Origin of the sequence: Fibrobacter sp. UWH9 (assembly GCF_900129715.1) — a bacterium.
In the GTDB taxonomy this organism is placed as follows: domain Bacteria; phylum Fibrobacterota; class Fibrobacteria; order Fibrobacterales; family Fibrobacteraceae; genus Fibrobacter.
On sequence record NZ_FQWP01000005.1, the window covers coordinates 115,344 to 173,014 of the forward strand.

The 57,671-nt window shown below is 49.3% G+C and carries 48 protein-coding genes and 1 pseudogene (1 of these 49 only partly in view); 26 read left to right on the forward strand and 23 right to left on the reverse strand.

Annotated elements, in window-relative coordinates:
- Positions 1-77 precede the first annotated feature (77 nt).
- The 7 genes from BUB94_RS06315 (at position 78) to BUB94_RS06345 (ending at position 7,193) form a co-directional block, all read left to right on the forward strand.
- Positions 78-1,814 (forward strand): DNA/RNA helicase domain-containing protein, encoded by a 1,737-nt coding sequence (locus tag BUB94_RS06315; protein WP_073235198.1) that lies wholly within the window; start codon positions 78-80, stop codon positions 1,812-1,814.
- 50 nt (positions 1,815-1,864) lie between these two features.
- A complete protein-coding gene (dapB, locus tag BUB94_RS06320) occupies positions 1,865-2,695 on the forward strand; it encodes a dihydrodipicolinate reductase (RefSeq protein WP_073235201.1) in 831 nt (276 codons plus the stop codon).
- 124 nt (positions 2,696-2,819) lie between these two features.
- Entirely contained in the window at positions 2,820-3,836 is a 1,017-nt protein-coding gene (locus tag BUB94_RS06325; protein WP_073160606.1) for an ABC transporter permease subunit, read from the forward strand.
- Between the two features lie 47 nt (positions 3,837-3,883).
- Positions 3,884-4,897 (forward strand): aminoglycoside phosphotransferase family protein, encoded by a 1,014-nt coding sequence (locus BUB94_RS06330; RefSeq protein WP_073160608.1) that lies wholly within the window; start codon positions 3,884-3,886, stop codon positions 4,895-4,897.
- Between the two features lie 3 nt (positions 4,898-4,900).
- On the forward strand, positions 4,901-5,326 hold the full coding sequence (locus BUB94_RS06335; RefSeq protein WP_073160610.1) for a PTS sugar transporter subunit IIA: 426 nt from the start codon (positions 4,901-4,903) through the stop codon (positions 5,324-5,326).
- A gap of 161 nt (positions 5,327-5,487) precedes the next feature.
- Entirely contained in the window at positions 5,488-5,919 is a 432-nt protein-coding gene (locus BUB94_RS06340) for an ArsR/SmtB family transcription factor (protein WP_073235204.1), read from the forward strand.
- 77 nt (positions 5,920-5,996) lie between these two features.
- Positions 5,997-7,193, forward strand: coding sequence for an SO_0444 family Cu/Zn efflux transporter (locus tag BUB94_RS06345; protein ID WP_073235207.1), 1,197 nt, complete (start codon positions 5,997-5,999; stop codon positions 7,191-7,193).
- Here BUB94_RS06345 and BUB94_RS06350 read toward each other — a convergent pair.
- Genes BUB94_RS06350 through BUB94_RS06365 form a run of 4 tightly spaced genes read right to left on the reverse strand, consistent with a single transcriptional unit; the run spans position 7,184 to position 11,665 of the window.
- Complete coding sequence (locus tag BUB94_RS06350; protein ID WP_083538141.1) at positions 7,184-8,617, reverse strand: hypothetical protein; 1,434 nt, start codon at positions 8,615-8,617, stop codon at positions 7,184-7,186. The two genes, BUB94_RS06345 and BUB94_RS06350, sit on opposite strands and share 10 nt — an antisense overlap.
- Positions 8,614-9,585, reverse strand: coding sequence for a glycosyltransferase family 2 protein (locus tag BUB94_RS06355; RefSeq protein WP_073235214.1), 972 nt, complete (start codon positions 9,583-9,585; stop codon positions 8,614-8,616). The genes BUB94_RS06350 and BUB94_RS06355 overlap by 4 nt, the downstream gene beginning before the upstream one ends.
- On the reverse strand, positions 9,585-10,526 hold the full coding sequence (locus BUB94_RS06360) for a glycosyltransferase (protein WP_073235217.1): 942 nt from the start codon (positions 10,524-10,526) through the stop codon (positions 9,585-9,587). The genes BUB94_RS06355 and BUB94_RS06360 overlap by 1 nt, the downstream gene beginning before the upstream one ends.
- 29 nt (positions 10,527-10,555) lie before the next feature.
- Positions 10,556-11,665 carry a glycosyltransferase gene (locus BUB94_RS06365; protein ID WP_073235221.1) on the reverse strand — a complete coding sequence of 370 codons (1,110 nt, stop codon included), beginning with the start codon at positions 11,663-11,665 and terminating at the stop codon, positions 10,556-10,558.
- 41 nt (positions 11,666-11,706) lie between these two features.
- Here BUB94_RS06365 and BUB94_RS17035 point away from each other — a divergent pair, with 41 nt between their 5' ends.
- A complete protein-coding gene (locus BUB94_RS17035; RefSeq protein ID WP_073235224.1) occupies positions 11,707-12,879 on the forward strand; it encodes a glycosyltransferase in 1,173 nt (390 codons plus the stop codon).
- Here the strand turns inward: BUB94_RS17035 and BUB94_RS06375 are convergent.
- The 3 genes from BUB94_RS06375 to thiC all read right to left on the reverse strand — a co-directional run bounded on the left by BUB94_RS06375 (position 12,854) and on the right by thiC (position 15,669).
- Entirely contained in the window at positions 12,854-13,555 is a 702-nt protein-coding gene (locus BUB94_RS06375; protein WP_073160626.1) for a MauE/DoxX family redox-associated membrane protein, read from the reverse strand. The genes BUB94_RS17035 and BUB94_RS06375 overlap by 26 nt on opposite strands.
- 9 nt (positions 13,556-13,564) lie before the next feature.
- Positions 13,565-13,846, reverse strand: a complete 282-nt coding sequence (locus BUB94_RS06380) for a hypothetical protein (RefSeq protein ID WP_073160628.1) — start codon at positions 13,844-13,846, stop codon at positions 13,565-13,567.
- A 98-nt stretch (positions 13,847-13,944) separates the two neighbouring features.
- Positions 13,945-15,669, reverse strand: a complete 1,725-nt coding sequence (gene thiC / locus BUB94_RS06385; protein WP_073235227.1) for a phosphomethylpyrimidine synthase ThiC — start codon at positions 15,667-15,669, stop codon at positions 13,945-13,947.
- A 175-nt stretch (positions 15,670-15,844) separates the two neighbouring features.
- Between thiC and BUB94_RS06390 the strand changes: the two genes are divergently transcribed.
- Positions 15,845-18,226 carry an HD domain-containing phosphohydrolase gene (locus tag BUB94_RS06390; protein WP_073235230.1) on the forward strand — a complete coding sequence of 794 codons (2,382 nt, stop codon included), beginning with the start codon at positions 15,845-15,847 and terminating at the stop codon, positions 18,224-18,226.
- Positions 18,227-18,393: 167 nt separating this feature from the next.
- Here the strand turns inward: BUB94_RS06390 and ilvD are convergent, their stop codons facing one another.
- The 8 genes from ilvD to BUB94_RS06430 all read right to left on the reverse strand — a co-directional run bounded on the left by ilvD (position 18,394) and on the right by BUB94_RS06430 (position 34,859).
- On the reverse strand, positions 18,394-20,253 hold the full coding sequence (gene ilvD / locus BUB94_RS06395; protein ID WP_073235233.1) for a dihydroxy-acid dehydratase: 1,860 nt from the start codon (positions 20,251-20,253) through the stop codon (positions 18,394-18,396).
- A gap of 611 nt (positions 20,254-20,864) precedes the next feature.
- On the reverse strand, positions 20,865-22,253 hold the full coding sequence (locus tag BUB94_RS06400; protein ID WP_073235236.1) for a THUMP domain-containing class I SAM-dependent RNA methyltransferase: 1,389 nt from the start codon (positions 22,251-22,253) through the stop codon (positions 20,865-20,867).
- A gap of 28 nt (positions 22,254-22,281) precedes the next feature.
- Complete coding sequence (locus tag BUB94_RS06405) at positions 22,282-24,186, reverse strand: EAL domain-containing protein (RefSeq protein ID WP_083538142.1); 1,905 nt, start codon at positions 24,184-24,186, stop codon at positions 22,282-22,284.
- A gap of 118 nt (positions 24,187-24,304) precedes the next feature.
- Positions 24,305-26,155, reverse strand: coding sequence for an MBOAT family O-acyltransferase (locus BUB94_RS06410; RefSeq protein WP_073235242.1), 1,851 nt, complete (start codon positions 26,153-26,155; stop codon positions 24,305-24,307).
- A 14-nt stretch (positions 26,156-26,169) separates the two neighbouring features.
- Positions 26,170-27,816 carry a GDSL-type esterase/lipase family protein gene (locus tag BUB94_RS06415; protein ID WP_073235245.1) on the reverse strand — a complete coding sequence of 549 codons (1,647 nt, stop codon included), beginning with the start codon at positions 27,814-27,816 and terminating at the stop codon, positions 26,170-26,172.
- A gap of 26 nt (positions 27,817-27,842) precedes the next feature.
- The gene (locus BUB94_RS06420) at positions 27,843-29,504 is read right to left on the reverse strand and encodes an SGNH/GDSL hydrolase family protein (RefSeq protein ID WP_139258425.1); all 1,662 of its coding nucleotides are present in this window, start codon (positions 29,502-29,504) and stop codon (positions 27,843-27,845) included.
- Positions 29,505-29,637: 133 nt separating this feature from the next.
- Positions 29,638-30,915 carry a histidine--tRNA ligase gene (gene hisS, locus BUB94_RS06425; RefSeq protein ID WP_073235248.1) on the reverse strand — a complete coding sequence of 426 codons (1,278 nt, stop codon included), beginning with the start codon at positions 30,913-30,915 and terminating at the stop codon, positions 29,638-29,640.
- An 83-nt stretch (positions 30,916-30,998) separates the two neighbouring features.
- Positions 30,999-34,859, reverse strand: a complete 3,861-nt coding sequence (locus BUB94_RS06430) for a DUF3857 domain-containing protein (protein ID WP_254793687.1) — start codon at positions 34,857-34,859, stop codon at positions 30,999-31,001.
- 151 nt (positions 34,860-35,010) lie between these two features.
- Here BUB94_RS06430 and gap point away from each other — a divergent pair, with 151 nt between their 5' ends.
- Positions 35,011-36,036, forward strand: coding sequence for a type I glyceraldehyde-3-phosphate dehydrogenase (gene gap / locus BUB94_RS06435; protein ID WP_073160653.1), 1,026 nt, complete (start codon positions 35,011-35,013; stop codon positions 36,034-36,036).
- 209 nt (positions 36,037-36,245) lie between these two features.
- Here the strand turns inward: gap and BUB94_RS06440 are convergent, their stop codons facing one another.
- The 4 genes from BUB94_RS06440 to BUB94_RS06455 form a co-directional block, all read right to left on the reverse strand.
- Positions 36,246-36,452, reverse strand: a complete 207-nt coding sequence (locus tag BUB94_RS06440; RefSeq protein WP_073160655.1) for a hypothetical protein — start codon at positions 36,450-36,452, stop codon at positions 36,246-36,248.
- Positions 36,453-36,557: 105 nt separating this feature from the next.
- Positions 36,558-36,740, reverse strand: coding sequence for a hypothetical protein (locus BUB94_RS06445; RefSeq protein ID WP_073160657.1), 183 nt, complete (start codon positions 36,738-36,740; stop codon positions 36,558-36,560).
- A gap of 17 nt (positions 36,741-36,757) precedes the next feature.
- A complete protein-coding gene (locus BUB94_RS06450; RefSeq protein ID WP_254793688.1) occupies positions 36,758-38,035 on the reverse strand; it encodes a CE1 family esterase in 1,278 nt (425 codons plus the stop codon).
- A 265-nt stretch (positions 38,036-38,300) separates the two neighbouring features.
- Positions 38,301-39,071, reverse strand: a complete 771-nt coding sequence (locus BUB94_RS06455; protein WP_073235254.1) for a DUF6261 family protein — start codon at positions 39,069-39,071, stop codon at positions 38,301-38,303.
- A 651-nt stretch (positions 39,072-39,722) separates the two neighbouring features.
- Here BUB94_RS06455 and BUB94_RS06460 point away from each other — a divergent pair.
- From BUB94_RS06460 to BUB94_RS17475, 10 genes and pseudogenes are all read left to right on the forward strand, one after another.
- Positions 39,723-39,971, forward strand: coding sequence for a hypothetical protein (locus tag BUB94_RS06460; protein WP_073235257.1), 249 nt, complete (start codon positions 39,723-39,725; stop codon positions 39,969-39,971).
- 103 nt (positions 39,972-40,074) lie between these two features.
- A complete protein-coding gene (locus BUB94_RS06465; protein ID WP_083538143.1) occupies positions 40,075-40,779 on the forward strand; it encodes a restriction endonuclease subunit S in 705 nt (234 codons plus the stop codon).
- An 11-nt stretch (positions 40,780-40,790) separates the two neighbouring features.
- Positions 40,791-42,341 carry a type I restriction-modification system subunit M gene (locus tag BUB94_RS06470; protein ID WP_073235263.1) on the forward strand — a complete coding sequence of 517 codons (1,551 nt, stop codon included), beginning with the start codon at positions 40,791-40,793 and terminating at the stop codon, positions 42,339-42,341.
- Positions 42,342-42,380: 39 nt separating this feature from the next.
- Positions 42,381-43,238 (forward strand): DNA damage-inducible protein D, encoded by an 858-nt coding sequence (gene dinD / locus BUB94_RS06475; protein ID WP_073235266.1) that lies wholly within the window; start codon positions 42,381-42,383, stop codon positions 43,236-43,238.
- A 44-nt stretch (positions 43,239-43,282) separates the two neighbouring features.
- Positions 43,283-44,068 carry a PD-(D/E)XK nuclease domain-containing protein gene (locus BUB94_RS16700; protein ID WP_175549685.1) on the forward strand — a complete coding sequence of 262 codons (786 nt, stop codon included), beginning with the start codon at positions 43,283-43,285 and terminating at the stop codon, positions 44,066-44,068.
- 13 nt (positions 44,069-44,081) lie between these two features.
- The gene (locus BUB94_RS06485; RefSeq protein WP_139260153.1) at positions 44,082-44,618 is read left to right on the forward strand and encodes a DUF6680 family protein; all 537 of its coding nucleotides are present in this window, start codon (positions 44,082-44,084) and stop codon (positions 44,616-44,618) included.
- The gene (locus tag BUB94_RS06490; protein WP_073235272.1) at positions 44,615-45,871 is read left to right on the forward strand and encodes a restriction endonuclease subunit S; all 1,257 of its coding nucleotides are present in this window, start codon (positions 44,615-44,617) and stop codon (positions 45,869-45,871) included. The genes BUB94_RS06485 and BUB94_RS06490 overlap by 4 nt, the downstream gene beginning before the upstream one ends.
- Before the next feature lie 29 nt (positions 45,872-45,900).
- Positions 45,901-49,002 (forward strand): type I restriction endonuclease subunit R, encoded by a 3,102-nt coding sequence (locus tag BUB94_RS06495; protein ID WP_073235275.1) that lies wholly within the window; start codon positions 45,901-45,903, stop codon positions 49,000-49,002.
- The gene (locus BUB94_RS06500) at positions 48,999-49,706 is read left to right on the forward strand and encodes a M48 family metallopeptidase (RefSeq protein WP_073235278.1); all 708 of its coding nucleotides are present in this window, start codon (positions 48,999-49,001) and stop codon (positions 49,704-49,706) included. The genes BUB94_RS06495 and BUB94_RS06500 overlap by 4 nt, the downstream gene beginning before the upstream one ends.
- Positions 49,707-50,115: 409 nt before the next feature.
- Positions 50,116-50,253 (forward strand): annotated as a pseudogene (locus BUB94_RS17475) (excalibur calcium-binding domain-containing protein); the annotation flags it as partial.
- An 84-nt stretch (positions 50,254-50,337) separates the two neighbouring features.
- Here the strand turns inward: BUB94_RS17475 and BUB94_RS16705 are convergent.
- Positions 50,338-50,505, reverse strand: coding sequence for a hypothetical protein (locus BUB94_RS16705; protein WP_175549686.1), 168 nt, complete (start codon positions 50,503-50,505; stop codon positions 50,338-50,340).
- Between the two features lie 374 nt (positions 50,506-50,879).
- On the opposite strand from BUB94_RS16705, the gene BUB94_RS06510 reads away from it, so the two are divergent.
- From BUB94_RS06510 to BUB94_RS06520, 3 genes are read left to right on the forward strand one after another with little or no spacing between them, the layout of a single operon-like run.
- On the forward strand, positions 50,880-51,434 hold the full coding sequence (locus tag BUB94_RS06510; protein ID WP_073235432.1) for a hypothetical protein: 555 nt from the start codon (positions 50,880-50,882) through the stop codon (positions 51,432-51,434).
- On the forward strand, positions 51,421-51,609 hold the full coding sequence (locus BUB94_RS06515; RefSeq protein ID WP_073235281.1) for a hypothetical protein: 189 nt from the start codon (positions 51,421-51,423) through the stop codon (positions 51,607-51,609). Before BUB94_RS06510 ends, BUB94_RS06515 begins: the two co-directional genes overlap by 14 nt.
- Before the next feature lie 43 nt (positions 51,610-51,652).
- Positions 51,653-51,850 carry a hypothetical protein gene (locus BUB94_RS06520; protein WP_073235284.1) on the forward strand — a complete coding sequence of 66 codons (198 nt, stop codon included), beginning with the start codon at positions 51,653-51,655 and terminating at the stop codon, positions 51,848-51,850.
- Between the two features lie 3 nt (positions 51,851-51,853).
- Here the strand turns inward: BUB94_RS06520 and BUB94_RS06525 are convergent, their stop codons facing one another.
- Complete coding sequence (locus BUB94_RS06525; protein ID WP_073235287.1) at positions 51,854-52,420, reverse strand: OB-fold protein; 567 nt, start codon at positions 52,418-52,420, stop codon at positions 51,854-51,856.
- Between the two features lie 93 nt (positions 52,421-52,513).
- On the opposite strand from BUB94_RS06525, the gene BUB94_RS06530 reads away from it, so the two are divergent.
- A complete protein-coding gene (locus BUB94_RS06530) occupies positions 52,514-53,800 on the forward strand; it encodes an RluA family pseudouridine synthase (protein ID WP_073161619.1) in 1,287 nt (428 codons plus the stop codon).
- 23 nt (positions 53,801-53,823) lie between these two features.
- Positions 53,824-55,257, forward strand: coding sequence for a UDP-N-acetylmuramate--L-alanine ligase (murC, locus tag BUB94_RS06535; RefSeq protein WP_073235290.1), 1,434 nt, complete (start codon positions 53,824-53,826; stop codon positions 55,255-55,257).
- Positions 55,258-55,451: 194 nt separating this feature from the next.
- On the opposite strand, the gene BUB94_RS06540 is transcribed toward murC, so the two are convergent.
- Together BUB94_RS06540 and BUB94_RS06545 are read right to left on the reverse strand one after the other, a co-directional pair.
- Entirely contained in the window at positions 55,452-56,471 is a 1,020-nt protein-coding gene (locus tag BUB94_RS06540) for an agmatine deiminase family protein (protein WP_073235294.1), read from the reverse strand.
- 142 nt (positions 56,472-56,613) lie between these two features.
- Positions 56,614-57,480, reverse strand: coding sequence for a carbon-nitrogen hydrolase (locus BUB94_RS06545; protein ID WP_073235297.1), 867 nt, complete (start codon positions 57,478-57,480; stop codon positions 56,614-56,616).
- Between the two features lie 62 nt (positions 57,481-57,542).
- On the opposite strand from BUB94_RS06545, the gene BUB94_RS06550 reads away from it, so the two are divergent.
- On the forward strand, positions 57,543-57,671 hold the beginning of the coding sequence (locus tag BUB94_RS06550) for a carboxylesterase family protein (RefSeq protein ID WP_112131790.1). 1,272 nt of this gene lie beyond the right edge of the window; the window shows 129 of its 1,401 coding nt (coding positions 1-129); it begins with the start codon at positions 57,543-57,545; its stop codon lies beyond the right edge, outside the window.

Genomic DNA, 57,671 nt, shown 5'->3' on the forward strand with positions numbered 1-57,671 from the left:
TGATTCCTTTTCTATTTATTTAAAAGTATGCGTTTTTTATTTATGATATTATATTCCTTGTAAAGAAGGATTTTTTTATGTCTACTATTCGTAAGCGCTTGTCTACTGAATCTACCTCACGTTCCGAAATGGCCATTTTCGATATGGCCTCCTGCTTGGATGAAAAATGGAATGTGTGGATGAATGTTCACCTGAATTTTGCCGTGAGAGGCCGGGGTAATGATGTGGACCGCGAAGTGGACTGCATCCTTTACCACAAGAAGTATGGGATGCTCCTGATTGAATGCAAGGACGGCCAGATTTCTACGGAAGAGTCGCAGGGTTCCGAAAACGGTTTTGTGTGGAAGCAGGGAAACCGCGTGATGGAACGTTCTCCCGTTCAACAAGTGCAGTCCTTGATTTATCCACTTCATGATCATTTTAGCGGTATGTTCCCCAAGGATGAAGGGGCTGGCTATCACCGGGTTCGTGTGCAGTGGGCCGTTTGTTTTGCGGATATGGATAGCGTTGGGAAAATTGGCAGCAATGCCATGCAACCTAAACGCGCGATTTTAAAGTCGGACCTGAAAAGCTACAATACTTTGGAACGTAAGGTCAAGAAAATCCTGGAAATGAAGGAAGAATCTCGGGGAGGAAATCCCTTCCCCAATGATGAACTTTCGGATGAAAATTTTGACAGGCTGGTTTCGTTCCTGGGTTGCTTTGATGAACCTTCCTGGCCGGAACTTTGGGATATGCAGGCAGAAGCCCGTGTGCGCCCGACGGAAATTCAGGAAATGCTGATGGAGTCCATTGTTCGTAACCCGCGCATGCGTATCGAGGGTGTGGCTGGTTCTGGAAAGTCGTTGTTGGTGCAGTGGGAGGCGACCCGCCTGGCTCGCGAAGGGAAGCGGGTTGTGGTTCTTTGCTACAATGATTTGCTGGCGGAACACATGCAGCAAAATTTTGTGGAGGCTGGCCTAGATGAATCGCAGGTGGTGATGTCTGGATTCCATAAGTTGGCGGCTAAATATGTGCGCCTGGCCAAGGTCAAGGGTGTTGCCCGCAAGGAACCGGATGATGCTAAGGAGAAGGCTGAATATTTTGAATCCATGTCGGTCTTCTTTAAGGAGGCTCTGGAAAAATTACGTTGCAAGAAGAATCGCTTTTTTGATGCCCTGATTATTGATGAAGGACAGGACTTCGCCAACGATTGGCTTGATACGGCTTTGCTTCTGTTGAAGGATCCAGAAAAGGGGATTGTGCGATTCTTCTATGATTCCAAACAGACTTTGTACAAAGGCCGCGAGGTTCTGGGGAATGCTGCCATTAATGCCATGCCTGTAATGGTTCTTAAGCGAGGCTTCCGCAGCACCAAGAAAATTTTGAACTGGGTTCATGACGTAACGGATATCCGTATCCCTTGTTACGAAGATACGGTGCCTGGCCGTGAGGTAGATGTTCGCCTATATGACAAGCCCGAAGACCAGATTGAAATGTTGCGGAAGGTGGTTGTGGATCTGAAAAAGAAGGGTGTCGAACCTAAGGACATTCTGGTTGTTTCATTGAGAAGCAAAAATCATTCCGGCCTGGCGTCGTTGAACGATGATGTATTCCAGTGGAGCGATGTGAGCGATTCTTTGAACAGTCTTGCCATAAACATGGTGTCGGCCTACCGCTATAAGGGCTTGGATAAGCGGGTGGTTGTTTTGACGGATCTAGAACCGTCCAAGAATGACCCTGGCGCGCCTCATAGCAATGCCAATCTGATTTTGGTGGGGGCTACCCGAGCCAAGGAACATCTGGTCGTTTTCAAACAGCGAAAGAATTTCTAAAAAAATATTTTTTCTATCTTGTCTCCTGTAAATAATTACAGGAGTTTTTTATGTCCGTTCAAGTAATGGTAAATGGTATTCCGGGTAACATGGGCAAGATCGTGGCCGAAACCTGCGTCAAGCGCGGCCTGGAACTGGTTCCCTATTCCCTCACTGGTGAAATCATCGTTGAAAATGAATCGGTCGTGGCTGGCAAGACCGTTCAGCTCTTGAAACCCAGCAACCGCGAAGAACGCATCGGTGAAGTTCTTGCCAAGTACCCCAACCTGATTTGCGTGGACTACACTCATCCCACCGCAGTGAACGACAACGCTGCTTTCTACGTAAAGCACAAGATTCCGTTTGTCATGGGCACCACCGGTGGTGACCGCGAAGCTTTGACCAAGCTTGTTGCCGAAGCTAATCACCCCAGCGTGATTGCTCCCAACATGAGCAAGCAGATTGTGGCCTTCCAGACCATGATCGAATGGCTGGCCAATGAATTCCCCACCGCATTCAGCGGCTACAAGCTTTCTGTGGTTGAAAGCCACCAGAAGACTAAGGCTGACACCAGCGGTACTGCACGCGCCGTGGTTGGCTCCTTCCAGAAGATGGGCTTTGAATACACTCCGGACGATATCGAAAAGGTTCGTGACGAAAAGAGCCAGATGGAACGTATGGGCGTGCCTGAAGAATATCTGGGCGGCCACGCATTCCACACCTACAACCTGGATAGCGAAGACGGTACCGTCCACTTCGAATTCCAGCACAATGTGTGCGGTCGTAAGATTTACGCCGAAGGTACTGTGGACGCCGTGAACTTCCTGGCCGAACAGATTGCCGCCGGCACTGCAAAACCCTTCAACATGATGGACGTCCTCCGCTCCGGCAAGATGCGTTAATCAGCTTAAAGGTTAAAGGATAAAGTTTATAGAAGAATAATGCGAGGCTAAGCCTCGTTGATGAAGAGCGGCGTAGCCGCCTAGCTAAGTTCTTTAACCTTTCCGCTATCACCTCGTCGCTAATATGCGTTCTTATATCCTTAGACGTTTGCTGCTGATGATCCCGACTCTTATCGGGATTTCATTGGTGTGCTTTATCCTGATTCAGCTGTTGCCTGGTGGCCCGGTAGAAGAAATGATTTCCCGTGCCCAGCAGGCTGCTGCCATGAAGGGTGGGGTAGATGCGTCGAAGGCTCTTTCTCCAGATCAGATTGCCCAGATTCAGGCTTATTTCGGTTTCGACAAGCCGGCCTGGCAGCGGTACCTGACCTGGCTCTGGAACGTACTTCATTTGGATCTAGGGAACAGTTATACTTACGGTCTTCCTGTGTGGGACGTAATCACTAGCCGTTTCCCCATTTCTCTTTTCTTTGGTTTTACGTCATTCTTCTTAAGCTACTTGATTTGTATTCCGTTGGGACTGTGGAAAGCGGTTCATCATGGAAGCAAGCTGGATACCTTTAGCAGCGGCGTGATTTTTTCGGGCTATGTGATGCCCGGTTATGCCCTTGGTATTTTGCTGATTATCTTTTTGGCCGGCGGTTCTTACCTGGATATTTTCCCCCTGGGCGGTTTGACATCAGACGAATTTGAAGATTTCACGTTCTTCGAAAAGTTAGCAGATCTGGCTCACCATCTGGTGCTGCCTATCTTCTGTTATATGATCAGTGAATTCGCCTTCTTGACCTTTCTCATGAAAAACTCCGCCTTGGAGGAGCTGGGCCGTGACTACATGCGAACTGCCCTGGCCAAGGGCATGAGTTTCAACCAGGCTCTGGTACGCCACGCTCTGCGCAACGCCTTGATTCCCATTGCCACCCGCCTGAGCGAAATCTGCACCCTTATGTTTGCCGGAGCGCTCTTGATCGAAAAGGTTTTTGATATCGATGGCATGGGATTGCTCTATTACAATTCCATGGTAAACCGTGACTACAATGTGGTTATGGGGATTATTTTCCTGAGCAGTCTAATGGCCATGGTGGGCCGCCTGTTCAGCGATATCCTTTATACTTTGGTAGACCCGAGAATTAAGTTCTCGTAATAAAGATTGCGGTACCTTGACCGCTAATTTTATATATATTCCGTACTATGAATAACGAAATTGTCTCTTCTGCAGTTAAAGATTTTCTTTTGGCTCACGGCTATGCCGCGGATTTTGAAATTACAACCATTGCCGGTGCCGGTTCGGGCCGCAAGTACTACCGCATTGCCAGTGGCGATAAGTCCTGTGTACTTCAGGTTTCCGCATCTGTAGATGACGACTTTAAGCGCTTTGTAGATTATTCCGCCGCCTTCCGTGAATTCGGTCTGCCGGTGCCTCGCGTGTATTTTGTGGACGAAGCAAGTTGCTCTGTGTTGCAGGAAGATCTGGGCGCACACAACCTGCTGGATGAAATTCTTCCGTCTGGTCAGAACAAATCCGGCAACGTCCGCATCCTGTATCCGGTGGTGATTGACGCTCTCGTCAAGTGGCAGGAAGTTTCTCGCTCCCTGTTCAGTTCCCGCTCCGACCTTTGGCTCCGTCGTTTTGACTTTGCCGCCCTCAAGTGGGAAACCGACTACTTTACCGAAAACTTCCTGAAGGCTCATAAGGGAATTCAGGAAATTCCTCAGTCGGTGTTGAACTTCTACTCTGTGCTGGCCATTTCTGTGGATGCTCAGCCCAAGGTACTTTTGCATCGCGACTTCCAGAGCCAGAACATTATGGTGAAACCCGATTCTGAAGTTGCCTTCGTAGATTATCAGGGCGCCCGTCGCGGTTCCATGTTCTATGATCTGGCTAGCCTCCTGTGGGATCCTTACGTGAGCCTGTCTCTGAACGAAATCAAGGACTTCTTTGAATACTGGCGCACCATGTTCCGCGAAACCAAGACATATACACAGGAAGATGCCTGGGAAGCCTTTATCCATGCAAGCCTCCAGCGCGTGATGCAGGCCATGGGTGCTTATTGCTTCCTCTCTAAGGTTAAGGGAATCCAGAAGTTTGAACAGTACATCGAACCGGGTAAGGCTCAGCTCCGCGTGCTGTTCGGTGAATTCAAGAAGATCGCCAAGGTCACCGAACCGGAAGTCTTCGAATTTATGGATAAGGCACTGGCATAGCCCATGGCTCTTGTTTATACAAAATTTTATGCAGCAGAAGAAACCTTTGGCCGAGCCTTGGGTTTCGCTTATGATGCTCTTGTACATGGTCCCTGCTCCTTTGATGCTAATGCGACATGGAAGGGGCTTGTGGATCGTGTGAAGCAGGGCGTGTATATGGGGGAGGGCTTGCTCTTGCCTCATACTCGTGTGCCGGGACTAGCTGAACCGTTGATGGCTTTCGTAGTTTGCCCCGAGGGTCTGACGGATGTTGAAATCCGCGGTGGTGAAAAGGCGAAGTTCATGTGCGTGCTGTTGTCTCCGGCGGAGTCTGCAATGGCCCATACCACTGTCATTGCCGACATGGCTCGTAAGATGCTGGACTCTGAATGGAAGACTAAGGCTTTGGCGGTTAAGACCGACGAAGAAATAAGGGCCTTGTTTGGATAGCTGGATTGTACAGCAAATTTTTAAAGGGACCGCGCCAAGGCGTGGTCTTTTTTATGAAAAATAATGTGGACCACTTGCAGGGAAACGTTTAACTTTTTATATTGGTAGTTGAAAGATTGTTCAACTGTTTGTTCGGCTGAACTGAGATCCTTGAGGTAACAATGGCTGAAATCGAATTAGAAGGAACCGACTGTAGCTGCATTCACGAAGAAGTGGTGAATGCTATTCGTCCTATGATGCCTGAGGATGAAAACCTTATGGATCTGGCGGATATCTTCAAGATTTTCAGTGATTTTACCCGCGTCAAGATTCTTTGCGCCTTGATGCGTGCCGAAGTCCATATGGCTTCCCACAAGAAAGGAATTAGCAAATGCCATGGGAATGACTGTCGCCCGGAAATGTGCGTCAGCGATATTTCGGTCTTGCTGAATATGACCAAGTCTTCCATTTCCCATCAGCTTCGAATTTTAAAACAGTCTAATCTGGTGAAGTGCCGTAAGGAAGGGAGCGTTGTCTATTACTCCCTGGCCGATGAACACGTTAAGATGATTTTCAATCAGGGCATGGCCCATGTCATGGAGGATGAAGATTAACGGCGAAGGCTGTTTTTCTTTCTCTTAAAGATTGAAAGGTTGTTCAACTATTGAATCTTGAAAAGAGGAATAATATCATGGAATACGTAACAATATTTCTTTCTGCATTAATAGAACTCTTTGCCGAAATGGCGCCCTTCCTGCTTTTAGGGTTCCTATTGGCGGGAATTTTGCACGTGTGGGTTCCCAAATCCTTATATGTGCCTAAGATAAGTAAGCCTAACTTCAAGTCGGTTCTGCTTTCGGCGCTATTTGGAATTCCGCTTCCTATTTGTAGTTGTGGCGTAATCCCTACGGCTGTTGCCCTACGTAAGGAAGGGGCTAGCAAGGGTGCCAGCGTCAGCTTCTTGATTTCTACGCCTGCTACTGGGGTGGATTCCATTCTGGCGACTTATTCTCTGCTGGGACTGCCTTTTGCCATTCTCCGTCCGGTGGCTGCATTTGTCTCTTCGATGTTCGGCGGGCTGCTAACCAATCTGGTAACGCGGGGCGAGGCTGAAGATGACCTTTCGAAAATTGCGGTTCCCAAAAGTGAATGCGGCTGCGGCAGTTGCGGTCACGACCATAAGGAACACGACGAACATGAGAATCACGAATGTTGCTGCTGCCACGAACACGACCATGATGAACATGAGGAACGCAAGTGTTGCTGCGGTCATGAAGAAGTGCATGGTTGCAGTTGCTGTCTCGATGAACACTCTTCTGAAAAGGCGAACGGTTTTGTTGGAAAATTGAAGGAAACTTTCAAGTACGGCTTCGGCGATTTATTGCCTGAAATTACCCGCTGGCTTTTGGTCGGTTTGGTTTTGGGTGCCTTGATTGCTGCCTTCGTTCCCAATGAATTGTTCATGTCAATTCGCGAGTATCCCATCCTCTGCATGTTTGCCATGCTGTTGATCTCCATGCCCATGTACACCTGTTCCACAGGCTCCATCCCTCTGGCTTTGGCCTTGATGGCAAAGGGACTTCCTCCTGGTGCTGCCTTGGTGTTGCTGATGGCTGGTCCTGCAACAAGCATTGCATCTATGGTTGTGGTGGGTAAGACTTTTGGCAAGCGTACTTTGATTGCCTACCTAATCAGCATTGCTGCCGGAGCTTTCTTCTTTGGATGGCTGGTGGATACGTTCATGATGGACACCTTCCTTAGCACCATAACTGCAAATGGCCACTACGGGGATGGTGATGGCCTGGGATGGTTCGATTACAGCTGTGCCGCTGTTCTTGCCTTATTGATTTTGGTGGGATTTATTCCCAAGAAGGGGCATCACCACTGAATGGATCCGAATCCGTAGGTTCTGTAGCCTTCGTAATCTCCGAAGAATCGTGAGTAACCGGCACGGATGCTCATCCACCTAAAGGGATAGAATTCCAGCTTGCCGCCTACTTCGTAATACCTGAATGAGGTTTCATCATTCAGGTATTTTTTGTCGATGGCGCTTTCGGGAGTGTGAATGTCGGTAATGTTTCCGCCGAATGCGGTATCCTTGGCGACGGCGCTGGCAAGCAATGTTCCGCGGATGAGGGCGTCTTTCAGCAGACCGGATTCTACGCGGTAGAGACCGCTAACTTCGGTGTAGAGTTCCTGACTGTTGGGGCCTAAATCGCTGCCCATGCTCTGGGCGTAGCTGGCATAGGTGTAAGCGCCGCCTTTGTGGTGGGTGTAAACCCAAGGTTCGATGCGGGTGTATTCCCCATACCAGTTCCAGAGCGTCTTGCCGAGACGCAGGCTGTCGCGGGCGATGCCAACAGAGGCTGCCCACTTATTGCCCCACCAGGAATCATCAAACATGGAGGTGGGGGACTTCATGTCGTCCCAAAGCAGTTCGCCGTAGAATTCCCAATGGGGAATGGTCTTGACGCTTAGATCAAAGGCTAGGCCGATGTTGTCTTGATCTCCCTGCAGATGTTCCTGGAAAACGTAAGGGATAAAGGGAATCATGTAGGACCATTCAAAGTCGCGACCGCTGCTATCGGCATCCAGGTTGGGGTTGGAGCCTGCGGGTTCTGTTGTGGTTCCATAGAGGGCCGTTTCGGAAAGTCCCAAGGTAATGTTGGCCGGCAAGTTCAGGTCAAGACGATGGACGTGTAGATATTTACCGTTCCCTTTTTTCTCGAAAAGCTTCATGCCGTACTGGGAATATACGACAGGGCCCACTTCAAACTGATAACCGAAATAGGGCGTAGGGGCCGGGTCGCTAATGCGGCTACTGCTATCTTGCCAAGGGCGGTAGTTTGCCTGTTCTCCGCGGAGAATCACATGGTTTCGACGGGCGGGACCCATGTCCAGGTAATCAAAACCGCCAAGCAATGTTACGGCGGAAAGCTGGTAGCTGGCGTGTGCGGCGAACAGGTCCCAGGTACGCTTGGTGTCGCTCTGCTTGTTGTAGGGAACGCCTTCGTTGGGGTTGTAGAAATGGTCGGCGATATCGCGGTTGGTAAAGTCGGTGCTGACTTTTACTCGGGCAGCGAACTGGAAGGCATCTGTAAAATGACCATCCAAAAACAGACGCACCGACATGGCGTTGTCATAATGGGTGGGGGTGTTGCCTTGACCTGGAATTTTTTCGTAATTGGTAATTGCCAGGGAATCCAACAGCTGGGCGTGTATATTGACTTCGTAATTTTTTGACGTATCGACTACGGTAAAATGAGCCGATGCATAAACGGCTAACAATAGAAGGGCGGCGACGATTCTCATTTGAAGGCTTCCTTCAACAAGGCTAAATGATGGCGGAGGTATTCCCTCTTTTGTTTGGCGGAGGCTCCTGCCAGACAGCGGGGAAGGGCGGTCAATATGCGGACAAGGCTACGGGTCATGCGGAATAACTTGGAAAGCAGAAGTCCGCGGAGTCCGAAATGCTTGCGGAACACGTATTGCTGGGAGCGGTCATGCTGCAGGGCGCGACTGAGGCTGTTGCTTGCGGAGCCGCCACCCAGGTGGGTGATGGGGGCGTTCTGTGCGATGTAGAAGCGTGCGCCCAGTTTGCGGAATCGCAGGGCCAGATCCGCATCTTCGTAGTACATGAAAATTTTTTCGTCGAACCCGCCGACGTTTTCCCAGAGGGCTCGGTGCAGCATCCAGCAGACGGCACTTGCCCAGTGGACTTCCTGAAGACCATTTTTGTCGGCGGGGGCGGGTGTGCCCTCTAGAATGCGGGCGGCACCTGATTCGCTGCGGAAGGCGTTTAGGAAAAACGGAATGGCTCCAATTCCGTCGGGGCCCAGTCCAGCAAAAAAATTGTTCTGACGGCTGCCGTCTGCGTTTAGCGTTGTAGGCGCGATGATCGCTTTGTGGCCTGCTTCTGCAGCCTGGTCAAGATTCTTTCGCAACGTCACGATAGCTTCTGGATTGAATCGCGTGTCGTTGTTGAGAAGGCAGATGGCGTCGAATTCTATGCCGTCTGCGATGAGACCCTTGATGGCCCCGTTGTTGGCGGCGCCAAAGCCCAGGTTGCCTTTTTGCGGGTAGAGGTGTACCCATGGAAAGTGGGCTCGGATTTTTTCTACAGTTCCGTCGGAACTTCCATTATCGGCGATGGCTACGACGAAATGACCTGCAGTTTCTGCATCGTTGGCAGAAACCAGGGGCAGCAAATCTTTAAGGCAGACCTCGGTCAAGGCCCATCCGTTATAGGTAACCAAAATAATGGCAGTCTGCTTTTCCATCAGGATTTCCCAAAAAGTTTTTTAGCCAGTGGTAATCCAAGAGCGCTAAAGAGAATCTGCTTTAATCTGGTGACTGCAGATGTCTTTAAGAAAAGGTCATCTCTGTGGGCAAAAACCCAGGGGAGGAATCGGAAAGCGGTTGTGTGAGCTGTCTTGTGTTGAGTCCAGCGCAGGTGCTTTTTCGCGAAATTGATTTCCCCGTCATTCATTTTGAGTCGGTTTGCGTTGGCGATAATTGTCTCGTTCCAGGAAATTGCCGTGGCCAGGGTCTTGCTCATGCAAGGCGTGGCGACACCTCCAACGGCGTTGCCTCCGTGAATGCGGTAGCTGGCGACGGTTTCATCGATGGCGACAATGCCTCCGTTCTTCAGGGCCATCATGGCGATCCAGCGGTCGTGTACGGTGACTCCTTCTGGAATGGGGAGGATCTCGTTCAGCAATTCTACTCTGAAAAGAGAAATCATTCCCGTGACGTTGTTGATGCCGGCAACCTGGCGGCAAATGTTGGAGTCCTTGCTAATATGGGCGAGGGCGCGCCAGGAATCTGCAGTCTTGTTGCCTTGACCGTCTATGATCTGGGCGTCTCCAAATGCAAGGGCCTTGCTGCCGACGCCCTGGACCAACTTTTCGTTTTTGGTTGGATTCCAGATGTCATCCTGGTCGGCGAGTGCGATGAAATCTCCCGGCTGTACAAGCTGTCGAGCGTATTCCAGCGCTTTCGAAAATGCGGCTCTGTGCCCCGTGTTGGTTTCATTTCTGTAAAAATGGAGGGGGAGCTTTTCTCTATAGCTTTCTACAATTTCGCAAGTCCTGTCAGACGAGGCGTCGTCAAGAATGGTGACGGATTTTGCCGGAAGGGTCTGCCATGCAATGGAACGGAGCATTTCATCAAGATAGCGCTCGCCATTATAGGTGCATAGGACAACGTGTACAGAGTTCATTGCCCTAATATATAAATATCGGGAGCTGTTTAAATCTGAGAAAAGATGTTCAACACCTGTTGTTGGAACTCTTGGTCTCTACGGCCTGCAAAAAGGAATTGGCGGACCTCTTCAAAGTTTTTTTGATTCCACGCCTGGGGCAAATCAAGGATCTTCTGGACGGCGTCCTGAACGTTGCCGGGGTCGTAGGTCATCCAGCAGGGAAGCCTGTAGTCCTTGACGTATTCTTCGTTGGCGGCTAACACGGGAATGCCACATTGCAAGGCTTCGAAAAGCACCATGGGGCCGCTTTCAAACCTTGACGTTACAAGCAGCAGGTCCATTTGATTCTGAAGTTTTTCCTTGACCTCGTTAGGGGAAAGCCAACTGTAATTATGAACAACGTTAGATGTTCCGCAGTCCTGGACCATCTTGTTGAAAATGTCCCTGTCGGGGCCTTGTCCGATGACGTGAAAATGAACGCCTTTTTCTTTTAGCAGGCTTGCTAGCGGGGGGATGATCTCCTGACCTTTTTGCCCGAAGTATAGTCTGCCGATGTTTGCGATGTTTCTTACTTCGGAAGGTGCTTTGGGGGCTGCGTCTTCCTGGTAGGTCAGCGGGTTGGGCAACTGGAATACAGGCGTCTCACTGGGAATAAATCTGCGGAGCAGACGTTCCTGGTAAGGCGTGTTGACGATCCATTTCGAAATCTTCGGATAGACTTTCAATGCCAGCCTGTCGCGGAGTGTTCCAAACTTGGCCAGCGATTCCTTTTGGGTGAAGGCCATGGGGTAATAGGAAATCAATTCCAGATTGAGTTTGGAGGCGGCAACTACGGCGGGAATACAACGTTCTATGTTGCCCGGGCAGATGATAAGCTGCCTAAAGTTGGCGGAACCTGCTCCATGTTCTTTTAAAAGTTTGAAGGCCTTGCCCGACTTACCCGAAAACCTATCTCGAACAATGGGGAATGGTCCCTGGGAATGGTAGGGTAGGGGAATCCGTTCAATGGAGGGGTGTAACTCGGAATCAAACTTTTGAGCGGAAAAGAAAAAATGCACCTGGTAACTTTCTGCCAGAATGTTGGCGATACGGGCCGAAAGAATTTCCTGGCCGCCCCATTCCGACGCATCGCTATAAAAGTAGAGGTGCTTGCTCATAGCCCACAATATAAAAAAAGGAATTTTTTATAATTGACGTTGTGAAGAAAATCCTTTTTGTTTGCGATAAGAATGAGTGTACCAGTTTTGGACGTCTAACCTTGAATTTGGTGAAGGCGGTAACGCCGGAGTTTGAAACCCATGTGCTGTGGTTAAAGACACCCAAGTTCTTCCCGGATGCGGCCAAGTCGGCTGAAGGTGCCGCTGCAGTGGTGTCGCCGGATTCCTATACTTCTCACGAAGTGTGGGCCAAGTCGCTCTATACTGGATTCATGAGTTTCCGCAGTCCTTTAAAGAAGGCGATTAAGGCGGTGCAGCCGGATGTGGTTTTCTTTATTCGACCGGAGTTGGGTTTTCTGGTGCCGGTGGCAAAGTCGGCGTTAAAGGCTTGCAAGAATGACGGACGTACAGTCATGTTCGTTCACGATACCTTTGCAGAAACCCTTTACCCCACAAGTGCCAAGTTTATCCTGTTGAACCTGTTCTATATCCGTGCAACCGTCAAGGCGGATTCTTTTGTCTATAATTCGAGATGGACTCGTGAACAGGCTGCGGCTCACTTTGGCAAGAAAATGTCCTGTGCTCCCGGCTCTGTAATCGGTTGCCCCATTGACCAGGATCTGTTTAACAAGCCCGAAGTGGCAATTACTGCCGACGATAAAAAGGCATTCCGTCGCAAGCACGGTATGCGTAATTTCGAGGGCATGTGCGTTAACGTTAGCCTTGATGAACCCCGCAAGAATATCGATACTTATTTTGAAACGGCAAGGCTCCGCCCCGATGTGGCCTTTGTCCGTGTGGGTAAACTTTCGGAACGACTCCGCGAAATCATTAACGTTAAAAAGCTTTATAACGTCTACCATTTTGAACGCCTGAACGCAACGGAACTGCGGGACTTTTACCGCCATGCCGACCTGATGGTATACCCCTCTCTGTTAGAAGGTTTTGGCCTGCCTCCTATTGAATCTCTTGCCTGCGGAACTCCTGCCCTGTGTGCAGCCACCTCTGCGGTAAAAGAAAACCTGGAAGGGGTTGTTCCTCTGATTGATCCGCCTACCGATGCCGAAGCCTACGCCAAGGTAATTGACCGCGTCATCGCCGGCGAAAATGTGGTAGACGAAAAAAGAGCAGCGGAACTTTTGCTCCACTGCTCTATGAATTCCTTTAAGAATTGTGTGCTTTCGGCACTTACTTCTTTTCTGTCCAGACCTTGATTAGGCTTCTGTTCTTGCGGAAGATAAGCCACAGGGTGGGCCAGATCAGCACCAGGTCGCGGATAAGGCTTGTCCAGGCTTCGGCCTTGTCGTGAGCGTCACCATCTTCCAGTTCGAAGCAACCGCAGGTGATGCCCAGGTCGTTGCCCAGGGCCCAAGCCAGCGCGATAATGAAGCTGACGAACATCCAGAAAATAGCGAAGGCGCTTTCCTTGACGAAGGGGCTAAAGATCATGGCCAGACCGAACCACAGTTCAAACTGCGGGTACACCAGGGCGAAGAAGTTGTTGATGAAATCCAGGTGCAGGGTGGAGAAGAACTGGTACTGAGCCACCAGCGTTGCAAACTGGTGAGGATCCTGGATCTTGAAAATGCTTGCGAAAATGAACATGCCGCCAATGCCCACGCGGAACAAGGTTTCCAGGGCGCGGATGGCGAAGTCCTTGTGAAGCTTGTAGGCGGGAATGCAGATGCCTGCTGCCACGATGATGGCTCCCAGACCCACATGAATGTTATAGCGGTAGGACTTGGGCCAGATATCGATCATCCAATCCTTGTCGGTAACGGTCAGGAAGGTTTCGGGGAACGAGATTTCTGCAACGCCGAAAGCGACAAGAATGGAGGCGACAATCAGCAGTGCCAGAGAAATTGCGGTCTTCTTGGTAAACTTTTCCATATGGCCCCCTTACAGAATGTCTGCCGGCTTTTCCAGGATTTCCTGGCTTCCGATCCATTCCACAGACTTGGAATCTTCGACGCGGATATTGTTTACGATGGCGAGGATCACGCAGAAGGCGGCAATGCCCAGGAGCACGATCCAGTTCAGGGACTTGAGGTAATTGAAGGGGCGCACTTCAAGCATACCCTTCAAGAAATAGAACAACGGCAGAATATAGGTCCAGGTCAGAATCTGCACGACGCAAATCTTGACGATGGAAATGGCGAGTTGAATGCAATCTTTAATCATGCTGAAAAGATATAAAAAAGCGAGTTCCCGAATGTACGGGAACTCGTTTTTTTACACAAAGTTAGAATTTGCCTTTCGGCATCGCTTTGGATTTTCTGTTAGACTTCGCCGATGTCGCCGGTGGCCACAAAGTTGCGGATGGCGCGGGTAATGCGCATGCTGCAGAAGTTAGGGCCGCACATGGAGCAGAAATGGCTGGACTTTGCCTGGTTGCCGGGCAGAGTCGCGTCGTGGTATTCCATGGCCTTTTCCGGATCCAGGGACAATGCGAACTGGTCGTTCCAGCGGAAGTCAAAGCGGGCACGGCTCAGGGCATCGTCGCGGAACTGGGCTGCAAAATGGCCCTTGGCGATGTCTGCGGCGTGGGCTGCCAGCTTGTAGGTCACAACGCCTGCACGAACGTCGTCGCGGTTGGGGAGGCCCAGATGTTCCTTGGGGGTCACGTAGCAGAGCATGGCGGTACCGTACCAACCAATCTGTGCTGCACCGATGGCAGAAGTGATGTGGTCGTAGGCGGGAGCGATGTCGGTAGTGAGAGGTCCAAGAGTGTAGAAGGGGGCGCCGTGACACTTTTCCAGCTGGCGGGCCATATTGTCCTGGATCTTGTGCATAGGCACATGACCCGGACCTTCGATAATCACCTGAACGCCGTATTCCCAGGCGATCTTGGTCAGTTCGCCCAGAGTATCCAGTTCGCCGAACTGGGCTTCGTCATTGGCGTCGGCCAGAGAACCCGGACGGAGACCGTCACCCAGGGAGACGGCTACGTCGTACTGTGCCAGAATTTCGCAAATTTCGCGGAAGTGGGTATACAGGAAGTTCTGCTGGTTGTGCTTCATCTGCCACAGGGCGAGAATGGAACCGCCTCGGCTAACGATACCGGTGGTACGCTTGGCGCACATGGGGATGTGTTCCAGCAAAAGGCCTGCGTGAATGGTGAAGTAGTCCACGCCCTGTTCAGCCTGTTCGATCAAAGTGTCGCGGTAAAGTTCCCAGGTCAGTTCCTCGGCCTTGCCGTTGACCTTTTCCAGGGCCTGGTAGATAGGCACTGTTCCGATAGGTACGGGGCTGTTGCGGATAATCCATTCGCGGGTTTCGTGAATGTGCTTACCGGTAGAAAGATCCATGACGGTATCTGCACCCCAGCGCACGGACCACACCATCTTTTCCACTTCTTCTTCGATGGAACTGGTAATGGCGGAGTTGCCGATGTTGCTGTTGATCTTCACCAGGAAGTTTGTGCCGATGATCATAGGTTCGCATTCCGGGTGGTTGATGTTGCCCGGAAGGATGGCGCGGCCGGCGGCAATTTCGTCGCGGACGAATTCGGCGGTAATGGGCTTGCCGTTAGCTTTTATCTTTCCTGCGGCCACCAGTTCGTCAATACGCTGGTTTTCGCGGATAGCCACGTATTCCATTTCCTTGGTAATGACACCTGCGCGGGCATAGTCCAGCTGGGTCAGCTTGTGGCCAGCCTTGGCGCGCATGGGGTGGTGTTCTGCGCTAAAGCGCAGGTGGTCCAGCTCGTGGTTTTCACGGCGGGCGCGGCCATAGGCGGAAGTCATGTCGTCCAGCTGTTCGGCGTCGCCACGTTCGTTAATCCAGCTTTCACGGAAACGTTCGATACCCTTGGTTACGTCGATCTTGGCGTCGGCATCGCTGTAGGGTCCGCTGGTATCATAGACGGTAACAGAGGTAAAATCCGGATCTTCAATCTGGATTTCGCGCATGCCGACCTTGATATCATTGAAAATCTTGCCGGAAACGAACACCTTCTTGGAGTTCATGAACGGTTTCTGGAGCGAATCCTTCTGATCACTCATAAATAATCTCGCTTTTCTTTGGCCTTAATCTAGGCGCAAGTTAATTTCATCTTGTAACGAACTGGAATATAGAATTTTTAAAAAATGTAAGCGTTGTGAAATTTCGTTTGCCTAGGTGTATATTATTAACATATATTGTAAGAAATAAATATCTTAAAGTGGAATTACATTTTCGATGCAGAAGAGAATCATATCTTACAAGGGTGACGAGGAATTACGGAACAATTTGGAAGTCCTGAAGGCGATTTTGCCCATGACTGGGAACGGAACTGAATTGCCTAGGATGTACATCCAGATTTTCACAACGGTTCTGAGCCCGCACAAGCTGCAGCCTATCTGGACGATCATCGAGGAAGTATTCCCCGGTGTGCCTTGGTTCGGAAATTCCACTAGCGGTAACATCGTTGACTGCGATGCTGCTGCCGAAATTACCATTGCGGTTACTTTTTTTGAAAAGCCCACGACCCGGTTCAAACTTTTACAGTACGACATGTCCAAGATGTCGGCCCGCGAAATTACCCAGAGCATTGTGGCCGAGGCCAATGAAAATCCGTGGGTCAAGGCTATCGAAATGTACCGTACCATTTCGGCCAACTCCTCTACAAATTTCTGCGAAGGCATGGATGGTCTGCGTCCCGATATCCAGATGTTTGGCGGCATTGTCTGCTCTACGGATTTAAGCAGTTCTGATTCCTGCGTGTTCTCTTCTGTCGGCGGTTATAACCCCAACGGTCTGATTATCCTCTTTTTCGGCGGCGAAGATTTTATTGTGGAGTCCATCAAGATCAGCGGATGGAAGCCTATCGGACGTAATTTCCATGTGACCAAGTCCGACGGAAGTGTTCTCCACGAATTGAGCGGCATTCCCGCTTTCGATGTTTACCACAAGTATTTGAACATCAACAACGACAGCAATTTCTTTATGAATGCGCTGGATTTCCCCATTATGTACGAACATAACGGAACCACCATTGTCCGCGCTCCTGCTTCCAGCAATCCGGACGGTTCCATCAACATGAGTTCCGATGTACAGGTGGGTTCTATTGTTAGACTTTCCTATGGAGAACCTCAAACCATTCTGGAATCCATTAGGCAAGAAAGCGAAAAGATCAAGGTCTTTAATCCTGACGTGCTGCATATCTTTTCTTGTGCCGCCCGCAAGGCCTTCTGGGCCACCCAGGAACCGACCTACGAAATTTTCCCCTTTAAGTGCATCGCCCATAGCACGGGATTTTTCTCCCACGGTGAATTCCTGCGTGAGAAGTTCCACTTGAATCAGCATAACATTACCCTTGTGATTGCGGCTATGCGAGAGGGCCCCGGCAAGGGATTGCAGGCTTCGGCATTCAAGCGCCATGAAGCTCGTTCCACCAAGTTGCCCCTGGCCGCACGAATGGCGACCTTCATTCGCGAGACTTCCTTCGAACTGGAAGAAATCAACAGCAAGCTGCAGGTGTACAACCAGCAGCTGAAGGGCCTTGCTTCTAGGGATAGCCTGACCGGGCTTGAAAACAGGTTGGCATTTGATTCCCTGTTAAAGCGAATTGATTCCGAGGGGAATGCTCCTTCGGATTGGTCGATGCTCATGATCGACGTGAACGGTCTGAAGTATACCAACGATACTTTTGGACATCTGGCTGGTGACGCCTTGATCGTGGCAGCTGCCCAGACCGTTACAGAGGCCTTCGGTGCTTCGGGTCATTGCTTTAGAATTGGCGGCGATGAATTTGTGGTTGTTGCAGACGCCGGCAAAGAAAAGATGTTCCAGCTGCAGAAGCGCCTTCGCAATGCGGTTGAGACTTACAACAAGACCGCCCTGTACAGGCTTTCGATGGCTGTAGGTGAAAGCCGTTTGAAAAATGATTACGGCATGCGCAAGTCCATAAGCGACTGGAAAATGGATGCCGACTTGAATATGTATCGCGATAAGAGTGCGTCTCATCATGCGGATAGTTACGGCGAAAATCAGAATTTGCGAGAACTGGTGTCTTGCCTGATTTCCATCGAAGAAGCAAAGGATGCATACACTGCCCATCATTCCGACCGAGTGCAGGAACTTTCCATTAAGTTTGCAAAAGCTCTCGGACTTTCTGACAGTTCCCTGAAGATGATTTCTGATGCGGCCATTCTCCACGATATTGGTAAGGTGGGAATTAGCGATGCTATTCTCGGCAAGCCGGGAAAGCTAACTGATGATGAGTTCGCCGCGATTAAACAGCATCCGGCTATCGGTGCCAAGATTTTGATGCAGTCCAACTATACCCAGGAACTGGTGAATATTGTGATGCATCATCATGAACGTTATGATGGTAGAGGCTACCCGGAAGGAATTTCTGGTGATGATATTCCGCTGGGTTCCCGCATTATTGCCATTGCGGATTCCATCGACGCCATGACCAGTAAACGTTGCTATCGTGATGCCATGTCCCTGGATTTCTGCCGCGAAGAGATCGAGAAAAATCTTGGGAAGATGTACGATCCTGCCATTGGCAAGGTGGTGCTGGACATGTGGGGCGAAGTGACCGATGAACTGCTACGCCTAATGAGTAAGCGATGACGTAAGGGGGCACTCCCCCCTTAGAACCCCCGCTGAAATGTGCGATGCACATTTCGTCGCAGGCTTTGCCTGCGATTTATTCGCAGAAAGGGAATGCAAAAAATCCCGACGGTTTTTTGAACCGTCGGGATTTTTTGCATTCCGGCGAAGGCCGGAATTATTTTTTTTTACTTAACGCCGATGAGAGACAGGTCGCGGACTGCGCCCTTGTCGGCAGAAGTTGCCATGGCGGCGTAAGCCTGCAGAGCCTTGGAGACTACGCGGTCGCGAGAAACCGGCTTCCATGCCTTGGCACCACGAGCTTCCATAGCCTGGCGGCGTGCGGCAAGTTCGTCGTCGGTGAGCTGCACGTTGATGGTGCGGTTCGGGATATCGATTTCGATAACGTCGCCAGTTTCCACCAGACCGATGTTACCCTTGTTGGCAGCTTCCGGGCTAGCGTGGCCAATGGAAAGGCCGCTGGTACCACCAGAGAAACGACCGTCGGTGAGGAGAGCGCAGCTCTTGCCCAGGTGACGGCTCTTCAGGTAAGAGGTGGGGTACAGCATTTCCTGCATGCCGGGGCCACCCTTCGGGCCTTCGTAGCGGATCACAACGACGTCGCCAGCCTTCACCTTGTCGCCAAGGATGCCGTTCACGGCGTCTTCCTGAGATTCGAACACCACAGCGGGACCGGTGAACTTCCAGATGGATTCGTCAACGCCTGCGGTCTTCACGATGCAGCCGTCCTGAGCCAGGTTGCCGTACAGAACTGCGAGACCGCCGTCCTTGGTGTAGGCGTGTGCGCCATCGCGGATTGCGCCCTTTTCGCGGTCCAGATCCAGAGATTCGTAGTAGGTGCTCTGGCTGAAAGCGACCAGGTTGTACTTGCGGCCGGGGCCTGCCAGGTAACGCTGCTTGATTTCTTCGGTTGCGTTGCCGCGGACGATGTCGTTAATTTCAAGAGCTTCGCCCATGGTTGCTGCGTGAACAGTCTTTGCATTCTTGTGGATGAGGCCCATGCGGTCCAGTTCGCCGAGGATGCCCATGATACCGCCTGCGCGGTTCACCTGTTCAATATGGATGTTGTGAACGGTGGGAGCAACCTTACAGATGCAAGGAGTGTTCAGGGAGAGACGGTTGATGTCCTTCATGGTGAAGTCAACGCCGGCTTCCTGTGCCACAGCCAGGAGGTGGAGCACGGTGTTGGAGGAACCGCCCATGGCGATGTCCAGACGCATTGCGTTTTCGAAGGCGTCCATGGTAGCGATGCTACGGGGCAGGATGCTTTCGTCGCCTTCGTCGTAATACTTGTGGCAAAGTTCCACGATGCGCTTACCGGCAGCTTCGAACAGCTTCTTACGTTCGGAGTGGGTTGCAACGATGGTGCCGTTACCCGGGAGAGAAAGGCCAAGGGCTTCGGTCAGGGAGTTCATGGAGTTTGCAGTGAACATGCCGGAGCAGGAACCGCAAGTGGGGCAGGCGTTAGCTTCGATAGCGGCAACTTCTTCATCAGAAACGGAGTTGTCTGCAGAATCGATCATAGCGTCGATCAAGTCAAGAGCGCGATCCTTGCCGTCCTTGGTGGTGACGTGACCAGCTTCCATGGGGCCACCAGAAACGAAGATGGCAGGAATGTTCAGGCGCATGGCGGCCATGAGCATACCCGGGGTCACCTTGTCGCAGTTGGAGATGCAGACCAGGGCGTCGGCGCGGTGGGCGTTGGCCATGTATTCGGTAGAGTCTGCAATGAGGTCGCGAGAGGGGAGGCTGTAAAGCATGCCGTCGTGACCCATGGCGATACCGTCGTCCACGGCGATAGTGCTCATTTCCTTGGCAACACCACCGGCGGCTTCGATAGCGCGGGCAACGATCTGACCCACGTCCTTCAGATGAACGTGACCCGGAACAAACTGGGTATAGCTGTTAACAACGCAAATCACCGGCTTGCCAAAGTCTTCCACCTTGGTACCTGTTGCGTGCCAAAGGGCACGTGCACCGGCCATTTCGCGGCCTTCCATAGTCTTCAACGAACGAAGTTTCGGCATAATGTTACCTCATAAATTGCGCAGTTCCGTATATGCGGGGCGGGACTGCGCCGATTCTATAAAATTTGAACGAGGAAAATATAGTATATCGCGATATTTCTCGATTGTCATTCTGAGCCCCAGGGGCGAAGAATCCAGTGAGTTTCTAAATTCTCTTTAATTCTAGCCATTCTTTTTTATCAACAGCGCTGTTTCGTTCAATGTCTGATTCTTGAATGACTACGGCCTTTGTATAATCAATACCAGGCAATCCCTTTTGTTCTTACATTCCACAACTAAGGTAAGGTAGGGGCGCCCGTCCTTGTCGGAAAGGATTTCCTTGTGTTCTTTGTGCTTCTCATAGAAGTCTTTTTTCAGGACAACAGTTTTTATTTCGTTCATTATTTTTCCTTAAAACAAAAAATCCGCGTTCTGTAGGATATACAAAACGCGGATATTCATCCAATGGCCGTTCTTTTTTGTCTTAGGTGGGCTGGCCTGCCACCCTGTCATCCAATGGCCGTTCTTTTTTATCTTAGGTGGGCTGGCCTGCCACCCTGTCATCAATGGATAATATACAAAAGTATATATGTTTTTGTCAATAGATTTAATTTGAAAGGCTGGGACGCTTGTTAGATTCTTGCAAAGATTGCGTTTAGGCTGAAGCCGCCGTGACTTGTCTCGATGAGCTTTGCCTCGGGATTGTTGCTTGGGTTTAGGGCAGGGCAGGCTTTCAGCAAATTTCCGGTACAATCCTTGGGCGCTAGGATTGCGATGACTGCTCCCTTGAATTCATTGAGTTTCAGCCCGATTTTTGTGTACAGCTTGGGGGCGTCAAATGCCAGGCGCTTGCCGTAGGGCGGGTTTAGCAGGATGATGATGTTGCGGGCGGATTCGCTCGACGCTTTCTGAAAATCTTCTATGGTGTAGCTGAAGAAATCTTTCAGCTGCGGGTTGATAATGTCTGCCGGCAGGGGCGAAACTTCCACATTGTGGTTGATAATGTCGATGGGACGTTCCGAAATGTCGGAGGTAATAATCGATAGAAGGTTCGTTGTGGATTCTTCGTCGCTCCGCTCCTCAGAATGACGTAAGGGCGCTGCTGTTTCAGAATGACGTCCTTTTAGGATAAAGTTCCAGGTGCCTTCTTTAAAGGCGGGTTGGTGCTTCAAAGCGAAGTCCCTACATTTCCCAGGAATCAGGCCGTTTGCGATGTAGGCGGCTTCCAGCGAGAAAGTTCCACTTCCGGCCATGGGGTCAATAAAGGTTATGAGGGCGCTCGCGTCGCTCGCTTTGAGGTGTGGGGTCGCACCTTCGGTGCTTTTGGGGTTATTGGTGCTCGCGATTTTTGACGCCTCGAAGATCATGGCGGCGGCTATGGTTTCCTTCAGCGGGGCTTCTGCCACAAAGCGTTCGTGGCCGCGCTTATAAAGTTCTTCGCCGGCTAGGTCTAGCCAGAGTGTGCAGCGGTCGTCTTGCAGGTTGACGTACAAGTGCTGGGGCGCGCTAGCGTGATCTGTGGGGGTGATGTTTTTGCGGATGCGTTCTTCCACGGCATCGCTATGGTAAAGTCGAGAATGCTTGCACGTGACGTGAATATTTAAAAAGCTTTGGATTCTATCGGCACTTTGTGCCTCCAGAATGACGCTGGGCAAATACAATTCCCAGGGCACTGCTGCTACGCCTTTTTCCAGCTGTCCGAAGTTCTCGGCCTTGAAGGTGGCGATTTCCATGAGGACTCGGTTGGCGATGCGGCTGTAGGCTACGGCCTTCCAGGCTTCGGTAATCTTTGCGGTGAATTCCACCTTGCCGTCGCCCGCGACCTTGATACCTGCGGCGCAGTTCCCATTAGCGGTGCAATCCTGGACGCACTCCACTCCGATGTACTTCAACTCCTCCACCAAAGTCTCTTCAAATCCCAGAGGCACCACGGCCATAAAGCGGTGGGGCTTGCCAATGACCTGACGTTTCAGGCGCTTTTCCAGATTGGATTCTGGGCTTTTATTTTCGGAGGAATTCATCACTACAAATATAAAATTTGCAGTACCCTTATGCGGGTCTAAACTTCTCGATGGGATCTTCCTTTTCGTTTCCGGCTTCCATATCCCTGTTAGCGTTGTAGTTCTGCACGAAATCTACAAACTCATCCTGGGGCAGGGGCCTAGAGAAGTAATAACCCTGAATGTAGTCCACGCGTTGCTTTTCCATGGCGCGCAGTTCTTCTTCGGTCTCGATACCTTCGGCCACCAGCTTCATGTTCAAACCGTGAGACATTCCTTCTACGGCGTTCACCACATACTTGGCCTTGTCATTCTTGAAGTAGGACTTGCTCATGTCGAAGTCCAGCTTCACAATGGAAACCGGCATATCCACCATGTACATCAGGTTAGATTCGCCCTTTCCGAAGTCATCCAAGGAGAAGGTGACGCCATGTTCCAGCATACGTTCCATGTTCTTCAGCAATTTCTGCTTGGTCACGATGGAGGCCGTTTCGGTAATTTCCAGGTTGATCTTCTGGGGCGGAACGTGGTAGCGGTCCATAATCTCGATCAACTTCTGAGACAAGCCTTCATCTTCGCACTGGACCACCGACAGGTTGATTTCGATGTAATCCAACAGGTCCATGTTCTTCGAGATGAATTCGCAGGTCTGTTCAAAAATCTTGTAGCCCAGTTCCGAAATGGAACCGTTCTGTTCGGCAACGGGAATGAAATCGCTGGGCATCAGGATCTTTCCGTCGCGGGTGCGGATTCGGGCCAAGGCCTCGCCAGAAGAAATTCGCTTGTCGTGAACAGAATAGATGGGCTGAATGAACGTCTCGATGCGGTTCTCGATCAGGGCGTTATTCAGTTCTATTTCAAGCTGCTTGCGGTTATGATAAGCTTCAACCAAACTGTCGTTGGTGGTAAAAATTCGGCTCTTTTCGTTGTCGCAGGTCTTGGCGAAACTCAAGAAACTCAGAACTTCTACGGCATTGTTGAATATGGAGCAGTTGTCGCTGCGCACAAATCGGGCCAGTTTAGAAATGTAGGGAATCAGGGCTGCTTCTCGTTCCAGTTCCTTGCCTAGGTCGTCAATGGCTTCCTTGGTCCTGGCGATGGCAATAAAATCCTGGCCGATGCCTCTAAAAACCCATACGCCGGGTATGCGTTCCATGACGCTGAGGGCGTGGGAGGCTTCCTTGTACAGGGCGGTACCAGTCAATGTTCCTGAAGATTTCAATGAAACGGACATCAGGTGGATGGGGGCCTTGATTTCCAGCATTTCGTCCAGGTAGTTCAGCAAGGCGAAATAGTTGAAACAGCCATATTCCTTGTCCAGCTTAGATTCCGGCTTTTCGAGCAAGACGAACAAGATCAACACGCCCAACGCAACGGCCAGGCTAGAAAGCATGATATGGGGAACGTAACGCTGAGTTAGGACTAGGGCCACCCACATGGCAATCCAGAGCAGGATCCCAAAACGTCTACGACGTTCCACCTTTTCGATATTCTTGATCAGGAAAAACAGGGTGACCAGGAAGTTTACGCCCACAATGACATAGCCCACGTTAATGGCCGGTCCGTAAGAAAATCCACGGGGGTCGATATGGGTGGTATGAACGGCTGCTAGAACGATTTCGGCCAGAAGTACGGCCAGGGTCGTCTTGTTCAGGTCGTTATAGGCTTCTTTCTTGAGAATGTTGGCCATCAGGTAGATCAGCACGGTCCCCGAGCAGAGGATGATGGACCCTTCGTAGATTTTACTCATGCCCTTGATCATGTTCAGGGGTAGAGTATCCATATTCTGGATGGCTAAGACCTTCAAAATGTCGAGAATCAGCATTCCCGTAGTAATGCGAAGTGCCCTACTGAACACCCTTTCGCTACGGAGCATCAGACGCTTATGAGTAGAGTAGATCACATGGATCAACACTATTATAATTAGACCGCATATCTGATACTGGAAACTCATCGGTTGTAAAATAACTTTTTATTGTAAGAAAAATGGTTCTTTGACGCGTAAAACGGAAAAAACACCACAAATAGCGGTGTTTTTGACTCAAAGTGTGATTTTGCTTAAATGAAAATCGCTAGAACTGGAAGTAGATGAAGGGGCAGGAGTCTGCGCTCATGAACTGGTAGATCACGAAGATGATAAGGGCCGTTGCCAAGACCATGACCGGGATGGGGAGCATGGCGAAGTTCAGGCGGTACCATCTCTTGTATTTTTTGGGGATCCAGTGGATCAGCATACCGGCAATGAACACCAAGATAATGTTCATGTGTTCCCAGGCGATGGCCGGGATGGTTTCCAGCTTCCAGGCGGTGCCCATCTGCTGCACCATGTTCTTGGCGGTGTTCCATGCCACTTCGTTGGCTTCGGCGGGGTCCAGGTTGGAACCGGCGCGGAAGAACAGACGGGTAAAGGTAATGAACACGAAGGTCAGGGTGACGTTCCAGGCGGTATGGAGCCAGCCGAAGGTCTTGTTGCTGAACAGGCGGAAAATCATGACGGCGTAGATGCCGAAGAAGATAACGCCAAACCAGACGGCAGAAATGGCGAAAATGGCGATATGTTCCCGCTTGAAAATGATGGCCGAGACCGCAAACAGGATAAAGGAGGCGAAGGCGCGGAACTTGAGGCTGCGCTTGACCCAGATCTTGTTGAATACCTGGCCGAAACCGTTAAGGCCGCCCCAGATAATGAAGTTCCAGCTGGCACCGTGCCACAGACCGCCCATGATCTGAGTGGTCATGGCGTTCATGTTGGTGGTAATGAACTTGCGGGATTCCGGCTTAAAATAGGCGTACAGGGCGATGTAGACAAAGAACAGGCCGATTCCCAGTCCCACCCAGACGCTACCCGAAAGCAGGATGGCGGTGAGGGCGATAAAGGCAATCCAGAAATAGGTGCCGAAACTTGCGCCGCGGTTGCCGCCCAGGGGAATGTAAAGGTAGTCGCGGAGCCAGCTAGAAAGACTCATGTGCCAGCGGCGCCAGAATTCTGTGGGGGAGATTGCCTTGTAGGGGGAGTTGAAGTTCTGGGGCAGGCGGAAACCCATGAGCAGGGCCACGCCAATGGCGATATCGGTATAGCCCGAGAAGTCGGCGTAAACCTGGAGGGAATAGGCAAACAGGGCAATCAGATTTTCGAAGCCCGTAAAAAGCAGCGGCGTATCGAAAACGCGGTCCACGAAGTTTGTGGCCAGGTAGTCACTCAGGATGATCTTCTTGGCAAGGCCGTTCAGAATCCAGAACACGGCGATACCGAAGGCAGTGCGGGTCAAGAAGAACTTTCTATAGAGCTGGGGGACGAACTTGTCGGCGCGGACGATGGGGCCTGCCACCAACTGGGGGAAGAAGGTCAGGTAGAATCCGAAATCCAGGATGTTGGATACGGCCTTGATCTTCCCGCGGTAAATATCGACGCAGTAGCTGATGGCCTGGAAGGTGAAGAAGGAAATACCCACAGGCAAGATGATTCGGTCTACCAGGGAATTGGTGCCGAACATGGCGTTACTTGCTGCGGCAAAGAAGTTATAGACGTGAAGTTCGATGCCGAAAATGTCGTAGATTACATCCAGGAAGAAGTAGGCATACTTGTAATAGCTCAGCACCAGCAAGTCGATAATCACTACCAGGACCATCCAGACTTTCTTTTTCCACTGGGTTTCTGTAGATTCGATCCACTTGCCTATAAAGAAGTTGGCCACGACGCAGAAGGCGAGAATGCAAACATAACTGCCGCTGGTCTTATAGTAGAAGAACATACTTGTGGCAAACAGGAAGGCGTTGCGTAAAAGTATGCGCTTGTGAACTAGAGTCAAAATGGCAAAGACCACTGCGAAGAATCCCCAGAAATAGAACTGGGTAAACAGCAGGGGGCTGTTGGGGTCGAAAGAGAAGGTGCGGGTTAAGTAGGGAATAACGTAGTCAAGCATCGTTCAGTAATTCGTTAGGGTTCCTGGGCGGGCAAGTTTGCGATGTGTTCCTGGTAGGCGTTGATCAGGGCCTTGTAGAAAAGGTCTCCCAGCAGGTTGTAGCCTGCCAGCTTGAAGTGGACCTTGTCGGATTTTGCAAGGTCAGCCTTTTCCCACTTGGACATGGAGCCCAAACCACCCATGAGGCTGAACTTATCCCATACACCGGCCTTGTACTTTTCTGCCAGGGTAAAGAAGGCCTTGCGGGCTACATCGCCATTGGGGTGCTGCACGTAGCGCTTCTTTTTCACCTTGCGGTACATATCGTTGTTTGTCTCGAAAATGACTGCTGCATTGGGGGACACGCGCTTGATGCGGGCCAGGAGCTTGCCGTATTCCTCGATGAACAGCTTGTCGTTAAAATGTTCTACGTTGGCGTCGTTGATGCCGATGGCGAAAATCACCAGGTCGGGCTTGTAGAATTCCATCTGACGTTCCAGCAGGGGGCAGACTTCTTCGAAGTAGTCGTGGACGCGGGCGCCGTTGATGCCTACGCCAGTGTAGGTGATACCCGGATTGTCGGTTTCGGTAAGGATGCCGGTCAAGGTGAAGTTGGGGCGTGCATTCTTCTTGACGGAATCGGGAATGATTTCGGCGTCGGGAATGCAGTGGACGTTGACGGCGTTCGAGGAATCTTCGTTGGCTGTGGCTGCAGCCTGGATGGCGTCGGAACACTTGCGCAAACCTTCGCTGTTGCTCATGCTGGCGGCGACTGTTTCGGCCTTGGCCATGCAGGCGGTATCCAGCAGGTCGCAGTCCCCCTGGAACATGGAATCGCTGGGGGCGTCGGGAGCGATCAGTGCCACGTTGGCGGGTACGTTTGCTGCCGGCTGTGCCGATGCGCTAGAAGCGATTGCGGAATCCTTCTGGGTGGTGTCGGCGGAAGCGCGGGCGATAGAATCCTGATACAGGGAGTCGGTAATGAACTTGGCGATGGCGGCCTGCTGCAGGCTATCCATCCAGCGGAACTGAATCTGGATGGTGTCGATGGGGCGGGGGCAAGTGAACACGTAGCTCTGGCTTGCGGTGTCCTGGACGCCATAGATGTCAGTGGTGTCGACGCGGAGCACGGGGACCACATCGTTGTTGTCGCTGTAGCCGAACAGACGCAGGCGGGTTTCGCCCCACATGGGTTCGCTGTTGTACTTGTCCAGCAAGATGCTGATTTCTGCGCGGGGGTCGCTGGTGCTTACGGCGATACCCAGGAGACCCAGCGGGCGGGTGATTTCTTTCTGGATGTTACGATTGCGATTCCAGATGCCCTTGTAGGCGCTGCCGTAGGTCGAAGGGGTGTTGGTCTTTGCGGCGGAGTAGGGGAACACGAAACCGCGGCCTGCACTGGCGCCGGGATATTCCTTGATCAGATGTTCGCGGATACGCCCAGAAATAACGTCGGCCTGTAAATGGGAGCCGCCGATATGCAGGATCTTTACCTGACCGCGGTTCTCGAAAACCAGGGTGTCCAGCTTCTTGAAGAACGGTTCGAAACTGGCGTTCCCCTTGGGGAACTGAATCACGTTCAAGGTGGAATCGATGAAGCTGTACTTGCTAAAATCAATGTGGTAACTACCCGGGGCGATCGGCAGATCTTTTGAAAATCCGCAGGTAAAACCAGCTAACACTATAAGTAAAGTAAAGAATATGCGAATCACTTTTTCCCCTTGGTGGCAGCCTTTTCTTTGGAAGATTTTTCCTTGGCGGCCTTGGCCTTTGCAGCCTTAGCTGCCTTGGCGGCAGCTCTTGCTCTCTTCTTTTCTTCCTTCACGCCGTCGGCATACTTATGAATGTCCTTCAGCTTTTCATCGGTAATGTGATGGCGTTCGCGGAACTGGAAGTAATCGTAGTGCATGCGCAGTGCGGCACAGAACAGGTCACCCATATAGGCGGCGCCGCGGCGCGTAAAGTGAATGTGGTCGGTAAAGCCCAGGGCCGGTTCCTTCTGAACCCACTTCATCATGGATCCGTTTCCTCCCATAACGCGATGCATGTCCCAGTAGGCAACACCGTTTTCCAGGGCGATTTCCCGGAGGGTCTTGATGGTAATGGCAAGGCCCGGGTAGGTCTGCCATTCTCCGTCTTGCTGGCGGGCCATGTCTGCAGGACCGATAAAGAGAATGTCTGCGTCGGGATTGGCCTTCTGGATGGCCTGGATCTGGCGGGTGATGACCTTCTTCAACCATTCAACCGTCTTGGAGCCCATGCCGGGAACCATGTTGCCTCCGTATTCCATAATGATCAGGCGGGCGTTCATGGCCTTGTAGCTTTCGGCCAGCAGTTCGTTGTCGATGCGGTGGAATATTGTACCCGAGCTTCCGCGCATGGCTACGTTGTCTACGTTCACACCATAAGAACCTTCGGCAGATATGGCGTAGATTTCTGCAGAACCAGAAATGTAGAGCTTGGCCAGGGAAGTTGTATCGGGGAGTTTCCAGGTGTACACGGCCAGCTTGTTGAACTTTTCGATGGCGGGAGCCTGCATCTCCACAATCTTGGAATAACGCTTTTCCTTGATGGTGCTGTCGGCGTTGACGATGGTGTCTACGAAAGTCTGGCTGATGTTCAGCTTGGTTCTGATGCGGGCGTTCTTGTTCACCAGCAACTTGATCTTCTTGTAACCGCCAACGTGGGGGAATGCGTTCTTGCGGCCAGTCTTACGCTTCTGGATGGTAATGGAAGCTTCGCCATCTAGCTTAGAAAGCTGTGCCAGGGGGCCGTAACGGCTGTGGTCCGCTTCTTCGTCGGAGGGTCCAAACAAGATAAAACGTTCCAATGCGCCAGAACTGGAGTGGCTGGTTGTCTGTGAAGGAACGGTCATCATGGCGGGCATCATGCCGGGGCCAGCACCGCCGAATTCATCTTGCAGGTCTTCGCGGATGGTGGCAGAGATGCGGTCTTCTTCTAGCTGGGAGTCACCGTAGTGAATGATGTGTACGGTGTTGCTGTCCAGGGCGGCCAACTGCATATGCAAGAAGAACCTGTCGAACCAGGTGGCGTCGTTGTTGGGCAGGTCGAATCGGGTCTTGCCCTTTTCGAAGAAGTCCTCGTAAAACTTCAGAGAATCCGAGAATTCGGCGAATTCCTTTTGACGGGTTGCTTCCATCATGGCCTGGATGGCGGCTTCGGGATCTTCCTGGGCGGCAGAGGAGTCGCCTTCGACCTTGGCAGGAACCTTCTCGAAAATGTCCGTCAGCTTGGGGTAACGGAGCGTCTTATCGCCAACATGAATTCCGCCTTCGGGGTAAACGATGGCAATAATGCCAAGGACCACGAAAAGGCTAAGGATGCTAAGTAAGGTTTTAAGAGGAGACATGTAGTTAAGTATGAGGTATGAATTACGAGGTACGAGAAAATGAAGAATGAATTACGAAAAAAGAGAAAACGTGTGGGCAAATGCTTTTTTGCGGTTTCTCATAATTCATAACTCATAATTCATAATTGCGAAGCTACAGTGCTGCTTTAATGGCTTCTACGTTGCCTACGTGCATGGTGCCGTCGCGGAGGTCCTTGTATTCGAACTCGCCTGCGGCTGCCTTGTCGCCGTCAACGTAAACAACGATCTTTGCACCCTGGTAGTTTGCCTGGTCCAGCTGCTTGCCCATCTTCATGGAGGAGAGCGGGTGGGAAACCGTATTTCCGTTTGCGCGGAAAATCTGGGCTGCTTCAAAGACCTTCTTCATGTCGTTGGTGAAGCTTGCGATGTAGAAGTCTACGCTCTGCTTGGGGCTGGGGAGCAGGTTGTGTTCGCGGAGCAGGTCTGCAAGCACAACGTCGCCCATGCCGAAGCCGACACCCGGAATGCGGTCGCCGCCCAGCTTTTCGGTGAGGCTGTCGTAACGTCCGCCGCCTGCGATGGCGCGCATGGATTTACCCTTGTCGAACACTTCGAACACAATGCCAGTGTAGTAGGCGAGACCGCGAACAATGGAAAGGTCCAGGTTCACGCATTCGCCGTAACCGGCAGCTTCCAGAGTGGCGAACAGGTCCTTGATTTCGTCGAGGGCTGCGGTTGCAGCTTCACTATGGACGGAAGCGGCAACTTCCTCGATGGACTTGCAGCTCATGAAGGCGTCAAGCTTTGCCACCTGATCTTCTGTGAGGCCAGCGTCAGCCAGAGCCTTTGCGAACGCTTCGGGACCAATTTTCAGACGGCGGTCGAGTGCGGGGTAGACCTGTGCCGGGTTGGGTGCGCCAATTTCGTCCAGGTAGGTGGCCAGCAACTTACGGGAGCTAACGCCAATGGCGAATTCCCCATCCTTCAGGCCAAACTTGCGGAGCATGGTGGCAATTGCTGCCATCAGGTCGGCTTCGGCATAAATGCTTTCGGTACCGATAATGTCCATGTTCAGCTGGAAGAATTCGCGAAGGCGACCCTTCTGAGCCTTTTCATAACGGAACAGGCGAGGCATAGAGAACCACTTGAAGGGCTTCTTCAGTTCGCGGGCCTTCTGGATCACCAAACGGGCGAGAGTCGGAGTCATTTCGGGGCGGAGGGCGATTTCGCGGTCACCCTTGTCTACGAAATTGTAAAGCTGGCTTACGATTTCCTCGCCGGACTTTCCGGTGTACAGCTCCAGGTGTTCAAACATGGGGCCTTCATATTCTTCGTAGGCGAATTCTTCGGCGGTTTTACGCCAGGTGTCAAAGATATAGTTCTGAATGCGCTGTGCTTCAGGATAAAAATCGCGGGTGCCTTTCGGCAGCTGGGGAATTGCAATACTCATAGTGGGCGCAAATTTAGAAAAAAGAGAAAAGCCCCCGAAAAACTCGGGGGCCAAAAAAGGTCTTTATTGAACCGTTTAGGAACTTACTTCACCATGATCATGGGGCTGGTTTCGCTTAGCAGGTAGGTCCATTCCTCGCGAATCTTTTCGTATTCGCTGGGGTCGGCGTACAGGGCGAAGGTAGTCCACTTGATGCAATTCTGGGCGTTGGTGCCTTCGGCGCAGCCCTTTTCGTAGCTGACGTAGTCGGGAGCGCGGGTCAGTGCCTTGGGGCCATTCACGGCCACTTCGCGGCCACCGGCGGCCTTCACATTCAGGCTGTAGCTGAACAGCGTTTCGTGAGGCATGCGGATGGGGTGATGACGCTTAGAAACCTTGGGGAGTTTGAACAAACTACGTTCCCACACGTTGGGGAATCTTCCCTTCAGTTCAGAACCTCCCTGTCCGAAGTAACCCTTGGAGGCGTAAGTCACCACAAGAACCAGGGGCTTGTTGAACTCCGTCAGATTCTCGATCTTGATATTTCCGATACTTACGTCGGGAATACCGGAGGCCAGGAAGTCTTCCATCAGCTTTTCCTGTTCCTTGACGTCGCGGCCATAGAAACGGTTACGCATGACGCTTCCGAACTTGCCTGCCAGAGCCACGGAGTCGCGAAATTCGCAAGCGCCGTCGTTGCCAATGAACAGACGATGGTCCACAGAAATCTGATGTTCCTGATTATCTTCGAGGATAGGCGTCGTCACCACGCGGCTGCTGTCGTCGTCAATGATCAAGGCCACCTTGCCTTCCATATCCAGGGGCACGGGGCGGTCGTTACCCGTCTTGTCGGTAGCGTCTACCCACATTTCGCTGATGTTCCCCTGCTTGGGAATATAAAGAATCATGTGGTTGAACTGCTGGATGGTGGGCAGCTGTTCAAAACCTTCTTCCGTCAGGTGGATGGCGGTCAGATAACTCTTGACGCCAATGGACTGCAGCATTTCCTTAAGCAAGAGGGCCATGTCCTTACAGTCGCCGCGGTGCTGCTTGAGGGTGGATTCTGCTGTTTGCGGAATCAGGCTGTGTCCGCCGAAGCGGATGTCGCGGTAACGGATATCGCGGCGCACAAAGTTGACGATGGCCTTGACGGCGTTGTCGTTTGCCTTGGATCCCTTGACTTCAAAAGCCTTTTCGCGAACAGAAACGGCCTGCTTGAACTGATGCTTGATCAAGTTCTGGTAATCTTCGCCAACAGAAGCCCATTCCTGCTTGCCGGTAAGCATGACACCAGCGCCAAAGTCGCGGTAAACAGGCATGTAGAGTTCCTTGCGGATCACCACGGGGCTGTTGATCTTCCATTCCATGCCGCCCTTGATTTCCTGACGTTCGAGAGGACCATATTCTTCGGTAACGAAGCGGTCCTTGTCGGCGTAGATGCGGAATACGGATTCACCAACGGGAACATCCTTGGAACTGATGAAGTTGGTGTAGGGGATCATGCCCTTGTTTTCTATGTTGGTTCGGCTGTACTGCATGTACACGAAGTCACCCGGTTCCAAGTCCGTCAGGGGGAAGTGGGCCGTCTGGGATTCGTTGCCGCCACCGACTTCGGTTGCATAGGTAATATAGGCACCGTTCAGGCTGGCCTTCTGCTTCAGCTTCATGTTGCTGTCGTAGACTTCCAGGGCGTTAATATAAATGCGGTCAAAACCGGGCAAGAAGTCGAAGGTGAACTCACGATAGATGGCGGCACCGCGCACATCCAGGATTTCCATGAGCATTTCTTCGGTGCGGGTCCAGGCGAACCCCTTGTCGCTTGCGCCCTTGTCGGCCTTGAGGGCGTGCTTGTTGTAATGGACCACGGCGGGGAAGTCCCCATCTACGGCTTCGGCCTTGGCTTCGGGGCGTAGCAGCTTCTTCAGGTCAGAGGTGCGGTCTTCCACCGGAGTAATGGGCTTTTGCAGGGTGCGGTTGTCAGCCTTGCCCAGGAAAGCCTTGGTAGCCGACAGGAAACTCTTGGCATCTTCGTTATCGGGGCGCAGGGAAAGGGCCTTGGTCAGGCTCTTTTCGGCTTCGCGGTAATTGCGGGAATAGAAAAGGATCTTACCCTGGGTGGTCCAGATCTTATAATCGTTGCGGTCCTTGGCCAGAGTCTCTTCGCTAATGGCGCGGGCCTCTTCGTAGCGGCCCAGGAACATGAGGGCGTCCATCAAGGCGGTTCCCAGTTCCACGCTCATGCCGAATCGTCCGCGGACACCGTAAAGAACGTCCACCGCTTCGGCGTACTGGTCAAGCCCCATGTAAGTCTTGGCCAGGTACACACCCAGACGGCTGCTGGGCTGGGTATCGTAAAGACGCTGCACCACAATCAGGGACTGGTTGCGCTGGCCCAGGCCCCACAAGGCGTCGCTCAGGTTGATTACATATTCAGGATTGTTGGGAGTGTAGCGCAGGGCGCCTTCGGCACATTCGCGGGCGCGGCCATAGTCGAACAGTGCCTCGTACATTTCACCCAGGATGCTCAGGAGCTTTCCGTTCTTGCGGACCAGTTCCTTTTGGCTTTCAAAATGGCTGATACCCGGGCCGTACAGTTCCTTCATCTGGTACACGAAACCGCAGTTGATCAGGTAAAGGGGTTCCTCGGGGTCCATCTTGTTGGCGCGCTCGAAGTAACTCAAGGCCACCAGGGGCTGATTTTCAAGCAGGCGGAGCAGGCCCACCTGGCTCATGATGGCGGCGTTGAACTTGGCCTGCTTCTTGGCGGCCTCGGCAGAGGCGTCTGCGGCAGGTGCGGCTCCCATAGTCAAGCCTTCTACGGCTCGATCCATCAGTTTGCTGTACTTGCCCTTATTTATCCCCTGGGTCCAGGAGACGATCAAAATCCCGCGACCCTCATTATATATATAGCGACCGGTGTAATAGAAGTCGAACTTGTTCACCGTGTGGGTCAGGGTAAAATCCTGGGCATAAAGGATATTACCGTCGGCATCCTTGATCTTCTGGCGCTGCACGTCCAGGGTGGGGTTCCCCGGATCCACTCCAAGGCGCACCAAAAGTACCTTGAACAGGTCCTGCTGGCTCACTTCGTCCTGGGGAATCATGGCGCCGTACACAAACAGCGAAACATCCTCGGCCTTATTAGAAAGAACCAGGTCCGGGTCCTCGTTCTGGCGGGAAATCCCCATCCAGTGGTGCCAGAGGGTGTCCTTTACGGCCCAGTCGTAGCCCAGGGCGTCGGAATGATAGCTCTGGACGTTCTCCGGAGAAAGCTCGGGGCCCGTTTCCTGGGCGGTCTCCAGCATCTGGAAGTCGGCGAAGAATTCCTTCCATTCTTCCTTGAGGGCACCGGGAGCCGGAACATCGTCGGTAGCCGACAGCGTCAAAGTATAAATATGGTTGCCGCCGCCGGTGACAAAGCCTACGGCCTCATATGGGGTTTCGTAGCGCTTGCCGGCCACGTCAAAGAAGGCACCGGTAGTCCCGAAAGCCTCTTCGGGGTAGGTTTCGGCCAGGGTGGCCTTCTTTCCGCTACTTTCGAAAGCCTGCATTTCTACCTGGGCTCGGTCCATCAGGCGCATGGGTTCGCCCTGGGGGAGTTCCACTTCTATAAGGACCGCACGACGCCCAGTGCTAGCATTATAAAATTCGTAGGGTACGCCGGATTCTCCGGCTTCGGGGCCGCTAATCAGGGCCCAGTCTGCGGGGTTCTTGACCTTGAAATTGAAACCGGCCGAACCGATGGCGCCAGAACGGGCTGATTTCTTAGCGGCGGGGGCGGACTTTGCCTGGCTGTTCAGGGTCGAGGCGGCTGTGGGGGTGCCGTCGTCGAAATAATCGTCGGCGTAACTACCCTGGGTAGTCTCTTCGGGGGCGGACTGGGGGGTGTTTTCGGTCAGGGGAGCACCGTTACCGGCACAGGAAACCAGAAAAAACAGCCCGAAAAGGGGGGCAAAACGGAACATTTGGGCAATTTTCAAATTCATAAGCCAATAAAAAGCAAAAAATTTTCAAAAGACTCTTTTCAACTTTCGCAATTTTAATAAATTTGGAGTCAGTTGAGCGTTCCCTATTGTAGGGGGTGCAAACAATTCACTACTAAAAAAGGATCCAATAATGGCTCTCAAACTCGGTATCAATGGTTTCGGTCGTATCGGCCGTATGGTGTTCCGCGCTGCTGTGGAAAACTTCTCTAACGACATCCAGGTTGTTGGTATCAACGACCTCCTCACTGTCGACTACCTCGCATACATGCTGAAGTATGACTCCGTGCACGGCAAGTTCGAACACGAAGTTTCCTTCGAACAGGGCGAAAAGAACTACCTCATCGTTGATGGCAACAAGATCCAGATCTTCGCAGAACGCGATCCTCTGAACATCACTTGGGGCGCTCTCCAGGCTGACGTCGTTGTTGAATCCACCGGTTTCTTCCTGACCGACGAACTGGCTCGCAAGCACATCCAGGCTGGTGCCAAGAAGGTTATCATGTCTGCTCCTTCCAAGGACGCTACTCCGATGTTCGTCTACGGTGTTAACCACAACACCTATGCTGGCCAGGACATCATCTCTAACGCTTCCTGCACCACCAACTGCTTGGCTCCGATTTCCAAGGTTCTCGACGAAAAGTTCGGCATCGTCCGTGGCCTCATGACCACCGTTCACGCTGCAACTGCTACTCAGAAGACTGTTGACGGTCCTTCCATGAAGGATTGGCGCGGTGGCCGTGGCATTCTCGAAAACATCATCCCGTCTTCCACCGGCGCTGCAAAGGCTGTTGGTAAGGTTCTCCCGCAGCTCAACGGCAAGCTCACTGGTATGTCCCTCCGCGTTCCTACCTCTGACGTTTCCTTCGTTGACCTGACTGCAGAACTCAAGACTGCTGCTACCTACGAAGAAATCTGCGCTGCTATGAAGGAAGCTTCTGAAAAGTGTGTTTGCGACGGCGGCCTGAAGGGCATCCTCGGTTACACCGACGAAGCTCTCGTTTCTACCGACTTCCGCAACGATGCTCGCACCTCCATCTTCGACGTCAAGGCTGGCATCCAGCTCGACCCGACCTTCGTGAAGGTTTGCGCTTGGTACGACAATGAATGGGGCTATTCCAACAAGGTTTGCGAAATGGCCAAGGTCATCACCAAGTAATTTTAAGCTTCTAGCTTAAGAAAACTTAAAGGAAACCCTCGTTGAAAAACGAGGGTTTTCTTTTTTTATGCCGTTTTCGCGGGCCGGACTTGGCCTGGTTTAGGGCCGGCTTAGACTCGGCCCGGCTTAGACCGGCTAGGGCAGACTGAATAAAAAAAAGCGTTCCTCCACTGGAGGAACGCTTCTTTTAAGCGATAAGAACCTGGCGCTTAGTTGTCTTCGTATTCAGAAGAGCCCCAGCCGTCAAGGTCACCAGCGGCACGGCCCAGGGTTGCTCCACCCAGGATCTCGTCGATGCCCTTGTCTTCGGATTCGTCTTCTTCTTCTTCGAAGATGGAGTTTTCTTCAAGCTCAACGTCTTCGTTAGGTACGATCGGTTCGTTGTCCAGGTCGTTATTAACCTTTTTACGTGCCATTTTTTCTCCTTGATGATGGCGTCTAAGATTTCTATCGCTATATATAACTCTTTTGTACAGAAAAAAACACTTTTTTTCTTACTTTTATAGAAATTTACACCATTATTAGAATCTATTACACTTCGGTTCGCCGTTTTTGCCCTTATTGAAGTCCTTGCTGACGTCGCCGAGGGAACCTGCAATATCCAAACCGCCGAATTTTCCGCCGCCAGAAACCTGGTCCAGCTGATCTTCGTTCAGTTCGTCATCGGGATTTGCATTGCTGTTGGGATTGTAATATAGTTTCATTCCAAATTAGACGGTCATTAAAACTGCTCGAAGAACTTGTGGACCTCTTCGGGGACCCAGGTGTCTTCCCAGCCCCAGCCGATACCCATGTTGCCGGTGTCGTGGGCGGTCCACTGGTGGTTTCCGGGCCAGCTGCAGAACTTTACGGGGAATCGTTCGTCTACCGTGGCAAAGTCGTGGCAGGTGTGGCCCGTGCTGCCCTGGTTTTCGGCCATGATTTCGCCGCTGGCGTCGGTAAATTGGCTATCTCCGTCGGAGGCCTTGCCATTTTTCTTTAAAATTCGGGGGAGGGCGCTGTTCTTTGCCTTGTCGTAAAGGCAGCGGTCGTCGTTCTGGCCGTGAACATTCATCCAGGCCACGGGCAGGTTCTTGTCGGTACCCGCATCCTGGGGGAGCCAGATGTTGTAATCGGCCACGGCATAGGTGGCGGCGGCGCGGATACGTTCCTGGTAGTCCTGCATCAGGGAGTAAGAGAACATGGCTCCGAAACTAAAACCGGTAATGAACACGCGGCTGGTGTCGATACAGTAGTTGTCTTCGATGGTGGTGAGGGCCTGACCGAAGAAATCATGGTCTGCCTGACCCTGGTTCCACAGGCCATTTACCGCCTGGAGCGAGGCGAACATGTAGTTACCCTCGGTATCCTGGGCCTGCTGGCTGTAATAGGGAGTGGGGTGGTCGTAGTCCGGTGTGTGGTGGACGAAGTCCTCGGCGGAACTGCCGTAGCAGTGGAGGGCAATCAGCAGCTTGTAGGGCTTGGTATTGTCGTAATTCTTTGGCAGGGTGATAAAATATTCGCGGTAGGTACCGTTAACGTTGACCACATGATGCTCGCCATTTTCGACCAACTTGTCGGTCTTGAGGGTGGTTTCCCTGCCGCAACCCTTACTGGGGGTGGGGGCGTTCTTGAGGGCATAGCCGAATGCGTAGGAAGGCTCGGCAGGAACCGTTTCGGAAGAGGCGGGTTCCTCTTCGCTGGAGCTGGAAACCTCTTCGGAAGAACTTGAAATTTCTGTAATTTCGCTGGATGTGGGGGCCGGGTCTGCAATTTCGCCGGATTCGGAGCTTTCTGCCGGGACCGTATTTTCGCTAGGGTCGGGATTTTCGGCCGGAAACTGGTCTGCCGGGGTTTCGGGCTGGTTGACGCCGCTTTGCGGCTGTTCCTCTAATCCGGCAGAGGGATCAACCACAGGGTCGGCCGCATGAGGGGTGGAATCGTCGCTACAGGCCATGAACATGGCCAAACCCAAGGCGGAAAGCCCCGCCACAAAAACTTTCTGGAAATTGTGCTTCACAAGAACTCCTTATTGTATCCCGGGCAAAAATTCGCCCAAATATAATCTACCCTAAAAAGAACCCCCTTAATCTGGCCGAACCGAAAATGCCATAGACGATTTGTCTATGGCATACCTTGGATGAACATCAGGTAAACAAGTGTTAACCTGGAAACATAATCGTAGGTTATACATATTTTATGATTTTGTAAGAAATTTATTGTGTAAAAAAGCCCGGCCATTTTTTTTTGATGGGCCGGGCGAACTCCTTTAATTAGTTTTGGGTTTAGGCTGCTTTCACTGCGGAGGCAACCACGGTTTTGTTTTCAGATTTTACTTCTGTTTTTTCCTTGGCGTTTTGCTTGAGGGTTTGACGCAACTTGTAGACGGAACTGAATCGTTCGATGATTCCGTTGATGTTGTTGACGAAGTTCAGACAGTCTTCGTTACCTGATGCGCCAAGGCCTTCGGCGCCGGAGCACACACGGTCAAAAATTTCGTTCAACTCATCGCGGGTGTGCTTGACCAGCTCCGTCTCGCGATTCCCCAAGGCGGCTGCGCGCTCGGCAGAAACCTCGATGAAACGCTCGTTGGCTTCCTTAAGCTGATCCAGGTAAACCTTGAAACCGCAAGCCTCCAGGGCGTTGGAATCCAGGGCGTAGCAACTCTCCACAATCCCCTTGATTATACCGCTAGTCTGATTCTGGGCAATTTTGTGGATGGTGGGAGCCTTGCTGAAGAACTCAACGATGTTTGCCGTTGTGTTCTGGATGACCGGATCCTGGCTGGGGAACTGCTGCAATCCCAGGGCGATACGTCGGCAGGCTACATAGATATCGGTGCGCTTGATGTCAAGATCCTTGGTGGTTTCGAAGTTCTCGGTAGCGTTCAACTTTAACGCATCGCTATATTTCTGGAATACATTTTCGTAGGCGGCTACGTTGTTTGAAAAGATGTCGGACGAAAGATACTTGGTGTATTTCAGGCATTCGTAGTGGATAGCGCGAACTTCTTCGTTGCGCATGCTATGGAAATTAATTCTTTTGATTTTGTTCATATTTTTAATCCTTTATATAAGAAAGTTTGTTTGTCTTTTTTAGGATAATTGTTCGAACATTTCCTTGCAAAAGAATGTACAAAAAAAGTTTTCGCAAAAACCACATTTTTGGGGGGTGTTCCGTATGAACTGGCCATTTTGGCGTATGAATGAAGAAAAAAATGCATTTTTCTGATTTTTGATACTGAACAAATGAGTAAAATTTACAATAAATGCTGTTCAAATTAGCAGCTAAAAAGTGGGGGAAGTACGTTGGATTGCATCCAAAAGGGTGTCCCAAAAACGGGAAAGTGCCTCGGATTGCATCCCAAGGCAAATCCATTACGCGGGAAAGTGTGTCGGATTGCATCCCAAGGCAAATCCATTACGCGGGATGGTGCGTCGGGTTGCATCCCAAGGCAAATCCATTACGCGGGATGGTGCGTCGGATTGCATCCCAAGGCAAATCCATTACGCGGGATGGTGCGTCGGATTGCATCCCAAGGCAAATCCATTACGCGGGAAAGTGCGTCGGATTGAATCCTATGGGTATCCCTTGCGCGGGATGGTGCTTCGGATTGAATCCAACGGACGGAGGTTTGCTCCTATATTTGGTATAGGAATCCAAGAAGGAGTTGCTTATGTCTAAATATGTAGTCAAGAACATTCAGTGTGGAATTCGAGGGCTTCCCCAACATCTACAAGACGGATGAATCGGTGTATACCCGCATGATGAACAAAGGTGCCGAAAGTGAAGAAGAAGCCGACAAGCTCTCCATAGATGAATGGAACGACCTTGAAACCGAATTTTTGGTAAATCTGAACGAAAATAATTCGGTTTACAGCGGAGATGGCGAAATCCCCAAATGCGACGCCGAACGCGCCTGGGAACAAGGCGTGGAGCTGGGGGAAGAGGAATAAGGCTAAGAGGGATAGTAGGGATTTGTTTAGGTCGTTTCGGGCGACCTTTTTTGTTGGAATTATGCTTCTTTGATGGGTGTGGTTAATTCATTGTTGTCACAAAATGAGCGGAACAAAAATATTTTCAAAAATATCCCCGTTTGTCCTGCTTTTTGATTATATTTATCTCTGTAAATCACAAATGGTACAAGACAAAATGTTTTTGAAAGATGTTGCAACTATACGAACAGGGGTCGTTTTAGCTCGAAAAAGGGCAAATTCTGACGAAATTGAGCAAATGGAGGACCTTGAGGGGGAGGCTCCAGAATATCTTGCGTTGAATTTGAAGAGCGTTTCGGACTCCGGTGAAATTGACCCGTCAAAGGTAGAATATCTTTGCACCAAGGAACATTTGAGTGATGTGTTTTTGACGCATGAAGACGATATCTTGATTCGTTTGAGCGCCCCTTACACAACTATGTTGATTACAGGGGAACACACGAACCTTTTGGTTCCTTCCCATTTTGCGATTATTAGAGTCATTCCAGAAGAAGCGGATGCAGCCTTTGTTTTCCACTTTCTACAGGATAAATCTACAAAACAACAAATTCTCCAGAATGCAAACGGATCTTCATTCTTAGGTACCATAAATTCGGGCTTCTTTGCAACTATCCAAATTCCGGATGTTCCGTTGGAAAAGCAAAAGATTATCGGCAATATGGTTCGCCAGGCAAAACTAGAACAGTTCTTACTAAAACATTTGGCTGAAAAGAAACTCAAACTGCGTCAGCTCACCATCGAAGCGGCTTACAAAAAGTTTAAAAAATAAGGGATAGAATAATGACAACAAAGCAAAATATTGAAAAAGTTCTTTGGAATGCCTGCGACAGCTTCCGTGGTAAAATCGATAGTTCCCGTTATAAGGATTATATCCTTTCCATGCTGTTTGTCAAGTATCTGACCGATGTGTATGCGGAAACCCGTGAAAAGTATGTCAAGCAGTACAAGGGTGACGAACAGCGTGTTGCTCGTGCCATGAGTCGCGAACGTTTTGTGATGGAAGAATCTTCCTCGTTCACTTATCTCTACAACAATCGAAACGATTCCGAAATCGGTCAAAAGATTAATGTTGCCTTGGCTGCTATTGAAAACAACAATAGCGCAAAGCTTCACAATGTGTTCCGAGCCATCGACTTTAATTCTACAGTGGATTTTGGTGAGCCAAAGGAAAAGAATGCAATCCTCAAGAATCTTCTTGAAGATTTCAAGGATCTTGACTTACGACCTTCTCAGTTGAGTAGTGCCGATATTATCGGTGACGCCTACGAATATATGATTGCAAACTTTGCTTCGGATGCCGGCAAGAAAGGTGGCGAATTCTACACCCCGAGTAAGGTCTCTGAACTTGTGGCAAAACTTGTGCAGCCCAAGGAAAATGACCGAATTTATGATGGTACCTGCGGAAGTGGCGGCCTTTTGCTCAAGGGGTTCCATCAGGTTGAGAGCAAGAAGGTCCGTATTTATGGTCAGGAACAGAACATGCAGACATGGGCTCTCTGCCGCATGAACATGTTCCTCCATGGCGTTGATGACGCCGTAATCTGGCAGGGCGATACCATCGCGAACCCAGGCAATATCGAAAACGACAAACTGATGAAGTTCCAGTGTATTGTTGCCAATCCTCCGTTCTCCCTGGACAAATGGGATAGCGGTTTCCTTGGAGAAAATGCCGATAGCGATAAAAAAGCCAAGATGACGCCGGATATGGATCCTTACCGTCGTTTTGACTGGGGCATTCCTCCAACATCCAAGGGCGACTATGCGTTTGTGATGCACTACCTTCATAGTCTTGATGATGCCACTGGTCGTATGGGTATTGTGTTGCCTCACGGCGTCCTTTTCCGCGGAGCAAGCGAAGGCAAAATTCGCCAGACGATTATCGAAAAGTTTAATTTCCTGGATGCAGTGATTGGGCTTCCGGCAAACCTGTTCTATGGTGCAGGCATTCCTGCATGCATCCTGATTTTCCGCAAGAATCGCGGTTCCAACGACAAGGTTCTTTTTGTGGATGCAAGTGGTGAAGGTAACTTTGAAAAAGGCAAGAACCAGAATATCCTTCGCGATCAGGATGTGGCTCGTATCGTAGAAACCTACAAGAACTATCGTGAAAATCCTGACTTTGAAGGCGAAGATAAGTATAGCCATGTTGCAACTCTTGAAGAAATCAAGAACAATGACTACAACCTGAATATTCCTCGTTATGTAGATACCTTTGAAGAAGAAGAACTGATTGATATCAACAAGGTCCAGGATAATATCAAGTACATCGAAAAGGAACTTTCCAAGGTCCAGAAGCAGATGGCGGAATACATGAAGGAACTGGGGTTGTAAACCATTTTCGTGAGTCCACGAAAATGGTAAGGAGAGAATATGGAAAAGAAACAGATTGAAGCCATTAAGGACACTTTCGATAAGTCTTTGCAGCATTACGAAAATACGGATATTGAATATTGGTATGCTCGTGATATGATGAAACTGCTTGGCTATGAACGATGGGAAAATTTCGAGAAGGCTATTGAACGAGCTGTAACAGGGTGTAAAACAGCTGGAGGAGAACCTGAAAACCATTTTCGTGAGGTCACGAAAATGGTTGCGCTTGGAAGCGGTGCAAAAAGAGAAGTCAAGGACTTCATGCTGACGCGTTATGCTTGTTATTTGATTGCGATGAATGGCGATCCTTCTAAGGAAGAAATTGCCTTTGCTCAAGGATATTTTGCAATCCAGACAAGAAAGCAAGAACTGATTGAAGAACGTGTAAATTACATAGAAAGAACCTTGGTTCGCAATCGTTTGAAGGAGTCTGAGAAACGACTTTCTCAAAACATTTATGAGCGAGGTGTTGATGATTCCGGCTTTGCTAGAATTCGTTCTCGTGGAGACCAGGCTTTGTTTGGAGGAAATACAACAAAGGCGATGAAGGCGAAGTATGGTGTTAGCGAAAACAGACCTTTAGCTGATTTTTTGCCCACGCTTACCATAGCAGCAAAAAATCTTGCAACAGAAATGACCAACGTTAATGTTGAAACCAAGGACTTGTTCGGAGAGCCTGCAATTACAAAAGAACATGTTCAAAATAATGTAGGCATTAGGGAATTGCTTGTTAATCGAGGCATCAAGCCAGAGGATTTACCTCCGTCTGAAGATATTAAGAAACTGGAACGACGTGCGAAAACACAGGATAAACAGGTTAAAATGTCAGGTGGCTTTCCTTCAGATGTTGAAAAATAGAGATTATCATTTTCGTGAGATAACGAAAATGATGTGGAGTGAGTATGAATAAGGATGAAGTTTTAAATAAGTTGAAGGAATTGCTGAGCAAAGGTGAAATTATTGTTGCTAAGGCTTTTCAGAGGCAAACAAGTTCGTTTACTAGCGATTATTTTTGTGATAAAGCTAAGTTTTTATCTTGGCTATCCGCGGTTTTGACTGTCCTAAAAAATTTTGAATTGCAGCATACTGAGTATGCAGAACGTCTTGAAAAATATAAGGGAATCACCTTAGCTAGACGTCCTCTGGTTAATGAAGCTGTACAGCAATTAGATGGATTAATTGGTGCGATTGAACAAGATGATGTTGTTGTTGGAAAAAGTGGAATTTGCGAAAGTTCTCTGAATGACTTAGAAAACATCTTCAATAAATTTGCTCGCGTCGCGAGGCAATTGCGCACTCGTCATGACAATAGAGAAACCTTAACTATAAAAGACGAATATGATGTGCAGGATTTATTGCATGCTTTGTTGGTTTTACATTTTGATGATGTTCGCGATGAGGAATGGACTCCTTCGTATGCAGGAGGTTGTGAACGAATGGATTTCTTGCTAAAAGATTTACAAACGGTTATTGAAGTGAAAAAGACCCGTCCTTCCATGTCAAAAAAGGAATTGGGCGAGGAGCTTATTGTAGACATTGAAAAGTATAAAGCTCATCCGGATTGTAAACAACTGTACTGTTTCGTGTACGATCCAGATGGATATTTAGGCAACTCTATTGGCATGAAAAATGATTTAGAAAAAAATCACGATGGATTTGTGAAGATTTTTATTAAACCGGAAATTTAAAAAGAGGATGATTGTGAATAATATAGATTGGATAAATATATTAAGCTTAGCTGGAACGGCTTTGGTATCAGGTTTAATCGCTACTTTGGTTACGTTATATTGGCAAAGAAAAACAGCTTCGAAAAATCAAAAATTAAAAATATTTGAAGTCGTAATGCATTATCGTTATGATATTGCTGCGGAAGAAAATGTGAAAGCATTAAATACTGTTGATGTATTCTTTTATAAGAATCAATCCGTACGTAAAGCATATGCCAATTTTATTGCGGAGACTAATAAGGGACAAAACGCAAATATAGCAGACAAATATTTACGATTGTTGGAAGAAATGGCAAGGTCTTTAGGATTAAAAAACATTCGATGGGAATGTATAAAAAATTATTATTATCCAACAGGTCTCGCAAACAGAATAAAGGCAACAACAGATCTTATTAATACACAAATTATAAGTAATGTCGAAATAGCAAAATATCATCATGATAGAAATGAATCTGATGGAAGTGATTTGTTACCCAAAATCCCCGTTACACCAAGAGGAAATGTAAAATGACTCCTAAGATTGAGAAACGAATTAAGCTGGTGCAGGCGGGGAAGGTTCCGGCTGGGTATAAGAGAACAAAGATTGGAATTGTTCCGAAAGAATGGCATGAAGTTCGCTTTCATGACATGTTTTCACGATTGATGCGGAAAAATAAAGAAGGCAATACAAATGTTTTGACAATTTCTGCTCAATACGGCTTAATAAACCAAGAAGAATTCTTTAATAAGACTGTTGCGAGTGATGACAAGTCAAATTATTTCTTGCTTGAAAAAGGGGAGTTTGCGTATAATAAGAGCTATTCTAGTGGCTATCCTTTTGGAGCGTTGAAGCGTCTTGATTTGTACGAAAAAGGTGTTGTTTCTCCGCTTTATATTTGTTTTTCAGCCAATGCAGCAAATGAATGTCCCGATTTTTATGTGCATTATTTTGAGGCTGGTTTAATGAATAAGGAAATTCAGGCTTTTGCACAAGAAGGTGCTCGTAATCATGGTTTGCTAAATATTGCTGTTGATGATTTCTTTAACTCAAATTTACTTTGTCCTCCGAAGAAGGAACAGGAAAAGATTGCGGAGATTTTGGCTGCGCAGGATAGGGTGATTGCTCTTAAGGAAAAACTGATTGCAGAAAAACAAAGGCGTAAACATTCTTTAGTGGATTTTTATTTGAATTATAAAAATTGTAAGGAAATTCCCTTGAATGAAATCTGCGTACTTAATGATACTTGTGTAAAAAAAGAAAATGAAGAAAAAAGCTTCTATTATTTAGATATTGCATCGGTTAATAATGGTAGAATTGACATTCCGCAAAATAAACAAAAAATAAAAGATGCTCCCGTTAGAGCAAGGCGATTGATAAAAAAATATGATGTTCTTATGAGTACAGTACGTCCTTATCTACATGCGTTTGCTTTTATTGATTTTGATGCACAAGAATTTGTTGCTTCAACCGGTTTTGCTGTATTGTCTTTTAAGTCAAAATTTGATTCGTATTTAGTATATCACCAATTATTTTCTAGAAAATTAGATAAACAGTATGAAGCTTTACTTGTGGGCGGAAACTATCCAGCATTGAATTCTAAAGACATTGAAAATTTGTTGGTGTTTATTCCTTCTCAAGAAGAAAAAAAAGAGAAAATATATAACCTTCTTTCCGCTGCTGATGAAGAAATTTCCCTTTTGCAGAAGGATCTTGAACAGGAAAAATTGAAGAAAAAGTCCTTGATGCAGTTGTTACTTACTGGACTTGTACGAGTTTCTGCTTAGTTGTTCGAATTTACTTTTAGAGGTGCCTTATGAGTTTCAAAAATCAGTCAGACATCATGTTAGAAGATAACATCAGCAAGTATCCTGCCATAGAATTGCTGACAAAGCTTGGCTATACTTTTATCTCTCGTGAAGATTGCGAACAGAAGCGCGGAACTCTTTACAATGTTCTTTTGAAGGATGTGCTTCGTAAGCAACTTCAGAAGATGAATACCTTTGAATATGGTGGCGTAAATTATCGATTCTCTCCCGAAAATGTGGAAAAAGCCATCAACGACCTTGATGTTCCTCTTACCGAAGGACTCGTTAAGACTAGTGAACGCATTTATGATGCCTTGATGCTCGGTAAAAGTTATCCAGAAACTCTTACGGATAGCACTACCAAAAGTTTCAATCTCAAGTATATCGACTGGGAAAACTTTGAAAATAACGTGTTCCACGTAACTGAGGAATTTCAGTGCGAAAGCTGGGATAAACGAAATAACGCTCGCCCGGATATTGTCCTGTTTGTGAATGGAATTCCCTTTGCCGTCATTGAATGTAAGGCCCCAACCATTAGTGAAGACCAGGCTGTAGAGCAAAACATAAGGAACCAGGGCAAGGATTACATTCCGCAATTGTTCAAGTTCACCCAGATTCTGGTGGCAACAAATAAGAATAAGGTGAAATACGCTACAACAGGAACCGGAAAGAAATACTGGAATGTGTGGCGAGAACAAAATCAAGAATGGCAAAGTAAGCTGGTGGAACAGCATGTTGTCAACCGGGAACCCACCGAACAAGACCGCATTTTGGTTTCATTATTTGATCATGAAAGACTTCGCAAGTTCGCGAAGTATTTTGTGCTTTATGACGGCAAGATAAAAAAGATATGCCGTTACCAGCAGTTCTTTGCTGTTGAAGAAATTATCAAGACCATCAACCAGAATGATGAAGAAGGCAACCGTCAGAGCGGTTTCATTTGGCACACCCAGGGAAGTGGCAAGTCCTTGACCATGGTCATGGTGGCTAAATATATCCTAGAAGAAATGAGTTCCTGTAACCCCAAGGTGGTTATTGTTACAGATCGTAAGGAACTGGATAAGCAGATTGCCAATACATTCTCCCATACAAGACTTTCTCCCACCCGAGCTACCAGTGGCAAGAACCTTTGTGACTTGATTAATGAAGACTCTGCTGATGTTATCACCTCGATTATCAACAAGTTCAATACGGTTGAAAATCAGGGCATAAAGAACAAGTCTAGGGATATTTTCGTACTAGTTGATGAAAGCCATCGTTCCAATTATGGTTCGTTGGCCGCCAAGATGCGTATTGTTTTCCCGCATGGTTGTTACATCGGTTTCACTGGAACTCCGCTTCTGAAAAATGAAAAGACCAAACTGAAATTTGGTAAAATCATCCATAAATATACCATTAAGGATGGTGTGGAAGATGGGGCTATCGTTCCTCTGATTTATGAAGGCCGCTTTGTTGAACAAGATGTTGATGAAAAGAATATCGACCTTTGGTTTGACATGGTTACAAAAAAGTTGAGCAAGACTCAAATCATAGACCTAAAGAACAAGTGGAGTAGCATTCAAAAGCTCACATCTAGCGATACTCGTATTAAACGCGTTTCTATTGATATTTACCAGCATTTTATGGATAACTTTAAGGCTTCTGGCTTTAAGGCAATGTTGGCATGTAACTTTAAGCGTGACGCGATACGCTACAAGGCTGTATTTGATCAATTATGCGATATTACAACGGAAGTGGTGATTTCAGCGCCGGATATGCGTGAAGGTCACGAAGATATCGACGAAAGTAATGATAGTCTTGTTCAGGGCTTCTGGAAAAAGATGATGGATCGTTACGACAATGCTGACGATTATGAGGATTCCTTAAAGAACAAGTTTATTGATGGTGAAATCGACATTCTCATAGTCTGTAGCAAATTGCTGACAGGTTTTGATGCCCCGAGAACCCAGGTTCTTTATATCGATAAGGAACTGAAGGAACATGGCTTGTTGCAGGCTATTGCAAGAACAAACCGTCTTTATGACGGCAAGGACTTTGGTTTGATTGTTGATTATCGTGGATTGATCGGTAATCTTGATGAAGCCATGGAAATGTATAGTGGCGCGGGTCTTGAAAACTTTGACAAGGAAGATATCAAGGGTGTTGTCGTTGATGTAATGTCCTATGTTTCTCGGCTCCGTGAATCCTATTCTCAATTGTGTGACATTTTCTCTTCCCTGAAAAATAAGCGAGATGAAGAGGAAATAGAATTATTGCTTGCCGATGGCGATATTCGCGAGAACTTCTACAATGCTCTTTGCCTTTTTGGCCGCCGATTGACCATGGTGCTGAATTCCGAGAAGGCTTTCGTTGCTTTTGACCGAAAGGAAATCGAAGAATATCAGTCAGCTTTCATCTTCTTTTCAAAAGTTCGTCGCAGCGTAAAGATCCGTTATGCGGACGCCATAGACAATTCTGTTTATGAAAAACAGATGCAGAATTTGCTGGATACCTATATGTCTGTGGGTGATGTTCAGCAGATTTATGAGCCGGTAGATATTCTTGATAAGCCGGCGTTTGAAAAAGCTGTGGAAAAAATGGAATCCCCGCGTGCCAAGGCTGATGCTATTGCGTCACATTTGACAAAAAGTATTCAGTTGAACCACGATGAACATCCTGAATGGTACGAAAGCTTCTCCAAACGAATCAAGAAGGCTCTAGAAGCCTTTAAGCAGAAACTCCTTGATGAAGCTCAGTATTTAAAGGAAATGAAGGAGATTCTTAAGGATTACCGCGAAGGAAATTCTGGAACGAGCTATCCTGACGAAATCAAGGGAAATCCCCATGCAGAAGCATTCTATGGCGTAATTTGTGCGGAATTGGTAAAAGCCATTGATATGGATGCCAATCGTTTTGTCGTTACTGAAATTACTCTGGAAGTGACTTCTATTGTTCAGAACAATGTTAGTGTTGACTGGCAGAATAATACGGACATTCACAATCGCATTCGCCAGGATATTGATGATTTGTTCTTTGATATGGAAGAAAAATATGAATTGAAGGTTGACTTTGATGTCATCGACAAAATAGCTGAAAATGTTATTACCGTTGCTTTGAGGCGCTTTAAATGATTCGAATTGTCGAAACCGATTTAGGGCAAATCAGCTACAATTTGGAACGCAAAGATGTAAAGAACATCAATTTGCGTGTTAGAGCTGATTTGACGGTTTATGTTTCTGCTGCCAAAAGTGTTCCAGTTAAGAAAATTGACGAATTAGTATTCAATCGTGCAAACTACATTTTCAAAGCTCTTGCAGGATTTAAAAAGTCTGCGGAACATAAGAACGCGACAAAGCAATTCGTTGATGGAGAATCTGTTGAATTCTTGGGCCATAATCTTCGTTTAAAAGTCGTTCAGGATATGAATCGACATGTAGAATGTGACGGCAGTTTTGTAACCTTATTTGTGAAAGATTCAAAGAATTATTTGGAAAAATGCAATCTGTTGAATCACTGGCTTCGTGCAGAATTCAAAAAACTGATTGAAGAAATTTGCATCGCATATTATCCTAAGTTTAAGAAATATGGGGTCGAGTATCCTAAAATTCAGTTTCGAGCCATGATTTCCAGGTGGGGGAGTTGTCAAAAGAAAAGTAATTCCATGACTTTCAATACGGCATTAGTTGCTGCACCTAGATCAAGTATTGAATACGTGGTCATGCATGAGTTTACACATTTGCTGCATCCGAATCATTCAAAGAAATTTTACCAGCAGTTATCGACATTTATGCCCGATTGGGAAGAAAGAAAGAAAAGACTGGAGGAGGGGAGATGAAGTTAGCATTAGTATCATTTACAATCTCTTTGATTTTATTTTGGACGGTTAATATACCGTTGTTTTTATTTGGCTCTATTTTGTCAGCTACCCATTTTTGTAAGCTTCCCCATAATCAGTTCATTATTACTGAAAATATATATTAAAAAATGTGTGGGTTCCTCTTGATATGAGTACCGAATTACAAGACGTTTCGGAAAGATATCCTAATTGATAGTCGAGGATTTGTTATCTTTGGAATATGAATTTCCGTGTTATTAGCCTATTGGCCGTGTTGGTTGCTCTATTTATTGGCTGTTCTACACCCACTGTTCCTTGCGATAAGGATTGCGAAGAAGACGAAGATTACTCAGCTCCGTCCCATAAGAATAATGGGTCGTCTACTCCTTCAAAAAATGAGAATAAGGGGTTTGTTTGTGATGGCCGTGTTTACTGCAGCCAAATGACAAGTTATGAAGAGGCTCTGTTCTTCATAAGAAATTGCCCCGGCACAAAGATGGATGGCGACGGCGACGGCGTTCCTTGCGAAAGCCAATTCGGAAGATGATTTGCCGAAATTTTAAGCAAGAAGGCCACCCCTAAAGGGTGGCCTTTTCTATATGGTTTGCGGTTCTAGTCTGCGAAACCCCAATTATTGCATTTCCTTCTGCAGTTCAAGAACTTCTGCTTCGGATAGTCCGGTGAACTCAACGATTTCTGCAATCGGCTTTTCTTTTTCGAACATCCTACGCGCGACAGCCACCTTTTCTTCTACCCGTCCCTTCTTGTAGCGAATGTTCAGTTCCTGTTCGAGAGTCATATAAGCCTTCCTTTTTCTGCTTAATATAAACAGGGATTCTTTGCGCAGTCAAGTGGCACAAATTAGGGCAAATTTTTACCCTAATTTGGGGCTATTGACGTCTGTTTTGGGGTGGTGTATATTTTACCCGTATTTCACCAATCCTTGCGACAGTCGACATAGACTTGCATAAGTCCGTACGTGCATTCGCGGCAAGGCTCATTAACCATCTGGTTGATGTTGTTGGATAGCTGGCAGGAGACGCAGCCTGCTCATTACGTAAGCCAGGGAATACCCCTGCCAACAACAGTGCTAGAACATCACAAAATCAGAAGAATGCTATCGATCATTTTCCCGACGTGGGGAAAATGATGGTTTTAACGTACAGAGGATATATGCAATATACAGAAATAGGGTGCGTGGATATTTGGCTTGACGAAATAGTCCCATGCCTTAAGGATAATGAAACCGGCGAGATAAAGGAAACTGCTGTTTTTAAGATAGAGAGCAGGTCTTTTCTAGACAATTTTACAGAGGAAAAAGGGTGGGGGATAGACTGGAATAAGATTCCCAAGGAAATTGATGTATTTGCCCTTGGATTAAAAGATTCAGGAGAAATTCAGGGGCTTGTAGCTGTTAAAAATGAACCTGAATCCAAGGTTGTTCAGCTGCATTGGGCGTGCACTGCGCCAAGAAATAACAAGCATCTGTTTGGTTCGCAAAGGTATGCTGGTGTCGGAGGTCATCTTTTCGCCATTGCGGTGGATATGTCGATTAAATGGGGATATGAGGGATATGTTTATGGCTATGCTCTTAACAAAGAATTGTTAAATCACTATATTGAAGTTCTAGGGTGCTTTTTTGTCGGTATCCGCCACCCTTATCACTTCCTCTTGGAGCCTAAGTCTGCAAGGAAACTTTTGGAGAATTACACCTATGAGTGGAAATGAAAAGACGATGAATTTGGCTGACAATCATGGTGAATATGTGGCGAACATTGACCCTTACAAGGTGGCTCCATCTTGCCGGTATGATCATCGTGCCTTGGTTGCGTATGCAGAACAAGTCGGCAAGTCAATAAACGACCTATCATTAGAGGAAAAAGCTCAATTCATTGAGAGATAGTTTGCAAAAAAATGATTATCTTTCTTACAAAGGAAGATAATCTATGTCTCTCTACGACGAAAATGCCTACGAACAGTGCCTTAATGAAGAGAAGAAACTTGATGACGAAAAGCGCAAGGCCGAACGTATCAAAAGGATGCGTGGCTGGCTTGGAGTGAAGGGCGCGGTTACCGGGGGAGGTCACCCCGATGATAACGGCCCCCTGCTTTATGGTGACGGCCATTCCGGCTGGAACCGTTAACTTCTAGCGATTTACAAGGCATTCCTTTGCCAGGACGCCCATGATGTTGCCGCCATCTACGATGGTGCAGGTGATGGTCGCCTTGTTCCCTTTTACCAGGGTGGCCAGGTCTTTTTTGGCCGAGGTGGGGAAGATGGCCTTGATGGTTTTTGAGCCCAGGATTCCGCAGTTGTTGATGTGAACCGTCGAAAAGAGGAGCATGTCGTTGACGGATTCCACGCATCCCGAGAAAGAGACCCGCTTTTCGTTGAACATTTCGCCGGCGCGGATTTCGTTGTCGTTGAATTCCTTGAGCAGTGTCTTTGCAGTGGTGGTGATGGACCCGTTTGCGTTGTGGATGATGGCGTCGGGATTGGGTTTCGAATCTTCGTACATGGTGACTGCCATGGATACGCAGACCGCGATAATCAATACCAGCACGATTCCCACGATAATTGCGATCTTGAACCAGATCGCTTTCTTTTTTGCAGGTACTGGGCGAGGCAGGGGGCTCTTTTGCGGAGTCCCGCAGTGAGGGCAATACTCGTGCCCTTCACCGATATCCCTTGCACATCGTATACAGTATCGCATACCGATTAATATAAATCCAAAAAGTCTGAATTGTACTGTTTGCTGTATTCCAATCTTAAATGGGATTTGGCTTTTTTCTATCTTTACCCTTGTATGAATTATCTCGTAGACGAAAAGAAGAATGGTGAACGTATCGACAAGTTCCTTGTTGGCGTTCTTGAAAATGTTTCCCGTACCGATGTGCAGAAGATGATCGCTGCCGGCGAAGTGAAGGTGGGTGGGGTGGCCACTCCCAAGAACTTCCGTGTAGAAACGGGTATGGTGGTGGTTTGCGGTGAAGTTCCCGAAAAGGAAGCCTCTACCCTGGAACCGGAAGAAATTCCTCTGGATATCGTTTACGAAGATGACGATATTGTGGTGATCAACAAGCCCCGTAATCTGGTGGTGCATCCGGGTGCCGGCGTAAAGGGCGGTACCTTGGCCAACGGTTTGCTGTACCATTTCAAGGAAAACCTTTCTACCATCAATGGCGCTCTGCGCCCGGGTATTGTCCATCGTTTGGATAAGGACACTCCGGGTTTGATGGTGGTTGCCAAAAATGACAACGCTCACCGTCACCTGGCACATCAGTTGGAAACCCGCACTTTGCACCGCACCTATAACGCTCTGGTGTGGGGCCATGTTCGCGACTTGGAAGGTACCATCGATGCGCCTATCGGTCGCAATCCCAAGAACCGCTTGAAGATGGCTGTGGTCAATGGCGGCAAGGAAAGCCGTACCCATTATACCGCCAAGAAGTTCTTTAATTTTGCAACCCTTCTGGAACTGCAGCTGGAATCCGGCCGTACTCACCAGATCCGCGTGCATAGCCGTTACATGGGCCACCCTGTGGTGGGCGATCCCTTGTACGATGGTCGCGAAGGTTGCCTGAACCGCGTGTCTCCCTTGATGCGCGAATATGCAGAACAGGTTCTGGAAATTGCTCCGGCCCAGTTGCTGCAGGCTGTGAAGATTGAACTGATTCACCCGACTACCGGCAAGAAGATGAAGTTCAAGGTTCCTCTGGAAAAGCCTTTCGACAAGGTGCTGAAACTCTTGAAGAAGGAATGCCCCGAAGACGCTCCCAACTTCTCTGAAGACGATACCGCCTTCCGCGAACTGGATCCCGAAATGCGTTTTGAGGACGAGGGCGATTACATCGACGAATACGAAAGCGACGAACTCCTGGCTATCACTCCGGAAGAGGCCGCTCCCTATAAGGAACGTAAGACTCGTGCCCAGCGTTTTGCTGAACGCAAGGAACGTGCCGCCGCCCGTAAGGCCAAGGCTGCCGAACGCAAGCTCATCAAGCAGATGAAGGCCGCCCGCAAGAAGGGAATTGCCAAGGAAGACTTCGTAGAACCCGGTTACGAACCCACAATCGATCCGAACCTTTTATAATTGGCGCAGGAGCCGCCTGAATTATGGAAGCTTATTTCTTTATTGGTGTTGCTGGTGTTGGCATGAGTGCCATTGGCCAGTACTTGGTTGGCCGCGGTGTTGATGTTCGCGGATCTGACCGTCAGTTTGGTGAATATCTTGCAGGCAACTGCGAGAAGCCCCGGGTTATGGAACAGCTGGAGGAGTGCGGTATCAAGTGCTTTGCCCAGGATGGTTCAGGTGTTTCCGCAGACTTGACCGCCGTTGTGGTCAGCACCGCCATCGAAGATTCCAATCCGGATTTGAAGCGTGCCAAGGAACTTGGTGTGAAGGTGATGCACCGCAGCGAAATGCTGGCCAAGATTTCCAAGGAAGCAAAGACCATTGCGGTTAGCGGTACCAGCGGCAAGTCCACTGTGACTGCCATGATTTACCACATTCTGCAGTACGCCGGTTTGCAGCCTTCTGTAATGACTGGCGCTGGCCTTGTGAACCTGCAGAAGGAAGGTAAGATCGGTAATGCTGTCAGCGGCAAGGGCGAATGGCTTGTGGTTGAAGCCGACGAAAGCGATGGAACGCTGGTCCGCTACGAACCTGAAGTGGGCCTCATTCTCAACGTGGATAAGGACCACAAGGAAATGAGCGAACTGCAGGAAATTTTCGGCAAGTTCCGCGACAACATTCTGAAGAACGGCAAGACCTTGATCGTGAATGACGCTCACCCGCTGGCAAAGCCTTTCAGCCAGGATCGTCATAACGACTTCGGTACTGAAAGCTATGTGGGCGTCCAGGGCATTGATTTCCGCACGGAAGGCCCCAGCATCATTTTCCGTTGCCGTCACAACAATGAACTGGTGAAGTTTACGGTTCCCATGCCGGGCCGCCACAATATGGAAAATGCCCTGGCTGCAACCGCAGCCGCGCTCAAGGCCGGAGTTTCGCTCCGCACCTGCGCGGACGCCCTTAGCTCTTTCCCGGGAGTGTTCCGCCGTCATCAGATTCTCGGCACCTTCAATGGCGTGACCTTGGTGGATGACTTCGCACACAATCCCGCAAAGATTTCTGCCAGCATCAAGAGTGCCCAGAGCTTTACCGCTGGCCGCGTTCTCGCCTGGTTCCAGCCTCATGGATTTGGACCTACTCGCTTCTTGCGTAACGACCTGGTGGAATTCATCAACAAGGCCCTGCGCGGTTCCGACGCGGCCTCCGCAGACGGGGAACGTGCCGCCGACACAATGTACTTCAGCGAAATCTACTACGCTGGTGGAACGGTTACTCGCGACATTTCCGCAGGCGATCTGGCCAACGACCTGGTGGCCCTTGGCGCAGATGCTCGTTACATCGAAAAGCGTGATGAATGTGCCAAGGCTATGGTCGCCGACGCCAAGCCTGGTGATACCATCCTCCTGATGGGCGCCCGCGACCCCAGCCTGGAAAAGTTTGCCCAGAGCGTCCAGAAACTGCTGGAAAACGCATAGAAACTACTTGAAAATTCCAAGTAAAAAATCTGAGAAACGTTCCTCTTTTTTTGGGGGGGGACGTTTTTTTTTGCTTTGCACAAACGTTCTGCATTTTCTACAAGTCCAAAAGAAAAAGCCTCTTGAATCAAGAGGCTTTTCTTACAGGTTGCAGTTTTTTTTCTGCGGCCCATATTTCAAAGAGTTCGCTTGAACTACGCGTTCTCGTGCTTGCTCATGCAGTGAAGGCTTCCGCCTTCTTCCAGTACGGTGCGGCTATCGATCGCAATAATCTTGCGATCGGGATAGACGCTCTGGAAATACTTCATAGCGACTGCATCGTTAGGAGACTTGTATTTGGGGAAAATCAATGCTCCATTTGCATAAATGAAGTTCATATAGCTTGCTGGCATGATTTCGCCGGTGGGCAAGGTGCGCTGGGGCGGCATGGGGAGGGTGTCGACCTTGGCGGAATCACCGTAGTGCTTTTTGAGCCAGGCTTCCAACAGGTACTTGGCTTCGGCGAGGATGGGGGCATTGGGGGACTTGCCTTCGGCCCAGCACATGACCACGCGGTCTTTTTCTACGAAGCGGGCGACGTTGTCGATGTGGCCGTCGGTGTGGTCGCCGTGAAGGCCGTGGGGGAGGACCAGCAAATCGCGGAGTCCAAAGGCGCTGCAGAGGGCCTTTACAACCTTGGGCAGGTCCTTGTCGGCGTTGCGGTTCTTGCCGATAAGGCAATCCAGGGTGGTGATGCCCAGACCGTCGCCGTTCACTTCGATGGCGCCGCCTTCAAAGATGTAGGGAACGCTCTTGACCAGCTTGGTTCCGGTCTTTTCGGCGATGGCTGCGGGAATCTTGTTGTCGAGAGTCCAAGGGGGGAACTTGGCGCCCCAGGCGTTGAACTGGGTTTCTACGATGACTTTCTTTTTGCCCTTCTGCATGAAGAACGGACCGTAGTCACGGATCCAGATGTCGTTGTTCTTGATGACCATGACGTTGGCCGGGTGCTTGCAGGAGGCCAGGATACTTTTTTCTTCGTCAGAGAAGAACTTCTGACTGGGGACAATGACGTTGACCGGCTGGAAATCGGTAATGGTCTTGATCAGCTTGAAATAGAAGGCGCGGATTTTTACGCCGCGTTCGCCGTTCCAGTTCTTGGGATTGTGGGGGAAGGCGAGCCAGGTGGCTGCCTGTTCTTCCCATTCAGCGGGATATCGAATAGATGTTGCCATAGAAAGGTGGTTAGTGGTTAGTGTTTAGTTGTTAGTGGCTTGTGATTAGTAGGAAGTAGGATGTAGGAAGCTCTTTTTTATTCGGGCGCGCTGGTGCGCGCGATTATATCACAGTCTACTTCCTACTGTTTACTGTCTACTGTTAATCCTCGCACCAGATTTTTAGGATGTCGCCGTACAGGTCTACTCGGCGGTCTCTGAAGTGCGGCCACCAGCGGCGATTGAATTCAGTTTCGCCCAGGTCGATTTCGACGATGGAGGCTCCCAGGAAATCGGTATCGCATTTCTTGATCAGGTAGCCATCGGGGGCTGCAACAAAGCTTGTTCCCCAGAAGGTCAGTTCGCCTTCGGTGCCGATGCGGTTTGCAGAAAGCACGAAGGTGCGGTTGGCGATGGCGTGGCCGCGCATGACGGTGGTCCAGCTGTCCTGCTGACGGGGGTAAAGTTCTGCGGGTTCGGATTTCATCCAGCCGATTGCGGTGGGGTAGATCAGAAGGTCTGCGCCCTTCAGGCTCATGATGCGGGCGGCTTCGGGGAACCACTGGTCCCAGCAAATCAGCACGCCGATCTTGCCGGCGGAAGTCTGGATGGGTTCAAAGCCGGTGTCGCCGGGGATGAAGTAATACTTTTCGTAGAAGGCGGGATCGTCGGGAATGTGGCTCTTGCGATAAAGGCCGGCGATGCTTCCGTCGCGTTCAAAGACAAAGGCTGAATTGTGGTAGATGCCGCGGGCGCGCTTTTCGAAGAAGGGGAACACCACGACGGCGTTCAATTCGCGGGCGATGTTCTGCCATTCCTGAACAAGGACGTCATCTTTTTCGATGGCCATGTCGAAGAAGTCGGCGTTTTCTTCGAAGGGGAAGTAGGGCGTGTGGAACATTTCGGGGAGGATGATGATATCGACACCCTGGCCTTTGAGTTTGCGGGCTTCGGCCTTGTACCATTCGTTGTTGGACTTGGTATCACCAGTCCACTTTCCTTGCAGAGTTGCGGTTTTAATCTTTGTCATACCTACAAATTTATGAAAATTTGTCTATATTTCCCGCCGAATTTTTAAGAAAGGAAGAGAATATGAACTATTTTTCATCAAAAACATGGGGCGTAGCCGCCGTTGCGCTCTCTATGTTGGTTCTTTCGACGTCTGCAACTGCCGCAGAACGCTATAAGGATCGCCAGTTCAAGGTCAAGAAGACTACTGAC

Coding starts and splice junctions, on each gene's coding strand:
- BUB94_RS06315 (WP_073235198.1), top strand. CDS start 78: ATGTCTACTATTCGTAAGCGCTTGTCTACTGAATCTACCTCACGTTCC.
- dapB (WP_073235201.1), top strand. CDS start 1,865: ATGTCCGTTCAAGTAATGGTAAATGGTATTCCGGGTAACATGGGCAAG.
- BUB94_RS06325 (WP_073160606.1), top strand. CDS start 2,820: ATGCGTTCTTATATCCTTAGACGTTTGCTGCTGATGATCCCGACTCTT.
- BUB94_RS06330 (WP_073160608.1), top strand. CDS start 3,884: ATGAATAACGAAATTGTCTCTTCTGCAGTTAAAGATTTTCTTTTGGCT.
- BUB94_RS06335 (WP_073160610.1), top strand. CDS start 4,901: ATGGCTCTTGTTTATACAAAATTTTATGCAGCAGAAGAAACCTTTGGC.
- BUB94_RS06340 (WP_073235204.1), top strand. CDS start 5,488: ATGGCTGAAATCGAATTAGAAGGAACCGACTGTAGCTGCATTCACGAA.
- BUB94_RS06345 (WP_073235207.1), top strand. CDS start 5,997: ATGGAATACGTAACAATATTTCTTTCTGCATTAATAGAACTCTTTGCC.
- BUB94_RS06350 (WP_083538141.1), bottom strand. CDS start 8,617: ATGAGAATCGTCGCCGCCCTTCTATTGTTAGCCGTTTATGCATCGGCT.
- BUB94_RS06355 (WP_073235214.1), bottom strand. CDS start 9,585: ATGGAAAAGCAGACTGCCATTATTTTGGTTACCTATAACGGATGGGCC.
- BUB94_RS06360 (WP_073235217.1), bottom strand. CDS start 10,526: ATGAACTCTGTACACGTTGTCCTATGCACCTATAATGGCGAGCGCTAT.
- BUB94_RS06365 (WP_073235221.1), bottom strand. CDS start 11,665: ATGAGCAAGCACCTCTACTTTTATAGCGATGCGTCGGAATGGGGCGGC.
- BUB94_RS06375 (WP_073160626.1), bottom strand. CDS start 13,555: ATGGAAAAGTTTACCAAGAAGACCGCAATTTCTCTGGCACTGCTGATT.
- BUB94_RS06380 (WP_073160628.1), bottom strand. CDS start 13,846: ATGATTAAAGATTGCATTCAACTCGCCATTTCCATCGTCAAGATTTGC.
- thiC (WP_073235227.1), bottom strand. CDS start 15,669: ATGAGTGATCAGAAGGATTCGCTCCAGAAACCGTTCATGAACTCCAAG.
- BUB94_RS06390 (WP_073235230.1), top strand. CDS start 15,845: ATGCAGAAGAGAATCATATCTTACAAGGGTGACGAGGAATTACGGAAC.
- ilvD (WP_073235233.1), bottom strand. CDS start 20,253: ATGCCGAAACTTCGTTCGTTGAAGACTATGGAAGGCCGCGAAATGGCC.
- BUB94_RS06400 (WP_073235236.1), bottom strand. CDS start 22,253: ATGAATTCCTCCGAAAATAAAAGCCCAGAATCCAATCTGGAAAAGCGC.
- BUB94_RS06405 (WP_083538142.1), bottom strand. CDS start 24,186: ATGAGTTTCCAGTATCAGATATGCGGTCTAATTATAATAGTGTTGATC.
- BUB94_RS06410 (WP_073235242.1), bottom strand. CDS start 26,155: ATGCTTGACTACGTTATTCCCTACTTAACCCGCACCTTCTCTTTCGAC.
- BUB94_RS06420 (WP_139258425.1), bottom strand. CDS start 29,504: ATGTCTCCTCTTAAAACCTTACTTAGCATCCTTAGCCTTTTCGTGGTC.
- hisS (WP_073235248.1), bottom strand. CDS start 30,915: ATGAGTATTGCAATTCCCCAGCTGCCGAAAGGCACCCGCGATTTTTAT.
- BUB94_RS06430 (WP_254793687.1), bottom strand. CDS start 34,859: ATGTTCCGTTTTGCCCCCCTTTTCGGGCTGTTTTTTCTGGTTTCCTGT.
- gap (WP_073160653.1), top strand. CDS start 35,011: ATGGCTCTCAAACTCGGTATCAATGGTTTCGGTCGTATCGGCCGTATG.
- BUB94_RS06440 (WP_073160655.1), bottom strand. CDS start 36,452: ATGGCACGTAAAAAGGTTAATAACGACCTGGACAACGAACCGATCGTA.
- BUB94_RS06445 (WP_073160657.1), bottom strand. CDS start 36,740: ATGAAACTATATTACAATCCCAACAGCAATGCAAATCCCGATGACGAA.
- BUB94_RS06455 (WP_073235254.1), bottom strand. CDS start 39,071: ATGAACAAAATCAAAAGAATTAATTTCCATAGCATGCGCAACGAAGAA.
- BUB94_RS06465 (WP_083538143.1), top strand. CDS start 40,075: ATGAGCGGAACAAAAATATTTTCAAAAATATCCCCGTTTGTCCTGCTT.
- BUB94_RS06470 (WP_073235263.1), top strand. CDS start 40,791: ATGACAACAAAGCAAAATATTGAAAAAGTTCTTTGGAATGCCTGCGAC.
- dinD (WP_073235266.1), top strand. CDS start 42,381: ATGGAAAAGAAACAGATTGAAGCCATTAAGGACACTTTCGATAAGTCT.
- BUB94_RS16700 (WP_175549685.1), top strand. CDS start 43,283: ATGAATAAGGATGAAGTTTTAAATAAGTTGAAGGAATTGCTGAGCAAA.
- BUB94_RS06490 (WP_073235272.1), top strand. CDS start 44,615: ATGACTCCTAAGATTGAGAAACGAATTAAGCTGGTGCAGGCGGGGAAG.
- BUB94_RS06495 (WP_073235275.1), top strand. CDS start 45,901: ATGAGTTTCAAAAATCAGTCAGACATCATGTTAGAAGATAACATCAGC.
- BUB94_RS06500 (WP_073235278.1), top strand. CDS start 48,999: ATGATTCGAATTGTCGAAACCGATTTAGGGCAAATCAGCTACAATTTG.
- BUB94_RS16705 (WP_175549686.1), bottom strand. CDS start 50,505: ATGACTCTCGAACAGGAACTGAACATTCGCTACAAGAAGGGACGGGTA.
- BUB94_RS06510 (WP_073235432.1), top strand. CDS start 50,880: ATGCAATATACAGAAATAGGGTGCGTGGATATTTGGCTTGACGAAATA.
- BUB94_RS06515 (WP_073235281.1), top strand. CDS start 51,421: ATGAGTGGAAATGAAAAGACGATGAATTTGGCTGACAATCATGGTGAA.
- BUB94_RS06520 (WP_073235284.1), top strand. CDS start 51,653: ATGTCTCTCTACGACGAAAATGCCTACGAACAGTGCCTTAATGAAGAG.
- BUB94_RS06525 (WP_073235287.1), bottom strand. CDS start 52,420: ATGCGATACTGTATACGATGTGCAAGGGATATCGGTGAAGGGCACGAG.
- BUB94_RS06530 (WP_073161619.1), top strand. CDS start 52,514: ATGAATTATCTCGTAGACGAAAAGAAGAATGGTGAACGTATCGACAAG.
- murC (WP_073235290.1), top strand. CDS start 53,824: ATGGAAGCTTATTTCTTTATTGGTGTTGCTGGTGTTGGCATGAGTGCC.
- BUB94_RS06540 (WP_073235294.1), bottom strand. CDS start 56,471: ATGGCAACATCTATTCGATATCCCGCTGAATGGGAAGAACAGGCAGCC.
- BUB94_RS06545 (WP_073235297.1), bottom strand. CDS start 57,480: ATGACAAAGATTAAAACCGCAACTCTGCAAGGAAAGTGGACTGGTGAT.